A 44,903-nucleotide genomic window follows, 5' to 3' on the forward strand; every position below is an offset into this window, starting at 1 on the left:
TCTTTCAATTGTGCTACGATTTGTTCGCTCATCAAAATATCTTTTACTGATGGAAAAGTACTTACCATTTCTCTTTTTTGCAAATCATAAAGTGACCAATTTAGTTCCATAGTAGTTCCCCCCATAAAAAATACCCTTTTTTCTAGTGTACCAGAAAAAACGTTTTGGAACGATTAAAAGCTTAGGAAAGTGGTGAAAATATCTTTTTATCGAAAAGTTTCTGCAATGTTTCAGTATGCCAAGGTCTACCGAAAACACGTTTACTGACAAAATATTGCGCACGCTCGACTTGACCTTCCTCATTCTCAGCTTCCATCGATAATTTATGTACAAAGCGTTTTTTATCAAGTCTGATAGCTCGGATTTTGTCTTTCGGTAGGAAGAACATTTGTGTTTCGGATTTGCTGACGATGGAGAAGGAGAAAGTGATTAGGCCAACTTCCGTAAACACGAGTACGAGACTGTGCCTTGTTCGCATTGATGGTCCAGCATACATGAGCCTTTGATAGCTTGTCACCATGCCATTATCGGCTAAATATTGATTTACTTCTGTCTCAATTTGGTCTTTCATTGTCATTTGTGACTCACCTCGTTTTTATTTTACCATATAATTAAAAAGCTGGGCGCGATGAAATTGCCCAGCTTGGTTGTTATATTAATTTTTCTGCTTGCAAAGCTATATTTTCTGCGGTTAGTCCATAAAATTCTTGGAGATATGGCATCAAACCAACCTGCCCAAATTGCTCACGTACACCGACACGATACATTGGAACTGGACAGTTTTCGCCGAGAAATTCTGCTACAGCGCTACCAAGTCCACCATTGACATTGTGATTTTCTGCGGTAATGACACGACCTGTTTTTTGAACAGATTGAAAAAGCGTCGCGCCATCCAGTGGTTTGATAGAGAACATATCAATGACTTCTGCAGAAATTCCCGCTGTTTTTAGAATTTCTGCTGCTTTCAAGCTTTCTGCAACCATAATTCCTATAGCGCAAATCGTGATATCTGTACCTTCTTGCAAAATTTTAGCCTTTTCAAAAGTCGTATTTTCATCGTAGAGCTGTGTTGCATTTTTGCGGATAGTCCTTATATAATGCAAACCACCCTTTTTGTAAGCATTCTCGAGAAGCCAACTGAATTGAATCGCATCGCTTGCTTCGTAAACATTGGCGTTCGGTACTTCACGCATTAACCCAATATCTTCAAAAGTCATGTGCGTGCCGCCATTATGTTCCGCAGAAACCCCCGCATCCGAGCCCACAATCACCGCGGATAGTTGTGCGTAGCCTAAAGATACAAATACTTGATCAAAAGCACGGCGGGTCACGAACTGGCCAAACGAATGAACAAATGGTTTGCGACCAATCACGCTAAGCCCCGCTGCGATGCCCATCATGTTCGCTTCCATAATTCCAACGTTGACATATTGTCCTGGTAATTCCACTTTAAGCTTCTCAGTCGACATTGCGCTACTCAAATCAGCTTCCAGTGCAATCACATTCGGATCTTCCGCTGCCAATTTTCGAACCGTATTCGCGTAAACTTGGCGCATCTCAATTTGGTCTTTTTCAAGTATGAGCGTCATTGTGCCACCCCTTCCAAATCATTTTCTAACATTAAAATAGCATCCTCAATTGCTTGCTTATCCGCATCATTAGGACGCAAATGATGATTGTCTGCCTTCTCCTCAATATGCGTCACGCCCTGACCTTTCACCGTATCTAACACAATCGCATACGGTTTTCCAGAACTCCTTTTTGCCATCTGAATTGCCTCATCAATCGCCTGAGTCGAACCACCATCAACCTTCAACGCTTCGAATCCAAACGCAGTCATCTTCGCCTCCAAATCAAGCGGGTCAATAATATCCGCCGTCAAACCATCCAATTGCTTCTTGTTATCGTCAATGAACACAATCATCCGGTCTAAGCGATGATGCCCAATAAACTGAAATGCCTCCCAACACTGCCCCTCATTCAGCTCGCCGTCCCCGACAATCGCATACGTATAATTCTTGCGTCCAGCCAACACATTGCCAAATGCAATACCAGCAGCCACCGAAATTCCCTGACCAAGAGATCCCGTCGTCATCTCCACGCCCGGCGTTAAGTTTCGATCAGGATGTGACGGCAAACGCGTGCCATTTTGATTCAGCGTATACAATTCCTGTTCCGCAAAAAAGCCCTTCAAAAACAGCGTTGCGTAAAGCGCTGGTCCACCGTGCCCCTTCGACAAAACAAAATAATCCCGATTCAAATCACCCGTTTTATCCAAGTCAACCGTTAAATGTTTTCCATAAATCACCGCCAGCGCCTCTACAATCGATAAACTTCCGCCAAAATGTCCAAATCCGAGTGCCTGCAATTCCTTCAACGTATAAAGTCGTATTTGTTTCGCCGCCACATTCAAATTTTCAGACAACATCAAGCTTCCTCCTCTATCGCTTTACTTTTTTTCCGCTTCATACTAAGACCAAACATCACAGCTAAAATTACAATCAGACTCACAACAATTGCAATCGTTCCACCGTGATTCGCGAGCACGCCGAAGAAAATCCCACTTACGCCAAAATCAGTATCCGAGAAAGTCGAGTTCGCAAAACCAAGATTTCCAAGCACTGGCATCAAGAAAACAGGTAAGAAACTAATCAAAATTCCATTCACAAATGCTCCGATAATCGCGCCACGAACGCCTCCTGTTGCATTTCCAAATACACCAGCCGCTGCTCCTGTAAAGAAATGTGGCACAACACCTGGCAAAATAATCACGCCTCCGGTGAACGTCATAATCACCATACTCACAATCCCACCGATAAAACTCGAGAAGAACCCAATCAATACAGCATTAGGTGCATATGGATAAATAATTGGCACATCAAGCGCAGGTTTTGCATTCGGCACTAAACGCTCCGAAATCCCTTTAAATGCCGGCACAATCTCCGCCAACACCAACCGTACCCCAGACAAAATAATAAACACACCAGCCGCAAAAGTCCCAGCTTGAATCATCGCAAACACAAGATAATTTGTGCCATCGCTCAAGTTAGACTCCACATAACTAGGCCCAGCAAACAACGCCACGACTACATAAATCACCATCATCGTCAGCGCAATACTCACCGTGCTGTCTCTCAAAAATCCTAACCCCTTCGGAAAATTAATTTTCTCCGTTGATTTCGGATTTTTACCAGCAACAGCCTTACCAACGAGTCCACTCACCGCGTAACCGACTGCACTAAAATGCCCTAGCGCTACGTTATCATTCCCCGTCAGAATACGCATAAATGGCTGCACAATCGCCGGAGATAGCGACATGATAATCCCCAGCGCCACAGCTCCCGCAATAATCAATGGCACAGACGTAAAGCCTGCCACCGTCATAATAACCGCCAACATACACGCCATATAAAGCGTGTGATGCCCCGTCAAAAAGATATATTTAAACTTCGTAAAACGAGCAATCAAAATGTTAACCATCATCCCGAAAAACATAATCAGCGCTGTATTTGTACCGTAATCTGTCAAAGCAATTGCCACGATTGCCTCATTATTTGGCACAACCCCTGTCACATGAAAAGCTGCCTTAAACATCTCACCAAACGGCGCAAGTGCTGCCGATAAAATCCCAGCCCCTGCTGAAATCACGAGGAAACCAACAAACGTTTTCGTAGTCCCTTTTAACGTATCCGATAATTTTTTTCGTTGCGCAATCAAGCCAATTAATGCAATTAGCGCCACCAAAATCGCCGGCTGACTCAAAATATCCACTAATACTTTTAGAAAGTCATTCATATCTCTTACCCCTCCCAGTTTTTAAATCAAGCCTTTGTCCTGAACGACTGCCGTTACCTTCTCACGTAGCTCATCCATGTCAATAATGCTCTCCAATACAATTACTTCACCAAGCGATTCGCCGCCTTCTGCAATATCCTTTGCCAAGAAAAACACATCCGCGCTATCCGGAGTTGCCGAACTCAAATCCGAATGTGCGACCTCTATGCCCGTCACACCTAACTCCGTCAACACCTGATTAATATTCATCTCCACCATAAAACTTGTACCAAGACCTGATCCACAAACCGCTAAAATTCTCATGCTTGTTCCTCCCCTTCTACTAATAACCTTGTAATTTCATCTACTGATTCCGCCTGTTTCAACTTCTCCAAAGCTGCATCATTCGTCAAAAAATTTCATCAGTTGCGACAAAGCCTTCAAATGCGCCTCATTATCCACAGCTGCGAGACAAATAAAAATATCAATCGCAGGCCCTGATGCATCCATTAAATGCACTGGTTTGCGCGCCCGCAAGAAAGACATACCAATCTGATTCACACCTTTTTCAGGTCGCGCATGCGGAATTGCAATCCCTTTTCCGATATGAATGTATGTCCCCAGCTCCTCAACTGTTTCAATCATTGCATCTACATAACTCGTTTTTACACGATTCGCCGTCACAAGTGGTGTTGCCGCAAGTCGAATCGCTTCTTTCCAATCCAGTTCCTCATCCGTAAACTGAATCATATCCTTCGTTAATAATTCAGATAGCATTGGCGCGTATCCCCTCTCTCTTGACACTTTTCCATAAATTTTATTAAAAATGGCATCATATAATTTCTGTTCATCCTCAATCACCGCGTGCCGTTCGATGATTTCCAGTAACGCATCTACAGAAATATGGCGGTGGTCAATCGTTGGGAAATCTGCTGCAACCGCTTGAATTAAGTAGTTCTTTTCCAGTGATGTAAGCAGCGGTTGCACTAAGTACACCGGTTTGCGCGTTGGTACATATACCGTTGAAAAAATCATATCGTATCCCGACTCCGGAATATTCCCCACGTCCGCCATCGCAAAGCGCAATTCCGGAAACAGCTGGCGCAACTGCGATTTAAGCATCAGCGACGTACTAATCCCATTCGGACAAACCAATAACGCCTCGAACTCCCGCGGTGCCTCCACTTTCCTTTCAAAATACCCACCAAAATGAATCGTAAAATAACCAATCTCCGCCTCATTCACCGTTTTTCCAGTCATTTTTGCGAGCGGTGACAACGCCTGCTTCACAAACGCGAACAATTCCGAATGTGCTGATTTAATTTGTTCCGTCATCGGTGCAACTAGTGGCAATGAAAACACAATTCGAAAATAAGCCGGAACAAGATGATTATAAAGACTCTGCCGTAACTCGCGCTTATTATCAAGCGTCAGCAATGTCAGCTTCTCAAAAGTTGCAATAATCCGATCTGCTAAATCAAGCAGTATCGCATGCTCACCAATTTCCACCGTATGTTGCGCCCCAATCAATTGTACCGTCACATAAAGTTTCTCCATCAGATATGCCTTCCCAAATAACTGCACCACAAGCGATTCCGTCATCTGATAGACTATCTGTTGTTCAATCAACTCCCGCTCCACCTCTTGAAAAGCGAGCCCTTCATGTTTCCCACGACACCTCAGAAATGTCGCCAAGTAAATCCATTCCCGTTGCCGATCCTGCACCAACTCCACTTGATTTACCTTTTGCCAATCAAGCAAAATCCGTTCTGTGTCATCCAGTCGCGCCCGCAATCCCCAACTCTCCAGCACGAATTTCAGCGCCACCTCACCAAGTGGCAAAACGAGTAGCGCATTCACACAACGTCCAGCAAGTACCCGCTTGCCCCGCTCTGTCCCCACTAAATGGTAGCCAGAAATCCGCGAATAAACGAGCCGAACATCAGCCTCTGCACAGAACCCACGCACCTTTTTAACATCACTCAGCGCCGTATTCCGACTCACATGCAACACCCGCTGATAATGAAAATTCGAAATTTCCTCCTGACGAATAAACGTATACAAATAAAGCAAATACACCCGATCCTGCTCTCCGAGAAAAAGCTCCTCCTGGCGTATAAATAACTCCGATCCCTCTAAATAACTCTTTTTCAGCTTAGGATCAATAATAAAGACTTGATTTCGCACCTCAATTTCCGATTTTCCAACATGCTGCAAAGCCTGATTCATCTTTTCAAAATCATATTGAAACTGCCGCTCCGACAGCCCCATTTTCCGAACAAGCGCCCCGCTCGTCATTTTCTCATACCGAATAATCTGCTCAAAAAGCCGAAATGCACGTTGATCAAACATGGTTGCCTCCTCCTTACTTTTATTTTAAAGCGGTTACATGAAGATAGCTAGGTGATTTGAGTACAAAGTATGTGTGGCGTTTGGTGATTGGATTGGGTTTTTGGTGGGGTATTGTGATTATAGCAGAGGTTCTGGGGGAATGGGGAAAAGCCGAGTTCACGGATTGGTTGTCCGGGAACTCGGCTTTTATTAATAATCTATCCAATTTTGTAGAGAACCATCATCAGGCATTTTTTACAGCAATATCTGAACAACATTGATCAAACGCATTAATAATTATGTCCACTTCTTCTTTTACAGCAATTTGATTTAGCCAGCCTTCCGGTATTTCGTCCATTTTAAAATACATCCCAGCCAAAGAACCCGTTATGGATGCTACTGTATCCGTGTCAGCACCCAAATTCACCGATTTGATAATTGCATCTCTAAATGTACTGGAATTACCAAAACTCCATATGGCTGCTTCTAGTGTATGCACCACATATCCGCCAGATAGAATTTCCGAACGCTCAATATTGAAGAAATCATCACTAAATATCCTTTCAAAATGTACTATTTCTCGAATGTATGGATGATTTTCACGATAATTTTCTTGAAATGCTTGATAAATATCTTGTAACGACTTTTGTAAAGAATGATCATGATAAAGCCCTAGTAGTAGTTCTATACAAATAATCGACCCTACAATGGCACGAGGATGGGCGTGTGTAATTTCTGTATATGCTTTAATAACTCCTACTCTCTTTATGAAGTCAGGTTCAGTGTATAGCAAAAAAAACGAGCGGAGATATTCTCATAATAGCCCCATTACCATTATCCATTTCAGAAGTACCACCACACTCATGTGGCGAAACCCCTCTCCGATACTTCATAATCGACTCCACCGTTGTATTCCCAATATCAAACATTTTACCATAAGGCGTACAATAGCCAGACTCACCATATGCTACAAATTTATCCATCAATTCTTTTGTTGTACCATTTTCTAAAATATTTTTTATTAAACAGAGTGTCAGCGAGGTATCATCTGACCAAGTGCCCGGAGGTTGGTTATATGTCCCATATCCTGTCATATCATTCACAAAGAAAGTATCTCGTCTCATAAATTCCACCGGTACACCAATCGCATCTCCAATAATTCCTCCATACAGAGTTGGCCGCAAGCGCTTACTTATGTTCAATCTTAAAAACATCTCGTCCCATCTATTTTTCGGCTCGTTACTTTGCATTTTATACTCCTACCTTTCTTTAGAAAGTTTAATTTATCCAACTTAATTACCTACCTTCAAAATACCATCAATATAAAATTTTTGTCGCCATACTAAACGCGCGTATTCCCTTCACTACTGGAATAATATCCAACAACGCAAACTCTCCTCGTGTCGCGCGCTCTGTTCCGTCCATTTCGCGTCCAGTCATCTTTTTTATTATTTTACTAAAAAGAAAAACTGTGTAAACAATGAGGCTAGAATTCATTATTTACACAGCTCATTTTATACTCCCGTCATCAAATTAAGCTTCCGACTGCTAACTTGTTGTACCTGATCCATTAGAAAGTAATTTTTCCTTACTTTTATGTGTCCTCCATATCCGCATATCTTACAGGCTGCTCAACTAATCTCATGTCCATAAAAATACTTCGATTCCATTTTCCAATTATTCTTGGAAAGTTCATTCACATAGCTAGTGACAGAATTCAAACTATCTTGATTCATTTAGACTTTCTCAAATAATCTACCAAAATTGAAGTTGTATCCTTTCTTTCAAAAAGCTTTCTATCTTGTAATACTTCTTCAATTTTTTCTCCGTTCTGGGTTAGGGCTTCATTAATTAATATGATAGCATTCATTATATATTTACCAGATTCCTCCTCATCCAAAAGTGCCTTTTCAATAACTTGACTGTTAGTATTCGCATTTTTATTTATCCTTAAGTCAATCTGATTATCTTTACATAGAATATATTTTAACACCATAATAATATGCCATCTCGCCCTGATATACTTTTTCTTATTGTTTTGAACAAATCTCTCTACCTTATACCAAGCCAAACCACTAACATAGTATACATTTAAGAATGAAAGATCACTTTCTTCATCGAAAAGCATACCCCTTGTCTTTTTCTCCACTTTTCCATATTGTCCGGATACTTCATGTGGCAAATCTAAAAATAGAGCTGACGTTGCCTTAATCTGAGAAGGAATTGTAATAATCTTAGTTTTTTGTATGCTCTCATCTCTATACTGCTCTGTTCTACGTTCATAATATAAATCAAATTCTTTTGCTTTTCTTTTTATAGTATAATATTCTTCCAAAGCTTTTTGTATAGGCGATAAAGCAGCCAACTGCTCTGGCTTTAAAGCAGTCTGACTGTTTGTTGCTCTTATTATTGAGTTTTTAGTTTCTTCATCATTGGTGGCAATAAACCTAGCAGGAATATAGATATCCTCATCAAGATTAATTTTATCGAGAACCTCAAAAATAACGTTGCTGGTTTGACACCCATTTACAATTTGATAATTTATTAAAGTCAGTTCTTCCGAATTTAAGTTAACTTCATCGCTAATTATTGTAATTCCATTATTCAAGACCCCAAATAAATGCTTTGAATCTCCTACTAGTTGTTCCTTCATCGTATGGTTTACTTCAACTTTTTCTTTTGCTCCTAAGTAATATCTAATATTATCATCAAAAATACCTTTTCGTAAAATCCGCTTCCCAGAAACTTCATCTGTCAAGATATTAACAAAATCAGCTAATTTTATTAGACCAAAATAACCATTTTTAATCTTTTTAGTAGGATCTTTTGGATAAGCTACAGGAGATTTTGTCATATTAATTGAAATTTCTAAATCTGAATTAGCCTTATTTTGCAAGTCCATTATTTGTTTTACACCCAAAAATTGAGGACTAGATATTTTGCTAAATAAATTCAAATCATCTAAACCAAGAAGATTTTGTTCTACAGTAGCTTTCATATGTATATCATTTAGATTAATATCTTTTGGAGCCAGACTTGCAAAAACAAGATTCAGTTCTGGTCTTTTTTTAAATTTAGATACTTTTGTATATATATACTTTGCAACTTCCCAAAACACTTCCAATTCATTAATTTCGCATTTTTCAAAATTAAAAAATCTGCGAACTCCTGAGAAAAAATCATTAACTTCTTGGCGATTAAATTTTTGAGTAGTTTTTGACTGTGTAAAAAAGAAGTTAACTTCAAATTTTTTAAGATCTTCAATGATATCATCCACATCTTCAATACTTGTTACAAGCTTATCAGCAACGAAAATAGCTACCCCATCAATTCCAAATGCACTTCCAGTATCCATATCTTCATATAATGCATTGGGATCATTTCCGTATATATTTAAAACCAAGTCATTAATATATTGTTCAAATAAAGAATGTTGGTCTCTAGATTCTTTTGCGCTAATTTCATATTTATGAGAAAAACCCTCCAAGTAGGATAATATAATTGGATGGGTTATATGCGTAGCATTTGACATAAAATCATCTCCCTTTATCTACTAGTTTCACAAAATACTTGAGCCGAAAATAAAGAACTCCGACTCGCTTTCATTAATATATTCAATTAGAGAAGAGCTCAAAAAACAATTCGATGCTCTTCTCAATTACCATATTAATAATAAGTCATAACTTTAGTTCATCGTCTACTTTGACAACTATCTTTTACTGTTAACTTCTTTTAAATATTTATGTCTACTCTCTCATTGAATAGGCCCCATAAATTCAGTGATAACCATTATATGTTCTTTAAGCTTAACTTTTTTTTAAGTTATCTACTTTTTCAGGTCCACCTAACCCCAAAAGCGGTGTATATCCAAAACACTCTTCTTGCTTTAATGAACCATACTTTTCTATGGCCGAAAAATACTGAATGGAGTCTAATTCTTCATTTACAAACTCTTCATCTTCTAAGTCTGAGAAAAAATATTTAAAAGATATACCCTTTAATTTACTTTTTCTATACTTAATCAACATCAAGAACTTATTTTCTTCCCAAGTTATAATGTCACCTAAGCCCGTTGTAAATATTGGTATGGCTACATCTTTTCTGAAATATGATGCTTCAAGTATTCCCTTATAATCATTTGGGTTTACAACCCTTATATAATTATTTAAAAAGCTGCCAAATCCATATGTTTTCCATATATCTATTATTTCTTTAGGAAGAATATTTTCATATGCCATAACAAGCTCCTGACCAACAGGCTCAACCACTTTGAAGTCTGCAAAAATATTGCTCATTATCCCTCACTCCTTTGAATCTCAATGTGTTAATTTAACATTTAGGTAGGTGTTCTTCAACTGATTTGGTGTCATATGCTTGGCCATTTCACTAATCTGCTCATCCACCATGTCTATTCTGTATCTCCACTGGCTTCCTATCGATGAGTTAATGCGCCTATCTCCCATACCGCCAATTATATCAGCTTTTCCGCCTGCTATCTGATCTGGGTTATGCAGTGCAGCTTGTGTATCTAGCCATTCATTGGTTTGTTGCTTAGCTTCCTTTGCAGAATATCCAGCATCTCTTAACTCATCATATTTTTCTATATATGCCTGCTCCCTTGCTACTTGCTGAGCTGCATTACCTTCCAAAGCTCTTCCATCTTCTATATATCGTTCTCTATTTGCTAAGTACTCCTCAACCGTCAATTCATTCATGCCATGTTCTTGATCTTTCAGCTGCCTTACAAATTCTTCTGCATCATGATTTGTATTTCTATTAAAACTAACTTCTATTTCATTTAATCGCGGTACGTCATCAATATGCTCTGCTGACTCCCTAGCTACTCTTCCGGTAGTAGAAACAGCTTCATCCCCACCACCAAACATCCCTTTCGCCACATTCTCAAATCGATGTGTATTCTCTGCAACTCCAGGGGCAATGTGTACTGTGCCAATGTGCGTAGCAACAACTCGTGATTTCGCAATGCTTTTAAATGTTGTTGCGGTTTCATCCGTTAACTTTCCAGCCTGGATGGCACCATTTCTTAGCTGTGTCTTGGCCGCACTTTTAGCACTACTAGCCACATCACTAATCACCCTCGGCACATTCCTTATTCGCTCGGCACTCTCACGCAACGCTTGTCTTCCCATCGCGTCCACATGCGATAATCCCTGCTGTGCAGTCTGTCTCAACGTCAACTTACTACCAACTTGCGTGGCATCTAACGCTAGTCCTCCAGCTTTAGTCGCCGTACTAAACGCTCGGATTCCCTTCACGCCCGGAATTATATCCAGCAACGCAAACGCCCCTCGAGTCGCGCGCTCTGTCCCGTCCATTTCGCGTCCAGTCATCCAGTCTTTTCCGGTCGCGGCGCTACTCAATTCTAGTGTACCATACGCGATGCCAAGTGCCAAACCTGCGGGTGGACACACTATACTTACCCCGATAATCACAATTGTCGCTCCGATATCACGCCATAATTCGAGATTCTGCTGGCCATCCCGAATCGAATCATACTCAAACGCACGCGAACTCGACACCGCAGATTGGTATTGCTCATATGTAAACTCCTGATCTGGATTCTGTTTACTATACTCCGCAAATTGGGCTTTTAGATTGTCTGCAAAAAAAGTTATCCCCTGCCATGATGTCGCTTAACTTAATCTTATCTTTTGGCACGGTAGTCGTTGTTGCGCCGTAACCACCGTAATCGTATCCACCTGTTGTTATAATCGTCGTTGCGCCAATTGTATTTTTCGTTTCATAATCGTCAATCGACAAATTTTCCATCTTCTCGACAAACTTATCAATGTCTTTGTAAAATGGTTCATCAATGACTCGCTCTACCATATTTCCCGCATCGCCTGCATAATCATGAAGTACTTTTATTTTCTCGAACAAGGTTTGATACTTACTTTCCATGTCCGTGAAAGAAAAGGAAATCACGCCATCTTGATCACCTTTGCGAATATCATTTTGCGCATCTTCAAAATTGGTGTTGATTTTCTTCAATTGATCGATAACACCTTTTCCCCAGACACCTAGACCAACAAGTGTTCCCAAGGCATTTTTGGACTTATCCCATTCACTTTCTTTATATTTCACATCCATCTTCTACGCCTCCCTCTACTCTGGCAAGTCTAGTTTTTCAAAGAATTCTTGCCCCAGCGACTCGTCTTGTTCTCTCATCACATTGATTGTATGTGCAACCAAATTCGCTATTTGTGCATAGTTATCGTACAAATCCATCGCCTTTTTATTCGCTTTCTCGTAAACTTCCAGTGCCTTCTTCGCTTTGCCCTCTTCATAAAACGTGATGGAGGCAATGGACGCTGTTAATTTCCCCAATTTCTCAAGCTCATTATTAATTTTTTGAATCTTATTATAAATCGTTGAAATCTCGTCCACGCTAATCGATATATCCGCGGTACCGCCACCAGCACCTGCTCCGTCCATTGCGACGTTAGCCATGTTGCGCCACCTCCTTGTAAGGGAATTCCATTTCATCAAATACGAGTTTCATCAACCAATATTGGCTTGCTTGTTGGTATTGCTGACGCGCAACATCCAGGGATACAAGCTTGTCGCCATACAGGAAAAATAGCCAATTTTGATAAAAGTTTGGTTCTGTTATTTCAGCTGGAAATTTGTCCAAATGGAAAACTTCAAAATTGAAAACTGGTTCGCTGAGTTCCATCGCCTTGATTTCATTTTTTTCTTGGTTCGTCAGTTCGGCGGTTAGGAATGATTTTTCATCTTCGGTCGGCTCACGTGCGATTAATGGGAAGCCGTCATATAAGAGTTTTAATGCGTGTGCTTTGGATAAGACGAGTAATCTGTAGTATTTGTTTTTCTCGGCTTCGATGATGAGGACGACTTCTTCGGTGTTGTCTTCTTGAAATGAGAACATGATATTGTTACAACGTACGTATTTCTTGCTTCGATGGTACGCGGATAGTTTGTTAATAACGAAGGCACCGCTTTTAGTAATAACGCCTTCTGGGGTTAGGATTTCTTTTGCGATGAGTTGTTGTTGGGCATATGCCATTGGATCGTCATCGCGTAGGATAAACACTTCTTTACCCGGAAAGCCGAATAAAACTTGGCCATCCGTTGCGGCAAGCAAGAGATACATTTCTTCGAGGCTAAAATAGTCATTGGGATTTATCATAGTTCTTTAACTTCCCGAACTTTGGATTTGATGTGTTTTTCTGAATTTTATAAATAAAAAAATAAAACCAGTACCAATTTCTCCTGTCAAAGAGAAACGGTACTGGTTTGACTATTTAATGTTTAAAATCCTTATTTACTTTGCTCAACAATTAATTCTAAACGAGGATAAGGAATATCTTTACTTTGCTCCCGGACTGTTTCCTGAAACTTAAGTTCATCCTCATTTATATATCCTTTAAAATAAATATCTTGAATATCTTCCCCATTAAAAAAATAGGCAAGCTGATTTGTATGTCCATCAGGGTATAAACAAGCCCCATATTCAAAGTAACCTATAACTCCACTATTATTATATAATGGCAAGCGGCTCGTTACTAAAACTAGCTTGTCTCCATTTTTTAATTTAACTACTGAACCTAAAGGTAATAGCTCTTCCATCATCATTCTCCATTCTTAATAACTAATTTATTTTTTTTTATATAGTGTATATATCTTTCTGCGTTTAAATGGTCTTTGGAGGGCAAAAATAGTTGTAGGTAACATCCAAAATAATGTAGTAGCAAAAAATAAAAGCGCCTCACCGTTAGAAGTATACAATATAAAGGTACTAACAAGTGCTAATAAAATTGTCCAAACACCTGTCATCATATTTTTTTTAAACTGTTTTTCTCCCTCTTTAAAACAAGCAGCAGTCTCCTCTTCTGATATATTTTTGTTATAAGTACTCTTCTTAGAGAAGTGATCAATTACTGTGATAATAATGAAACTAACAGCTACTCCACTTAAAATACTTAAAAGCGTCAGATGAAAAATAGTCATTTTTATAATCACTGATTTTAATAACGCATATAAAATAACTCCCACTGTTCCTGAAATAAGAGTCAAAATAGTACTTTTAGATGAGTAACTCCCTTCTACAAGTCTTTTGTCCTCCACATTATAAAAATAATTCTTGTTCTCTTCCTTATGATAAAAAACCGGAATCCAAGGTGATTTCATTATTTCATTCCTTTCTTAACCAAACAGACTACCTAGCCCATTCATAAACCCAGAGGCAGCATTACCAATAGTATCTCCAACACTCTTAACAACATCTTTCGCGCCTTTGATAATTTCATCCTTTTTATCGTAGACTTTATCAAATAAATAGTTCCCAACTGCTGTAATTCCAACACCGACTACAAAACCTAATGCAGCGCCTACTAAAGTTCCAACTACGGGAATAGGGATAGCTGTACCGATAACCCCGCCTATAGCTGCACCTGCCTCCCCTCCTGCAAGTCCAATTCCTACATGGACCACAGATTTAATGACAGCATCTCCTACATTTTCTCCACTCACTATCTGAGTCACACCGTCAATCACACCTCCAATAACTGGAAGACCAAATTTACCAAATTTAGAAATAGTATTCCCTGCCTTAATTATAGAAGTGGTTACAGCTGATGTGTTCGGATTTACCATTACAAAATTACCTGATCCACCAGGTCCCATTTTACCTGTTAGAGCTGTTAGGAAGAAACCAAAACTCTGCACTGCTTTACCGCTTGATTCTACTGTGGTTGAAAATAAGTCTTGTGGTAAACTATCCTTAATGGATTGAGGGATTTCACCTACATCATTCATAAAATAATCAATAATATCTTGCGGTGGTTCAATTTCAGGATTATTTTGTGCAAATTTAAATAAAGCTATCTTTTCTTCTTCCGATAAATTAGGTAGTTTCTTTTGTATACTTTCTATAAATTGAGTGTTCTTATTTTCAACTTGTCGACTTATAATGCTTGTCCACGCTAAATCCTTTTGTGCTGGAATAGTAAACGAACCTGTTGTTGGATTAAAGCCTGTTTTTGTTTGTGATAATCCTTGTTTTACCGCCTGCTGTAAAACAGAAATTTCCTCAAAGATAGTGGGTGAGCTTGCATGAAAATCCATTAACTTCCGTAGCTTCTCTTCTAACTCTTTCTTAATATTATTGTACAGGCCAATCATTGTCGCATTTGCTGATAGTTGAAAAAACTTAACAATATCTGGTGTACTTGAAGATTGTAATTGCCTCCTAATATCCTCTGCTTGCGTAATTAAATCGTCTGTCTGTCTAATTTTTTCTTCTAATTCTGATTGTTTTAAATCCCCGCTATCTACTCGAGAAATATATTCTTCTGGAAATTTTTTAACTGCTTGTTCGACTGCCTCTGATAATAAAATACCCCCTTGAGCTAAAGGATACAAGACCGCAGTAAAAAAAGCTTTTGCAGAATCATACGCTTGCCCTGTTAGAAATGGACTATTCATAGCAAATTCATTGATTGCTTTTTGTAGTTGCTCATATCCTATTATTTGTTGTTTCGCTAGGTTGCTAACACTTGCGGCTTGCCCTTGTGACTCAGATACATACATATCAACACTCATCTGTTTCCGCCCCTTTTGTTAAAGTAAGCTTTCTTTTTTCAAACACAACATCATCTATCTGTCTCTGTATATTTCTCTTGCTCTGTCCCAATTCTCGTTCATTTTCTTCTAAGTGTTCCATTATTTTTCTAGATTCACGTAAAAATTCATCTCTAACAGATTCAAAATAGAAGCGATTATCATTTTTATGAAAAGCATAACCTACGTTATCCAAAAAATGCGTTGCCCTATGAAAATGCCCCTCATAGGACTCCTTCACTCGTTGTATTTGCTTCGTACCTTTTTCCAAACTCACCTCTTTTTCCAATAGTTCGCGTTCTTCTAAATGTAAATCATCCCATGTTACCATTAGAATACCTCCCCAATAGACTGTTCTAGGCCTTGCCCCGCTTTTTTATCAACCGCTTCAAAGCTTGATGCCACGCTTTGAATATTTGAAGAAGCTGTTGCAACAGCGCTAGCAATTTGTTGTGCTACTTCTTGCGCCATTTTAATAGAATCACCGGCGGACTTGTTACCGGCAACTGTCGTTTGGCTATCTGTTGTAATAGAGACCGATGAAATAAGACTATCTGTGGCATTTTTTTAAAGCTGTTGCTTTCAAACTAGCGCCGTCTAAATCACTTTGTAACTTTGACATATATAGAACCTCCTCACATAATAGCGTATTTGATTCTACCTCACTCAAGCATACCTCTTATTAATTTTTCCTTCTCTACTCCTCTCCAGTTTCCTTCAAAGAGATTGTTGGTTCATAATATACTTTATTTGCATCTTGTAGTGGGTAATAATATTAAAAAGGCTACGAAGGCTTAATTATTTTTTACACTTTTTCCTACACATTAAGCCCTCATAGTTTCTCCGGACTATTTCTTAACCATTATTCTAATCTCACCATTTTTTCTCCATATTTGTTACTGTATCAATCGTTGAATCCCTCCTTATTTCGCTTGTTTCACAACTTTGATTTTCTCTGCTATGCCGTTCTGGATATAATATGCTTCAAATGGTAGTAAGTTCGGTTCTTTGTAGTTTTTATTGCTGACATCGATAACATTTTGATCACCGATTTTACATAGCGCAATTCCGTTTTTCTGTTTCTTAATCGCACCACTAACTTTGTCATAGCCTCGTCCCATCGTACTTGTGTTGCCTGCGATAATGAAGTAAATGCCAAATCTTGGCCCGTTTTCAAGCAAATTAACAAAATCCGTTTCGAGATCACTGCTGATGCCGTTCACGATTAGGTCAAGGTCGGCAATTGCGACAAGAACTGGACGGGCATCTTTCAGGAACTCGGTAGTCGTTGTTAGGCCGCCGCTTTCTTTTTGAACTGCTGCAAAGCCGTCCTGACGACTTTCTAATAAACCGTGAAGTTCTTTAAAGATCGTCGTGATTGTTTCGGTATCATTGCCGTATGCATTAACGTTTGGTTTGTATGCTGCGAAACGAAGCATCGGGTTATCGGTTAAAATGATATCAATTTGCGGATTGACCACCATAACATCGAGCAGTGTTACCATCGTGGATTCAATCAATTCGGCGCGATCGCTCATCACGAGTGTATTTTGATTTTCTTTGTAGTGTAGTGGGATTGGTTCGACGTTTTCAAAATCAACGGCAAACGGCAATTGGCCAGCTGCGAGCATGTTTTGCGTTGATTTCCATGATACGAAATCTTGGAATGGTAGCACTTCTGGCACCATTGGAATTGGGAGTGGGCGTTCGCCTGTCCACGCGGCAGACATTTCTTTCGCTTCTTGCTGGATGGCACTAATGATTTGTAACGTGTCCTCCCCTTTATTTGGCAACGCCGTTTGGAACACAGCGATGTCATCATGTTTCACTAAACCACGACCTGGTAATTCCTCGCTCGTTAAGTCCGTGCGGCCAATGATGCTTCTTGCGTCGGATGCTTCGATTAAATAAAGCGGGATTTGTGTTTTAATATTAGAAAGTAATGGCGTGCGCATCGCATTTTGTTGACCAGCACTGATGACAAGGTTAATTCCGACACCAGCACCTTCACGCGCAATCTGTGTCATAATCTTCTCGAATCCTTCTTGGAACGGCGATTCTTTGACTGGATCGAAATTATCAATAATAATCACGACATTCGGCAAAATTTCTCCGCTCGCTTGTTCGTACATTTCGAGATTGGCAACACCAAACTGACTTAATTTACGTTTACGTATTTTTAACTCGCGATCAAAGCGACGAACGAATTTGCTGACTTTCTCCTCTTCATCAAGCATAATCGTATCAGCAACATGTGGTAACTCGCGCAACGGCAAGAGGCCATTTGTTCCGAAATCAAGCAAATACATGTGCAAGTGCTCTGGATTATGCGCGCGTGCCAAGTCCATCGTCACAGTTTGCAAGAATGTCGATTTCCCATAACCAGGGCTTGAATACACTGCAATATGCCCATCTTTTGATAAATTAACTTCAACTGGACGCTGGTCTTGCATTTCTGGAATATCCATGAAACCAATAATCGGTGCAAGTTCAGATTTCCCTTTTTGCCATGCTTCTTTGTAATCAATCGGATTTAGTTCTGGCAAGAAAATCATATCCTCAAGCGGCGGCAACCACGGACGCGGCAACATCGCAATGTTCGCTTCCTCCGTGTACGCATGAATATAGTCAATTACCGCATCAAGCTCTGATGGCACTTTCGAAATATCTTCTTTATCGCCCAAACCACTCAAATCTTCCGTCAAAATTTCGTACTGGCCGAGATCGTTAATCGCGTAAATCGTTGTATCCACTTGCTCCTGATCGTCTTTATCTGGTACGTAATCCGCTCCACTCCAAGCACTTTGGAACAATTCATAAATTTCGTTATTCCCGACTTGTAAATACGAACGTCCAGGTAACGTAATTTCTGCTGCATCTGGCGTTTTCAAAATTTCATTGGAATCTGACGCGTTTTGTACTTTCAGCGCCAGTTTGAATTTTGAGTTAGACCAGATTTGATCATCGACAACGCCGCTTGGTTTTTGTGTCGCCAAAATTAAATGGATACCAAGTGAACGCCCGATACGCGCTGTTGAAACGAGTTCTTTCATGAATTCCGGTTGCTCACTTTTTAGTTCGGCAAACTCATCGGAAATCAGGAATAAATGTGGCATCGCCTCTGATGCTTCACCTAGTTTATATAATTTTTGATATTGATTAATATGATTAACATCATGCTCGCCAAATAAACGTTGACGCTTTTGTAACTCGGCTTTAATCGAGGCTAGCGCACGCATACTTTGTGCGCCATCCAAGTTCGTAATCGTGCCGAGCAAATGTGGTAAATTTTTAAATAGATTCGCCATACCTCCACCCTTGTAATCGATTAGCAAGAAGGCGACTTCATACGGATGGAAGTTCACAGCAAGCGAGATAATGTACGATTGGATAATTTCCGATTTACCAGAACCCGTCGTACCCGCGACCAAACCATGTGGCCCATGTGCTTTTTCATGTAAGTTCAGATTGACAATATCATCTTTTCCACGCAAACCAAGCGGAACTGCCAAACTCTTATACGTCTCGTTTTTCTCCCAACGCGCGCTAATTCCAAGCTCTTCTACGCGATCGACACCGTACATCTCTAAAAATGTCACAGATTCCGGAATCGAATTTTTCAGGTTCTGCAAATGATTAAGTGGCGCCAATGCACGGCTAACACTCTCTTTATCAAAGTCAGCTGGGAAATGGTCCAACGTAAAGCTACGATTCACAAGCTCGCCCTGCTCCAAAATCACATTCCCATTCTTCGCATCCCGAATGTCGATAACCGTCTTCACGTGCTCTGGCAAACTCTGCATCACGTCCTGCACGAACACAAGCGAAACCCCATATTCACTAGGATCCTCATTGAAAAATTCCATGACTGTGTGATCCATCATCAATTTCTCATCCGTTACAAGCACCACATAGTGCGGCGAAAAATACATCTGTTCCGATTTATTGCCCTTTTCCTCCAAAGTCATCTTGCGCTCTTTCAAAATTTGGTACAATGAGTTCAAAACTTGGTCCCGCGAACGTTCGTGGTACACAAAACCACGCACATTAATATCACGTAAACTCGCATGTGGCAACCAACGCATCCAGTCCCACTGCTCCTTTTCCTCTTCCGGAAAAATAGTAATAAACTGTAAGTCATAATAACTATGGAAAAGCGATGTCTGCATTACCATCAATTGTAACTGCTCAATCACAAGCGCGCGATGCCCAATATAACCAACCGGACCATTCATTAAATCCGTCCCCATTGGCACATCTTTCACCGAATAATACTGCGATTTCAAATCCTTTGCGCTCTCAATCAGTTCATCTTTATCTTGCGTGAATTCCTCCTCTTGGAACTCTATATTAAATGACGTATTCTCCTCGCCAGTACCAACCCGATACTGCAAAAAGTCATGATGAAACATCGTCTTCTCATAGATTCGTGAATCCACCGACAGCGCCATATCACGAATTTCCGTCACTGTTGGAAAATGGTAATGTAGCGAATGCGCCTGTTCCTCCGCTGCAGCGTGAAGTTCCGATGTCTTATCTTTCAAATAACGACGATAACTCGCGTCACGTTCTTTCATATCCGCCTTATATTTTTTGCGATTTTTAAAATACGTTGTAATCGAGAAAATAAGTATTGCACCAGTCATACCCAATGTCATCAAGACAAAGATAGGATTTGGTCGCACAATCATCATCACAATCGACATCGCAATCATAATGAGTGGCGGAACCAAAATCTTCATTATTTCCTCACTCGGTTTTGAAGGCTTAGCAGACGGTTTTGCAATCGTCAAATTATTCTCCGGCGCACGATAAATAATCCGCGGCGACCGATGATAATCCGGATAATCGGCACTAAAAGCATTGTCAGGCGCAACAAGCTGTGCAAGCGTTGCATGAACCCGGCCATCTCCAGCGATAATCTCGATATCCTCCTTACCAATCCGAATCGTCACCCCATCAAAATAAAGCTGATCTCCAGCCGTTAACATGCATTCCGACTCCACACGATAATAGTTATGGTAAACAATCCCGCCGTACACGTTCAATTTAAACGTAGCACCAAGCTCCTCACGAATAAACAGCAAATCCGTCGTTGTTCCCTTGATGATTACATCATTAAAATCTTTCTCACCAAATGTAATCGAATATTTCGTTGTCGTATCAAAAACCTGAGACGCCACATCTTCTGTCAAATAAAACTGGATTTTCTCACCATCAGATGTCTCCAAATTCAGGCGCTCATTCAGCCCAAGCGGTAAATCCCCTAAAAACCATTGCTTCTCGTCCTCATTCCAGCTTACCTGTAATGAATCCACCAAATTCTCATACGTCACAGTGTGATCCAAATCCCCACCAATCGTCACTTCTTTTTTACGATCTAGTTGGCATTTATGTAGCTGGTCACCGTAACTAATCGTCAGTAGTTGTTTCCCCATCTTATTCTACCTCCGATACTGCTTTTGCCTTGTCTTGCTCTTTTTGGTTCGCTTCTTGTTTCGCCATGTCCTCTTTCGTCTTTGCTTCGTCCTCTTTTATCTTCTTAATTTTTTCGTTGAGTGCTTCTTGTTTATCATTTCTAGTAGCTGCCGCCATATCCGTATCTAAATCCAATTGCTCAATCTGTCTCGCTAAATTGTATATCTGCAAATCATTGTCTTTCATTGTAAGTGCAATGTCATTGGCCTTAGTCAACTCAGCTTGACCATCATAAATCCAGTACAACAAGTATTCCTCCGGTGATTTCAATGTTATTTTCTGTGCTACCGTCTTTTTCTGCACATCACTCAATTTCGCGCTCTGTACATACGATTTCGCCAATTCATATTTGCTCGCTTGTGGTAACTTCTCCGGGTCCACCTCACGCAACGTTTCCGTCACTTTTCCATAATCATCCGCAAGAAACGCCTCATTCGCACTGAGTAATGTCTCCTGAAACGGCACTTTTACAAACGCAAAATAAGCAACCGGAGCAGCTAAAACAAGCGTTGCAATAATGAAACCAATTGTCAGCCCCTTAAACAGCCGATAATTTTTCCGCTGCACCATTGTCATTTTCCGATTCACAGCTGCTGTTTCCTTCGTGTAGCTATCCGTTAAAATCGCCTCAATTGCCGCCAAATCTTTAGCTTCAATAATGCTCCGATCAAAATTCGTCCCTTTCGCATTATCCAGCGACCCTGAAATTAGCTCATCAAACGAATACTTTTTCGAAAATAACGCTACAATCAAGCACTTATATTGCTTCAAAAATTTCTCTTCTGTCATCGTATACGGTGGCAACACATCGCGAATCCCGCGATACACCAAATATGGCATCTGATTCACATCAAAAACCATGTTCTCTGGGTGCAAGAAAAACGTGAATCGTGTCTTCAATAGCTCTGAAAAACGCGCCACATTACCGATTGCTCGTAACTTCTCATTTCGTTCCAATTGATATAACGCATCCCATGTCGTTTTTCCGGCCGTATCGAATTGGAAAGACAACGCATCCCCTTTGTCCTCCACTGTCGCAGGTACAAAAAATGTCGAATTTTCCTTCAACAAAGCCAGTTGCCGCATGTCTTTCACTTTTGTTTGTGATTTCGAAAATTCAACGCCCCAAGCCGTCCCATCTATCTGCAAATTATATTCCATCGCATCTACCATTATCTTTTTCGTTATCATTTCTCTCAAAACTCCCTTTTATAAAATTTCAATGATGTCCCCGTCCGTAATCTGAAAATCCGTCAACTTATCATCGTCCGTCAATAATAATTCCTTATTCGCCACTTTAATCGCGCAATGCGACATATTTGGCTGCGACAGCTTCAATGTCTCCACCAAATTCAGCAACAACGCTTTGACCGGCTGGTGCTTCGGGATGCGCAAATCATGCACCCGTCCGCCCCATTTTGTAAAATTTATTGTCACGTTAATATGCGTATCTTGTGCCATCTCTATCTTCCTCTCTTTACTCCCAAACTTTGCGAACAACCATATAAAGCATCGCGCCAACAGCTAAAACAATTCCTGACAAAACCCACCAGATCGTTTTACTCGATTTTTCCGTCTCCTCTTGCCCGAGTGTATTCGCATCTTTTGATTTTGCTGTCGCATCTTGCTCCGTAAACAAAGCTGCTTTCATCAACTGCACCGAATTATCTTTCTGCGATTCACCCGTAAACAGCGCGGCCTTCGTATCGTCCATTTCTTTCTTTTCCTGTGCTTTTATTTCCGCAGCATTTTTCTCAGCTTCCGGCGTGAACAAGGTAATCCCCAATTTTTCAAGCTCGGTTTGTTCCGTATCCATTTCCGCATCTTTCTCTTCATCCGTTTTCGTCGCTCGCTCAAGCTGCATTTCCATTTTTCCATTATCTCCAAGATAGGATTCTTCATCACCTGCTGCTAGAACACTAACAGGAATGAATACTATCGTTCCCACCAAAACAGTGACAAGCACAGAAATCATTCTTTTTTTACACATCATCATCATTTCCTCCTGCTTGTTTACTTCGATGCCAAACGAATAAATTCACAACTATTCCAAGAACTGCAACACCAATTAAACTATACATAATCACAAGCCAATCATCCGTTCGACTCACAAATCCATTTAATAAGTTCTCAATATATTGCAATGGGGAGAGCGAACGAATCGTTGCTAACATAGAATCTTGGTCAATTTTAAGACCCACCGCTTCTGTTAAGAACAAGTATGCAGCTAAAATAGCGAGTAACAAGAACATCCCTATCATGCGTAATTGGCGTAACAAGTATGTTGCAACTAACACGAAAACCAACACAATCAAAATAATAATCCCCATCCAAGATACGAAAATAACGCCTTTCATTTCTAGGAAATAAGCCGAGATTGCACCGATAATCGCACCCTCAATCAGCCCGATTCCAACAGTCATTAACGTTATCGGGGTATTCTGATACGCAAGCGCCATCTCTTCCTCAAAATCATCTTCTTGCTTCCGTTTTCGCTCCTGCGCCGCAATCACATATCCAGTAAATAACGCCACAATAAAGCAAACTAACACAATCAAATAGGGCGTGAATGTATCGCCAGCTGCAATCGTTTCTCCTTTTACTTTCTCTACTGGGCTACTTAAAAAACTATATAATTTCTCATTTGGGCGGTCACCAACGCGACTATTCCCCATCATCGACGCAAAATTGGTAGCAAAATCCTGATCCGTTACTAATTTATTCGCCATATTAGCCGACAATTGCTGTGCTTGTGTTACAATTCCTAAACCGCTATTTTGAATATTTTTAGCTTGCTGATCAATCGCATCAAATGTTTTGTATACATTATCAGCTGCATTCAAGTTTGTCTTAGAGGAATCTGCTAGCGATTTACTTTGCGAAAGCAATCCACTAAATTCGCTCCCTAAGGATAACATTGCAGACTTTTCATCATTGCTATTCGTGATAACAATGCCGCCTTTATCCAACAGCTCCAAGCTCGCTTTGCGCCATGCCTCGACATTTTTGAGGGTTTCTGCAACGCTTGCATTCATTGTCGCTGCCTGTGTCGTTGTATCATTCAAACGCTCCGTTAATATATTCGCATTTTCTTTCGTAATCCCTGTACGCGTTTGAGATTCAGCTACTTGTTGTTGAAATGTTTCTAAATCTCGATGAATAAAACTTGTGACATTATCTGTAATCAGAGTCACCATCATCGCAATTCTGTCTTCAATATTGAACTGATAGTAATACGAATTCTTTTTTCCAGCAGCATATTCCGTCAATGACTTCCCATCTAAATCTAGAGGTGTAACCTTCGCATCGATACCATAATAGGCCTTGAAAAGTGCTGATAATTTGTAATACGGTTTAACATATGCTGCCACATCATCTGCTAGAATCGTTGTGTTCTTCTCGATTGCAGCAATAGTGTCATGCACAGACTTAATCGCTTCATCTCGTTCTTCCGCTGTAATAATGAACTCAGGCCCAAGCTCAATCTTTACCTCTTTAATTACACCTGGTTCCATTGTAGGTGGGATCGGTGGATCGGATTCTGGGTCACCTGGATTTGTCTCTATGTCCCCTTCCTCAATATTTCTCATTTCAAGACTAATTGGGGCAAACAAATCAAAGGAAGGATCTTCCCTACTTGTAAGAGCGTCTGCCTTGATGTAAAGTTTGACCGACAACTTCAAATCAAGCGATGTAGCACTTGGGTTTGATACATCTGGATTTGTTTCACTTGGATCCATTTCAATCGACCATTCTTGAGTGTCCTCATCGTAAGTAATTCGCTTATCTATATAGCTACCATCAGCTTTCGTAAGCCATACTGCGCTGTCAGCTTGACCATCAGGCATTGTAAATCCAGCTGGCAAATTAAAAACTAATTTTTGCGTATTTCCCTCTGTTTGTGACTTTTCAATTTGAAAATCTTGATTAAAATCATAGATGTAGTATTCATTGTTTGGTCCCCATGTAGTAAGGGCCTCAATCTTCTCTTGCTTTAATTGTTCCAGCGCATTTTCGACAGCCTCATACTTTGGAAATGCCTTTGATTTGCTTAACAAGCCTTCAGACCAATCGCCTGAATTAGAGCTAATGTATCTTCTGGCTATTTCAATGACATTGCGCAATTCTTTATAAACCGCTCTTTCTTCTGCCGTCGCATCATCCTTCAACAGATAAGAATCATAATTGGGCACCTCTTTTAGTAACGCTTGTATCTCATTATTAAATCGATTATTTAACGTCTTGTCTGTAAGTTCGTCTAATGTAATCGTCCGATTTCCCTCATTTGAGATATATTTCTGTAAATCACTTTCCACACTGCCACGTAAGCTCTCTCCCATCTTTGTCGTGACTTCCGTGTTTATCATGGTAACCTGCTCATTCACTGCATCCAAATATCGCTGTACACTGTCCACCTGTACCGATAATGTCCGCTCCTCTTCCATCTTCTGAAACTGTTTAAAAATCGCATCATTAGCATTTTTCAGATTAGAAAGTTGCTCCGATACATCCGCGGTTGACATTGCGGTATCATTATTTGACATTTGTTCAGCAAACGATTTCGAAACAAGCGCATTCGCCTCTTGATTCTTCGCAAGTTTCTCCAAAGATTGGAAATAAGTCTCATTCACCTTCGTACCTTCCGCAAGACCTGTTCCAAAACCTTTTAAAATATCCTGTAATCCTTTAAAACTATCTTTAGACATGCCAGTATAATCCTGCACTGTTTTAAATTGTTGCGTATAATTAGACAACGGTGAATTAACGTTCGTATTGTATACAGAACCATACGTTTCTTCTTTATCGACCAACTTCTTGATGCTATCTTGCGCACCGTGAAGATTTGTAAGAATGCTGGCAAAATAAACATCAATAATTTCTTTATTAAAATCTTCTAACACCTTTGCAGCAGCGCGTTCAGCCTCAGCTGTTACATCTTTATTACCAGTCTCACTAATGCGATATGTAATCTTTACTTTCTCTGGATTCTCTGACGTCATCGACATCGCCGCTTCCGAAAAATTGGTCGGAATAAAAATAATCATATCGTACACCCGATTTTTTAAACCATTCTCCGCAAACCCACTAGAAGTCGTTGCCCATTTATGATCTGTTTGTTTTAAAACTTTAGCCGTAAATTTATCACCAAAATCAATTCTTTCACCATCAGCAGTCCGATATCCTGCATCATCATTGACTAGTGCAATCGACATTTTTTTCGTCTCTACACTATCTTCTTTTTTGACAGCATTCTGCTCAAGCGCCAAATAAGACGTTCCAGCAGAAAGAAGCAAAGCCAGTACTAAGAAGGCTAGTACACTCCATTTTATTTTTTTCACACGTATCCACTCCCGTTGCTTTTTATATGTAAGAAGTCTCCCAACTTCGGATTTCCAAATGAATCGTTTAATAAATACTGGAGCTGCCGAAAAGCTCCAGTATTTGATTTTTTAGTTCAAGCCGAAATTGCGCGATAGGTTCGCATCGTTTTCTTCCACTGCATTTGCTGTTTTTGCTAATTGTTGTTCGATTTGGTGCATCAAGTTTGAGAAATCCGTTACTTTCGGTTTCAATTGCGAGAATTGATCATCAAACTTACGGAATGCTTCCCCTTCCCACTCACTGCGCAATTGTTCTTGCAACTGTTCTAACTCTCTTAATATTTGTTCGATGTCCTGTCCTTTGCGGCCGTATGTTTTTGAACGATCGCGTAGCTCCGCGGGACTCATTCTAATTTGTCCTGACATTGTTCCATCTCCTTTTCAAATCAAATGAAAAGGACCGTACATCATGCTGTACGGTCCAAATTAGCAACTGCACAAAGATGCGATATGTATACTTCATGCAATCCCAAATGATAACGCTTTAGTTTAAGCCAAAATTGCGCGATAGGTTCGCATCGTTTTCTTCCACTGCGTTTGCTGTTTTCGCTAATTGTTGTTCGATTTGGTGCATCAAGTTTGAGAAATCCATTACTTTCGGTTTCAATTGCGAGAATTGATCATCAAACTTACGGAATGCTTCCCCTTCCCACTCACTGCGTAATTGTTCTTGCAACTGTTCTAACTCTCTTAATATTTGTTCGATGTCCTGTCCTTTGCGGCCGTATGTTTTTGAACGATCGCGTAGCTCCGCGGGGCTCATTCTAATTTGTCCTGACATGCCATTCAACTCCTTTTTATTTTTTTAGGTCTTGAGATACATAATAGCCTACTGGGCTATATTGCCATTATAGCAAAAAAGAACCAACGTTTGTTGATTGCAAATGTGAAATTTTTGTGAACAATTTCATTTATTTACCTAGAAAAGTTATATACAGTTGAAATTTATATTATTTTTAAAGCAAATAATAAAGAAATAAAATTAATAACTATTTATTCCCTCAATAATCCTATATCATCCAAAGCAATATAAGTAAGATCGAGTTAGTATTACCCCACTCCTTTTATACTATACAATTTCCATATTAATTGTATTTATTTGTTATCACTGCTACTATTAAGCTTGGAGGTGCATTTATGGAGATTAGAAAATGGAACAAATGTGATGCAATACCTTATGAGCTCTTGCTTTTAGCAGATCCAGATAGGTCTGCAATAGATTGCTATTTCTTGCAATCAGACGTATTCTTACTCTTAGAAAGAGAAAGCATATACGGTGTCATTTGTATACAAAACGGAGAAGATTCCTCAGAGATTGTAAATATCTCAGTTTCACCATCTTATCAAGGACAAGGTTATGGAAAAAAACTGATACAACAAGCATTGACACATGCTTTATGGCTACACAAATCTACTTTAATTGTTAAAACTGCTAATTCGAGTATCCAAGCCCTGGCATTTTATCAAAAAAATGGTTTTCGGATGGTTGCCATCATTCCAGACTATTTTACGAAAAACTATGCATATCCCATTTTTGAGAATGGTATTCGTGCTCAAGATCAAATTGTGCTAGCATATTTTTTAAATAACTAGTTATTTTGGAATTATTTTCTTCATATTACCTTTATAATCTGTTTTTTTTTAACAAATTCATTAAACTGTAACATATCGTACTATATTTTATGTGTGAAAGTATAATTTATGACTTTTTTTATTTTGAAAAATCTTTATAATAAGAAGTAAGACCAATCGTTATAGAGAAGGGGAATTTAAATTATGTATGTTGCTGACTTAGTAAAGAATTTTAATGGAGAAAAATTAATTGAAAAAATTACAGAGATGAATATTCCACACAAAACGGCAAGTTTCAAAAAGAATGAGCTCATTGTGGAAGAAGGCAAAATAGATTCCCATTTCTACATAGTAGATTCTGGACTTATTTCTTTTAGCATGACAAACTCGGATAAGCTGCAAGTAATCACACGTTTTTTTAAATAGTAATACTTGGTTTGGGAGCGCAAATTTCTTATTGGACTCTCCTTTTCAATTTAACGTAACTGCTTTGAGAGATTCAAAGATTCGTATTTATAACCGCAATGATATTCTTCGCCTTTTCCAAACAGACTCTGATGGGTTCTGGTTCTTGTATTTTGATGGTTATAATCAAGTTCATGAACGTAATGCCTTAATTGAAATTGCCCACCATGACCCACGTCGCCGCCTTATATCTGCCTTACTTTATATTGCTAATACGGTGGGAATTAAGACAGATGATGGCATTAGCTTTCCACGTGGAATTACACAAAACCATCTAGCGCTTGTTTCTCAAGTACCTAGAACTCGTGCTAACGTAGAACTTCAAAAACTAAGAGAGCAAGGGATTATTCGATTAAAGCCAAAACCAACCGTCATTTTAGACATATTGAAGCTTCGTGAACAACTAGAAATACATCGCACGCCTCGCACAAATGACTAATTAGCTATAAAAATAGAGTGAAAGCTAAAACTGAGCAATTCAGTCATAGCTTTCACTCTATTTTTGATTAGCAAGCCATTCTTTTATTTGCTTCTCATCATCCAAATCACCACGATAACGATCCGTTTCCAAACCACGTGTGTAATAAATAAGCGTTGGAACTACTCGAACACCCATTTGCTCGATAATCATCGTATAGTTCTTATCCGCCTCTCGAGCCTTATCCGTATTATAATAGAAAGCTTGACGATTAGTTGCCCTAAGCGCGCTTTCGAGCTTCGCTTTAAAAGGTTCACAATCAGGGCAAGTCGGCCGCCCAACATAAACATACCCCGTCTTCTTATCCGCAAAAATCTCTTTCATTTGATGATTTGTGATATCCCGCATTGGCTGTTCATTCGCCTCCGCCTTCGTATCTGCCAAATTCTTCGTATGCGTATCCACAATCAACTGTATTCCCACGATAAAAAGCGCCAAAGCCACGATTGTAAGCAAAATAATCTTATATTTTTTCATAAAAGTCCCCCCTAAACACAAAAACGAGCAAAATGCCCGTTTTTTTTAATGCCTTTATCTCTGAATTTAGGAATCTAGAACTAACTACAAATCAGACTTACCGCCGAACCTCGGGGGAGTGAGAAGTGCTTAGATCCTAGGCCACCGAAGCAGAGCGTACATTTGTACGAGAGCATCGGAGCACAGGCTTAACGACGGAGATGAGTGCTTCTCACTCCCCCGGAAGACCCATTTCGGAGATGACAACACTCGCGATACTATCACAAAAACGTTCTGTGTCCTCAGCAGATGCTGCTTCTACCATGACGCGAACAAGCGGTTCTGTCCCAGAAGGACGTACCAGCACACGACCATTTCCATTCATTTCTGCTTCTACCGCTGAAATAGCTGCGTGAACTTTTGCATTTTCTGTTACACCATTTTTATCAGTTACGCGGATATTTACTAATTTCTGCGGGAAAGTTTGCATTTCTGCTGCCAGCTCGGAAAGTTTCTTCCCAGTTTCTTTCATGACATTCACTAGTTGAATACCGGTCAACAATCCATCTCCAGTCGTAATGTAATCTAAGAATACGATATGCCCAGATTGTTCTCCACCCAAGCTGTAGCTTCCTTCTCGCATCGCTTCTACAACATAGCGGTCACCAACCGCCGTCTGGATAGCTTTTATCTCAAGTTCTTCTAACCCTTTATAGAATCCTAAATTACTCATTACAGTGGAAACGATTGTGTTATTTGTCAAACGACCTTGTGCTTTTAAATATTTTGCGCAGATAAACATGATTTTGTCGCCGTCAACAATCTCGCCATTCTCATCTACAGCAATAACACGGTCACCGTCACCATCAAAGGCTAGACCAACATGCGCCTCTTTTTCTTTTACGAATTCAGCCAGCTTTTCAGGGTGTGTAGAACCAACACCTGCATTAATATTAAGGCCAGTTGGTGATGCCCCCATTGAGCTTGTATCTGCATCTAAATCAGCAAACAAATGCGTCGCAAGTGACGATGTAGCGCCATGTGCGCAATCCAAGGCTACATGTAAGCCTGTGAAATTCCCATCAACGGACTGCTTTAGATATTGTAAATATTTTTGTTTGCCTTCGAAGTAATCGCTAACTGTACCTAACCCTTCATCACTTGGGCGCGGCAACTCATCACTCGTTCCGTCTAGCAACGCTTCAATTTCTAACTCCTGACTATCAGATAGCTTGAAACCATCAGAGCCGAAAAATTTAATTCCATTGTCTTCCACTGGATTATGAGATGCAGAAATCATAACGCTTGCCGCGGCCCCTTGTGCTTTTGTTAAATAGGCAACACCAGGTGTAGAAATAACGCCTAGACGCATTACCTCAATCCCAACCGATACCAAGCCTGCAATAAGTGCTGACTCTAACATCTCTCCGGAAATCCTTGTATCTCTCGCCACTAAAACTTTCGGATGTTCTCCCACATGTTTTGTTAATATATATCCACCAAATCTCCCTAAGCGAAAAGCCAATTCTGGAGATAGCTCTTTATTTGCAATTCCTCTAACACCGTCTGTACCAAAATATTTTCCCATTTTATAACTCGCTCCTTCTTCATTAAAAGGTTGGTTGGTCACACTTATTCCTATGTTTGTTTCTATGTCATATATCTTAATGACCAACATTTGATTTGTGTATCTTCCATTATACCTTTTTTTTATTCTTTTTTACACCTAATCTTATGTAAAAGCCCGATTAATGGCCTGCTTTTTGGTTTTCATCGGGCTAATAAATTAGTTAGACGCTTGATTTGATGCGTCTGCAACTTTCTTCGTGACCTGAATTTCTGCTTTTGACTGCGATAGTGTAAATGTAAATTTAGATGGTAATCCGTGGACAACTAGCGGAATCACATGGGTGCCCTCCTGTAAGTTGGACATACTGGCTATGATGTTGAAATCGTTACGACCTAATGAGTCCATATCTTGTTGTGCGCCACTTATCGTGATGCTAACCTTTCCATTTATCGGATTAACAAATGTGGTATTGAAACTCTCGGAATTAACTAAGCCAACGATACTAATAGGTATGTCGGTAAACTCAGTCGATGTTTGTTTCGCTACATCATCTTTGTCATCTTGTTCACTCTTCTTATCCTCTTCTGGTTGTTTATCTGCCTCGGTGTCTTTATCTGGTGGCGTCACATCTGGACTTTTTTCAGTAGGCTGACCAGCGCCCCCACTTGCTCCATCAGAACTCTGGTCACTCTGCTTTTTTCCAGTTGTAATTTTCACCTTCACAGAGGTCGGAGTTATAGATGTTGCACCAGTTGGAACTGGAACCGAGACCTCAAGTGTTTTATCGGTAGTTATTTGTGTCACATCAATCGGTATCGTGATTTGTTCTATCTTATTCGTAACTGATTCAGGAGCAATGACCGTTACCTTTTCATCCTCAGATGTAATACTCGTAATCGTCACTGTCTTGTCTGCTGGATTGCCGCTTTGCTGAAAACGCAATGGGACAGTTTTGCCTATTTTCGAAACTGGGACCGCAACTTCTACTTCACCTGGATTGATTTCAACGTCTAGTTTGTTTAAATTCGCATCAAAAGCACTGATTGTAGCTCTCGTTGTAAAATCACTTTTCTGGTCTTTTTCATCGGAGACAGTAGCTTTCACATAAGCAATTTGATCTAAAATTTCTTGGGAAGCTGTAATTGCAACTCTCCTCGGATCCGTTTTAGACGTTCCTGCTTCATATCCGTCTGCAATAACTGATTTATTTAATTCGACTTCAACTGCGTATTTTTTCGTCACTTTTTCTGCCAACGCTACTTTGGCGGTTGGCGGGTTAACCGTAGCTTTCAAACGATCCGATAAACCTTTTACTTTAATTTTGACACTTTGAGTTCCTATTTTTGCATTGGTAAGATCGATGTATGCAATAACGTTAGGCTGTGTCTTTGCAAGTTGTACCAGACCTTTGGGACCACTAATCGTAACATCCACTGTATCTGGCACACCACTCACATTCATATTGTCTTTATCGTAGTACACTTCCACTGGTACATTATTGATAACATCTACATACACGCCATCCGTCACATTCGTTACGCTTGGACTAGTGGCGGTGACAGAGGTGAATAGAATCGCTGCAAAAATAAGTGAAATAATCCGAACTGACCATTTATTTGTTAAAATACGATCCATCATTTATTACCGCCTCCTTTCCATTTACTGAAAATAGACGGTTTCTTTTGCATTGGAACAACAAGCTCATATTCTAAAATTTCATGCAAACGTTCCGGTGTTACTTCACGGAAAAGTTCGCCACCTTTTGTAATTGAGATGCCACCCGTTTCCTCAGACACTACGACGGTTAAACTGTCCGTAACTTCACTAATACCAAGTGCTGCCCGGTGCCTTGTTCCAAGTTCCTTTGAAAGAAATGGACTATCTGAAAGAGGCAAGTAACCTGCTGCTGCTGCAATTTTGTTGTTTTTTATAATCACTGCACCATCGTGTAGCGGTGTATTTGGAATAAAAATATTAATTAGTAGTTGCGAAGAAATATCTGCATCAAGAGGAATTCCAGTCTCAATATAGTCGTCCAAACCCGTTCCTCGCTCGATAGAAATCAAAGCGCCAATTCGACGCTTTCCCATATAACTGACCGATTTCTCGATAGAGTCAATGAGATGTTGCTGCTCCTTCTCTCGCTTCGATCCTGCTTTTGAAATAAAACTACCTCTACCTAAAGTTTCAAGTGCTCGGCGTAATTCTGGCTGAAAGATAATAATAATAGCCAAGAATCCCCATGTTAATACCTGATCGGTAATCCATTCTACTGTTTGAAGTCCTAAAAAACTACTGACGATTTTTACAACCACGATAATAAAAATACCTTTTAATAGTTGTACCGCTTTAGTACCACGAATCAGCATAATTAATTTATAAATAACGAACCACACTACTAAAATATCAATTACATTTGCTAAATAATGCAAAATCGATCCGTCCGGAATGGTCATAAATTCGCCTCCATTTTCAAAAAAGCAAATTGTAATTCATTTGCTGCTTCTGTGTAATATAAGCTATCAAAAATGCTTATACTTGCCATTATATCATCTAATTGCCCTTGACGCACCATAAAAGTATGCTTATCAATATAGCAATATCCTAATAAAATGATGAGATTTTTATTAGGACTACATTTTTGCGTAAATCCAAATCTAAAAAAAAAGAGAGAGGCAACGAAAAAACATCGACCTTATTATTAATCGATGTTTTATACTGCCATGAAACAAGTCCATGAATAAAAATTGAGATAATATTTAAGACGATTCCATCATTCGAACAATCCGTTTGCCAATCATATCAAATCCGGCATTGTTTGGGTGTAAGCCATCTCTTGTGTATAAATCATACGTGTATTTCCCAAGTCCAGACTTTCTAAATAAATCTAAACGTGGCAAACCATATATGTCAGCAACAGCTATGATGCCGTCAGCGATTATTTCATGTTTATCCATATCGCGTGTTTCATTTTGTAACGGAGTAAATAGATATATCTCTGTTTTCGGGTAATTGATCCGAATGTACTCAATAATTGCCCTCAAAGCGCCTAGGCTTGTACTTGTGTCAAAAATAGTATCATTACGTCCACCAACAACTCCCAGCGGTATATTAAAAGCTACATCATTCGTACCCGCTGCAATTGTCACAATATCAAAATCTGTTAAATCATATTTATTTGTGACAATTTGCTCATAAATACTGTCTGTCCTTGTATTCGGTGCAAAAGTAAGATATCCTTCCCCCTCATTTCTTATAGATGCGCCCGCTTGACGCATATACGCTTGGTAACCGCGATATAACACGCCGTCAACCACCTTACCATCATACCATGTGATGCTATCGCCAAATGTTACAACTCGACTTCCATAAAGAAGCTTACTTGAATTAAAATGAGGCAACGAAATCTCATGTTCATAATACTGCTCTGGTTTTGATTCTCGTTGGCTTAGCATATAGCTATCAAGGTTTGCATCGGTTACAACAACACGGACATAACTAGCATCTGTAGGCACGCATTGTGTATACCAATCCGTAGCTACTTCTGTCATCTGCATAAAACCAATATATCTCTTTTGAAAATCGTAATAACAGCCTACTATTTTGGCATTCATTGTTACCCCAATGATTTGTCCTGGCGTCACTTTAATAAATCGGCTTGTATTAACACCTGCCTCCAATGTAGTATTTCCAGTCTCATTTACGAGACCTGTATTTTTATCGACATCTATTTTATCGAATAAATTCGTAATGGTTGCACGAGCCAATTGCTCGCCACCAACCATTGAAATACTTGCTAAAAAATCGTGCAGACCCTCAGTCCCATTCTCAGCTATCCATGTCTCAAGCATCTCCCAATTCTCATTGAGTGCATCACGGTAAGAGCCTCCATGGAGCATATTTATCGGTCTATTTAATTTAATCGTCATTGCCATACCTTCCTTAAATAAATTCTTCTGTATTCAGCATTCCATCATCACTTTTACTGATTCATTTTGCGCAGATGTAGGTTTTAATGTTAATCAAGAGCACTTTTACCAGTCAACACAATTGGAATTAGATGAAAACGCGAATTCATTTGTACATTCAAAGGATATAGACATTGAAAATAGGTTCACATCACAAACTCAGTTTGATTTGTTAACAATTTTACATATTCTCATTATTTGAACAATACTGTAGACACTTCTAGCAATTCTCTTACGGTATAAGAGCGTAAAATAAACCTGCCCAGAAGCACTTTTTTACGAATCTATCTGTTTCGTTTTATGTCTCACATCATATAATTTTTAATCGCAAAGTAATGATTTAAGCAAGTAATAATTATACCGTATTTTCATATATCTGTCAATTAAATAATTCCATTTATTACCACAAAAAAAGAACCCCTTACTCTTATATACATTCTGATTGTTATGGAAGAAATCAGTAAAGGTTTTAAAAGAGAAGCCCAAAAAGAGCTCCTCGATGTACTTATTTATGATAATCATGTTTTTCTAGCTTATCTACTAGTTGAACTGCCTCGCCAAATAAATCCAGTTCCAACGGTGCACCTTCAAGTAGCTCGATACTAACCGTTTTAGAATCTACCGCAATTTCAATCAAGCGATCACGGTAATTAATTTTAAACGCATATTTATCCCACGTTTTTGGCAAGAAAGGCGCAAAGGATAGACGTTCATTGAAGGTACGCATACCTGCAAATCCTTGCACAATTGCAATCCAACTCCCAGCCATCGAAGTGATATGAAGGCCATCTTCTGTATCGTTGTTATAATTGTCCAAATCAAGACGAGCCGTTCTGTTATACAACTCAACTGCCTTATCTTCTCGACCGATTTCAGCTGCCAATACAGTGTGAACAGCTGGCGATAAACTAGATTCATGCACCGTTAATGGTTCGTAAAACTCAAAATTACGCTGCTTTGTCTCGAAATCAAACTCATCACCAAACGTATAGATACCCTGTAGCACGTCTGCTTGTTTAATAAAGCACGACCGCAAAATTTTATCCCATGACCAATTTTGGTTAATTGGCTTATCTGTATCCGTCAATGTATCTGTTGAACGCAATTCTTTATCTAGGAATGTATCATGTTGCACAAATATTTGCCATTTCTCATCATATGGGAAGTACATATTATCAATAATGTCCTGCCAAAAATCAATTTCAGCATCTGTAATTTGTAAAGCTTCTTTTTTTGTTGTTGAAATTTTTGCTAGCGATTCAATCGTATATCGCAGTGTCCACGTAGCAATATAATTCGTATACCAGTTATTGCTAACATTATTATCATATTCATTTGGCCCAGTTACGCCGTGAATCATATATTTATCTAATCGCTCAGACATATGCACCCGGTCAGCCCAAAACCGGCTAATTTCGGTCAACACGTCTATACCTTCATTCTCTAAATAGGAACTGTCGCCCGTGTAGTTCGTATAATTATAAATAGCATGCGCAATAGCACCGTTACGATGGATTTCCTCAAATGTAATCTCCCATTCATTATGGCACTCAATTCCTGTGAATGTAACCATCGGATAAAGCGCACCTTTTAAACCAATTTTACGAGCATTAATCTTAGCACCATCCAGTTGGTCATGGCGATATTGCAACAAATTACGCGATACTTTCTTATCAGCAAGAGACAAATAAAGTGGCAAAGCAAATGCCTCCGTATCCCAATATGTTGCACCACCATATTTTTCACCCGTGAACCCTTTTGGCCCAATATTGAGTCGTGCGTCTTCTCCATAGTACGTTGCAAAAAGCTGAAAAATATTGAAACGTATCCCTTGCTGCGCCCCATCATCACCCGAAATTAAAACATCCGCTTTCTGCCAGCGTTCCAGCCAAGCATTCGCATGCTCTTCACGCAATATTTCATAACTCAAAGCTTCTAAATCCGCTAAAATTTGCTCCGCTTTTGGTGCTAGTTCCTGCTCCTCATAATCACGAGAAGTCACTACAGCCACTCGTTTCTCCATTTTCGCAGTCTCGCCCTTAAGCACTTTAAATCGATATTTATTTTCAACATATAGTTTTTTCGCAACCGCTTCCGATGACTCTTTCAGATTCGTTACACGAGACTCCATTGAGGCCGCAATTGTAAAACGTGGAATATCAAAATTATTTTCGATTGTCTTTGTCACAATAGTTGCCCTATTTTCCTCCGCCTTTTGTGCGACTTCTAGCCAAAATATTTCATCATAATTCGCATCCTCATTCGTCACATTCCCATCGATATACGGTGTGAGAACAACCTCTGCATCAGCATCTAGCGCTGTAACATGATATCGAATCAAGCACAACTCCTGTTTGACAATACTAAGAAAACGCTCCGCCTCAATCAAAAATGCCTTCTCATTCTTTGTCACCTTAAATGAACGGCGCAAAATCCCAGTCTCCATATCAAGCTCCAAATGGAAATCTGTCACCGTGTCTTGAAATAAATCTAGCGTTTCTCCATCTATTTCTACATCAATACCAATAAAATTTAGCGCATTAATCACTTTTCCAAAATAATCAGGGTATCCATTTTTCCACCAACCGACACGCGTTTTATCCGGATACCAAACACCCGCGATATACGTGCCCTGATGCGTATCCCCAGAATAACGCTCCTCAAAATTGCCACGCATACCCATGTAGCCATTTCCAAGTGATGTCAGACTTTCCTGTAAACGTTTGGCATCTTTCTCAACATTTCTAGATTTTAATTTCCATTTATCAATTTCAAATAAGCGTTGAATCATCCTGTCCGTCCCCCCAATTCCAAAATATTATCCGTCTGTCTAAAGCGTGTTTTAATGAAAGTAAATGCAATCATGAGCACCATTCCAAGCGACTGAATTGCCATCATCACTGTAACGTCGAAGTAAATTATCCCCATGACAGATGCAAATAATGTTGGTAATCCTAGAGCGAGTAATGTTAGTGAAACAGCCTCTTTATAGGAGCGAATCTCTGACATCTGATTTCGCTTCGTAAACCAAATAAACAAAGCTGCAAATAATATTAACATTAAACTACTTGCCAAAAGAACCGATCCGAGCATCGCAGACATTGTTAGAAAAACAAACGCCTTATTCTGCACAAACCATTGCCTACTGATCCAAGTTTGCATATCTTCAGCGTTCGTTATACCAGCAAGACTTGTATCACTCGTATACTTTACAGTGAAAGCGTAGCCAGAACTATCCCGAAGTTCCATGCTATTTTTGCCCAAAACTAGCAAATTCTTCACATCTGGCAACTCAAAATTTCCCAAGTTCACCATCGCTAAACCACTACCGGTCTCCATTTTAGTCTCGCTTGGTTCACCCGACAACGTCCCATTTTGCAATTGATAGCTAGCCCTAACATCACTAACAAAAGCATCATCTACCTGTTTCATCATATTTGGCATCAACGACTCCAAATCAAACGACTCCTGCTTCACAAAATGTAGCGAAACCGGAATTAGTAAACAAGCCGTCAAAAACACAAAAATAAAAACTAATTTTCCCCATCCAAACGAAGCCCGACTAGCAAACATTCGTTTGGGCGAACACATTCCCCAGAAATAGCTCATTGGAAATCCACGCTTCATCCTAATCACATCACAATCCATAAATCTTTAATAATCTCAACTTCATCGCCAAACTTCCTAAAAGCTACAACTACTTAATTCCCAGGCAAAGCAAAGTAGCGACATTTTAAAGGACTACAAACTCTTTGCACAGTGAGACTCTATTTCACTTCACATCAAAAACCCACAGCAGAGTGAGCGTTCGTAACTTCTCAGATGATTAACCTTTCGTTCCACCGGCAGTAAGCCCTGATACAAAATTCTTTTGCAAGAAGAAGAACAGTAAACAAATTGGTAAAGCGGCTAAAATAGCACCTGCTGCGAATAAGGCAACTTTTTGCTGTTGAGGATTAGCAATGAAGCTTTGCAAACCGACTGCAATCGTCAAATTTTCTGGCGTACGCAATAGGAATTTGGCAAGTAAGAAGTCACCAAATGGCCCCATGAACGCCCACAAGGCTTGAACTGCAATCATCGGTCGGACTAATGGCAAGATTATCTGACCAAAAATACGAAAATGCCCTGCACCATCAAGTTTCGCAGATTCATCCAAATCTCTAGGCACAGTGTCGAAATAGCCTTTCATCAGCCAAATATTCATCGGAATTCCACCACCGATATAAATCAATGTCAAGAACCAGAACTGATCCAACGCACCTAATAACATCGCCAACACGTAAAATGCTGTTAGCGCAGCCATCGTAGGCACCATTTGAATAATCAAGAAGAAGATTAAACTATTCTTCCGTCCTTTAAAACGGTAACGACTATACGTATATCCCGCAATCGTTACAATCGCTACTTGGAAAAACATTGTTGTAGTTGCAATAATTAATGTGTTCCGATACCAATCCAAATATAAGGTATCATTAAACAACCTCGTAAAATTATTAAGCGTCCAATTATCGCTCCACTCTAACGTAAATGCCGCAATATTTCCTGGTTTAAAAGCAGATGATGCTGTAATTAAAATAGGATATAAAATCACGATAGATAAAGCTAGCAAGAATAAATACGTGAAAAATTTTTGTTAAGAAATTAGTTGTTCGTTGATCCTTTAAAAATGACTTCATCCTACATCATCCCTTCATTACCAAAGGCATTAGTTTTCTTAAACGCAATCATCGACACTGAAATGACAACAATCGATATGAGTAGCGTTACGGCAGCAGCAACAGCATATTGCGGTGATGTCCCCGTTGTCAATTTATAAATCCATGAAATAAGAATATCTGTCGAACCTGCACCTGCGCCAACACTTCCTGGTCCACCTTCATTGAATAGATAAATAATGGAGAAATTATTAAAGTTAAATGTGTACTGCGTAATAAATACAGGTGCTGTTACGAATAAAATCATTGGCATTGTAATCTTACGGAACCGAGAAATAGCACTTGCACCATCAATTTTCGCGGCTTCATATAACTCACCTGGAATAGCTTGTAATACTCCAGTTACCATGACATAAATATATGGGAATCCCAACCAACCTTGAATCGATATTAGCGCTATTTTAGTCCAGAACGGATCCGTTTTCCAAGCAAGCGATGGAATATCAACAAATGGTAAGTGATTTAAAAGCGGGATAACTTGCATGTTGATGGCACCAATACTGTCATTAAACATGTTTGAGAAGCTCATGATGGTAATGAAAGCAGGCACTGCCCACGGAAGCAAGAAAATTACTCCGAAAAGGCGTTTTCCTTTGATAAAACTCTGATTTGCCACAACGGCAGTAAAAACACCAATCACTATTTGCAAAGTTGTAGCACAAATCGTCCAAACAAGCGTCCACGAAAATACACTTAAGAATGTATCACGATATGCGCTTAGGAAGAAAATACTAAAGAAGTTTTTAAATCCTACCCAGTCAATTAAATTAGCAGGTGGAATATGATAAAAATCGTAATTTGTAAAAGCCATAAATAATGTTACTAGTACAGGAAAGATAATAACAAACGTCATAACAAGATATGCTGGCAGCGTGAAAAGATACGGAAAGCCTTTCTCCACCATGTTTTTTAGAATATCGATTGCCTTCGTATTAACTTTCTCACCCAAATTCCATGTCACTGCAACACGTCTCGCATCGAATATATTAATAATATAAAAGCCGATAAAAATGACAGTAACAATCAATTGAAGTGTTCCCTCAATCATCAAGAATAGCGAATGATCCACACCTGGTACAGAACCTAGCGTAATGAGACCAATGAATGCGTTAATACCTACTGCAATAAATTCGATAATGAAAGCAATAAATACAGCGATAAACACTACACCTTTAAAAATTTGCCCATTATAAAATTGACCCAGTCCTGGAATAATCGATAACAGCGTTGCCTTACGAACATTTTTTATTGATTGTTCCTTATCCATCGTGTTATCCCCATTTCTACCTTTTATTTTATGTAAGCTTAGAATGTTTTTCAGAGTGTCAATCGAAGTAGCTGATGACACTCTGAAATCCATCCAAACTCGTTCTTATTTATTTTTGATATTTTTGATCGATGTTATCAGAAATAACTTTTACTGCATCATTGGCAGATTGTTTCGGTGTTTTATTGCCTGAAGCTGCATCAAACATCAAATTCTCCGCTCCAGTCCAAACCTCAGCCATTTCTGGAATGTTTGGCATTGGTTGTGCGTTGGCATATTGCGCAATAACCGCCGTAGTCAGCTCATCTTTCTTAGCAGCTGCAGCGTCACGTGATTCATGATTTGCTGGTACTTCATTAGTCATTTCATATAGTGTATTTTGGTTATCAGTATTAGTTACATAATCCACCCATTTTTGAGCAACCCCTTTATTCTTAGAGTAGTTTGAAATAACCCACCCTTTACCACCAGCGAATGGAGAATATGGTTTTCCATTATCAAGTGTTGGGATTTCTGCCACACCATAGTTTACTTTAGCTTCTTTATAGCTTGCCGCTGACCAAGGGCCACCGATAATCGCGCCTGCTTTACCTTTTACAAATTGATCTTGGATAAAGTCATCTGCACTCTTATTATCTTGCATTCCTTTTGGCCAGTAAGTTTGGAACCATTTCGTTGCATAAGTAATTCCTTCGATAGAACCTGCATTATTTAAACCGATATCTTTTGGATTCGTACCATTATCACCGAATACATAACCGCCATAACCAGCTAATAGTCCATATGAGAAGTAGAAATCAGTCCATTTTGCAAGGAAAGCTGTTGATTTTCCTTTTTCAGTTGCAAAGTTAAAACGTGGGTCTTTTGTTAAAGCTTCTAAGTCTTTAAAAGTAGCCGGAGCTTTGTCTAGTAAATCTTTATTGTAATATAGCACAAGCGTTTCAATAATTGCTGGCGCACCATAAATTTTTATTATCAATTGTCACTTGCTTCACGTCGTTATCATCAAGTTGATCTTTATTTCCTAATTTTACTTCGGCTAAATGTCCTTGTTGACCAAGACTACCGATTCTATCATACGCCGACATCATTACATCAGGCGCTGTACCTGCTGGGCCGTCTAATGGCAATGCTTCTAGTGTCTCGAACATATCTTTTTTAACTACTTTTATTGTCACATCGTTATCTTTTTCAAATTTAGATTTAATTTTGTCTATATATTTTGCATAACCCTCATCCACAGAAACTGTCAATGTTTTCTTACCATCACTTGATCCACTATCTTTCGACGAGCTTCCGCTACCACATGCTGCTAGACTTGCTACGATTACCAAAACCATTGCTAATAAGCTAAACTTTTTGAATGAACTCATTACCTTTTTTTCCTCCTCTTTTGAAAAATTCATGCGCATCCCCTTAAATTGTGTTTTGCGCGCTCCTTCTTCACACCCTAATTTTTATTCTTGGTAAAGCATTGTGAAACAGGTTAACCTCTGACGCTAATTATGGCTTATAACGAAAACGTTTTCAAGATATAATATCGTGTTACCGATAACAAGATTATTGCTATGGCTAGAATAAGGCTGTATGTGCGAATCAGTCTCATTTTTACGCATATACAGCCCGTTTGACTCTAGTTTATGAATTTACCACTTATTATTTTAACCTTCTAAAATGACAAACGATTTTGCCGGAATATCCAGATTTCCAGCGACTTCATTCGTCCAAGCGTTTCGTACCTCTTCCGTGATTGCTACATCTGCTTTTAGAACTGTTCGCGCGACATCGCTTTGATTAAAAATAAATGTCAGACATTTGCCATCTAATGTTCTAGAGAAAGCCACGATATGCTTCTCATCATCAACAATATGCCAATCTAAATTGCCATATGTCAATACTTTTTGATTCGTCTTACGGAACGCAATTAATTTTTTCATAAAGGTCAGCATGTCTTTATCTTGATTGGCTTCATCCCACTCCATACATTTTCGGCACAATGGATCATCTGCACCATCCATGCCGATTTCTGTTCCATAGTAAATACACGGAGATCCGGTGTGTGCAAACATGAAAGCAAGTGCCAATTTTGCCTTCTCTTTATCACCTTCACAACGAGTCAATAACCGCGCCGTATCATGAGAGTCCAACATATTAAACATGACATGATTCACCTGCTCCTGGTAGCGCATCAACTGTTCGCTAATCCCAGAAACCATCTTAGTTGGCTTAATCCGCTCCTCCACAAAATTTTCAATAATGGTTTGCGTGAACGGATAGTTCATTACTGAATCAAACTCATCTCCGAGTAGCCACAGCCATGAATCATGCCAAATTTCGCCAAGAATGTAAATATCTTCTTTTTCGCTACGGACAGCTTTATTAAACTGCTTCCAGAAAGCGTGATCTACTTCATTCGCCACATCCAAACGCCAGCCATCGATATCGAATTCCCGCACCCAATATGTTGCGATATCTAACAAATATTTCTGCACATCTGGATTTGCAGTATTTAATTTCGGCATATGCATAGTATAAGCAAACGTGTCAAAGGAAAGTGTATTCTTTCCTTCCACATTGCCATTTTCGCCCGGTGTCACTGGGAATGAACGGATATGGAACCAATCCACAAATTTCGATTTCTCACCATTTTTAAGTACATCTTGCCATTCTGGAGATTTATCCCCGATATGGTTGAAAACCGCATCCAGCATGATTTTAACGCCACGCTTATGCGCTTCTCGAACCAGTTTACGGAACGTCTCTTTATCACCGAAATGAGGGTCTATTTCAAAATAATTCAGCGTATCGTACTTGTGATTCGTAGATGCCTCAAATACTGGCGTCAAATAAATACCATTAATTCCAAGCTCCACTAAATAGTCTAAATGATTGATAATTCCTTGAATGTCTCCACCAAAAAAGTCATCACGATCAGGGTCTTTGCTCCCCCAAGGCAACACATTTGCTGGTGAAAGCGACGGATTTCCATTATCAAATCGCTCTGGGAAAATCTGATACCAAATCGTTTCTTTCACCCACTCAGGAGCTTTAAAAACCTCTGTATCATGTAAAAATGGAAATTTAAAATAATAATCCATAATAGCGCGATTGGCTGGTGTATTCTCATAGAATCCACGTCCACCATAAAACACATCTTCCCCCGCTGTATCTGTCAACACAAAACCATACTGTAATCTCCGTTGTTCAGGCTTAACTGCAACAAACCAGTAATCATGCTCTTCTGTAGAAGCCACTTTTCGAAGTGCTGTTTCCTCAGATGCCCAGCCAGAATCGGTTTGTAAATAGGGATCTGCTGCAATTAAAACCACTTCTTGGATATCATCCCGCTGACTTCTAATTTTGATATGTAACGTCTGAGAATCATAGCCGTAAGCATACGAACTAAACGGCTGATGATAAATTGCTGCTTTTTCCATAACAAAAAAACCTCCTTATTAATATCTATCTCCAAGTTAGCATGCTTTGAAAACACTTACAATGTTTTTTGGATTGTTATCGATAACAGAATGAAAAGCTGAAGAAGCCCGTTAGGCCCGAAAAAATTTGTTAGGGGGCGTAGTAAAAGTCTTCTTTTGACTTTTATGGAGGCCACGAAAATTTCGAGGGCCTGGCTTCTGAAGCTGGATCTCATGAAAAGCTGAAACGGCCCGTTCAGCTCCGAAAAAAACTGGAGCGACCGTAGTAAAAAGCCGCTCTTGCTTTTTATGGAGGGCGTGAAGTTTTCGAGGAGTTGGCCGTTGAAGCTGGATCCGGAGGCGCTTCACGTGATACAGTACATGGATTACATGCTCACTTCGTTCTCATGCATATTGAGGCTCTAA

At 39.5% G+C, this 44,903-nt stretch carries 39 protein-coding genes and 3 pseudogenes; 4 read left to right on the top strand and 38 right to left on the bottom strand.

Annotation, left to right across the window (positions count from 1 at the left end; genetic code table 11):
• Window positions 1-181: 181 nt before the first annotated feature.
• The 6 genes from PROCOU_RS13415 to PROCOU_RS13440 form a co-directional block, all read right to left on the bottom strand.
• Window positions 182-577, bottom strand: a complete 396-nt coding sequence (locus tag PROCOU_RS13415; protein WP_036073299.1) for a hypothetical protein — start codon at window positions 575-577, stop codon at window positions 182-184.
• A gap of 73 nt (window positions 578-650) precedes the next feature.
• Window positions 651-1,589, bottom strand: coding sequence for a transketolase family protein (locus tag PROCOU_RS13420; protein ID WP_036073301.1), 939 nt, complete (start codon window positions 1,587-1,589; stop codon window positions 651-653).
• The gene (locus PROCOU_RS13425) at window positions 1,586-2,428 is read right to left on the bottom strand and encodes a transketolase (RefSeq protein WP_036073302.1); all 843 of its coding nucleotides are present in this window, start codon (window positions 2,426-2,428) and stop codon (window positions 1,586-1,588) included. Before PROCOU_RS13425 ends, PROCOU_RS13420 begins: the two co-directional genes overlap by 4 nt.
• On the bottom strand, window positions 2,428-3,795 hold the full coding sequence (locus PROCOU_RS13430) for a PTS ascorbate transporter subunit IIC (RefSeq protein ID WP_036073304.1): 1,368 nt from the start codon (window positions 3,793-3,795) through the stop codon (window positions 2,428-2,430). The genes PROCOU_RS13425 and PROCOU_RS13430 overlap by 1 nt, the downstream gene beginning before the upstream one ends.
• 21 nt (window positions 3,796-3,816) lie before the next feature.
• Window positions 3,817-4,098 (bottom strand): PTS sugar transporter subunit IIB, encoded by a 282-nt coding sequence (locus PROCOU_RS13435; protein ID WP_036073306.1) that lies wholly within the window; start codon window positions 4,096-4,098, stop codon window positions 3,817-3,819.
• A 78-nt stretch (window positions 4,099-4,176) separates the two neighbouring features.
• On the bottom strand, window positions 4,177-6,126 hold the full coding sequence (locus PROCOU_RS13440) for a BglG family transcription antiterminator (protein WP_051994409.1): 1,950 nt from the start codon (window positions 6,124-6,126) through the stop codon (window positions 4,177-4,179).
• Window positions 6,127-6,182: 56 nt separating this feature from the next.
• Between PROCOU_RS13440 and PROCOU_RS17560 the strand changes: the two genes are divergently transcribed.
• On the top strand, window positions 6,183-6,386 hold the full coding sequence (locus PROCOU_RS17560) for a hypothetical protein (RefSeq protein WP_149023674.1): 204 nt from the start codon (window positions 6,183-6,185) through the stop codon (window positions 6,384-6,386).
• Here PROCOU_RS17560 and PROCOU_RS19110 read toward each other — a convergent pair.
• The 21 genes and pseudogenes from PROCOU_RS19110 to PROCOU_RS13535 all read right to left on the bottom strand — a co-directional run bounded on the left by PROCOU_RS19110 (window position 6,350) and on the right by PROCOU_RS13535 (window position 27,348).
• Complete coding sequence (locus PROCOU_RS19110) at window positions 6,350-6,898, bottom strand: ADP-ribosylglycohydrolase family protein (RefSeq protein WP_341871266.1); 549 nt, start codon at window positions 6,896-6,898, stop codon at window positions 6,350-6,352. The genes PROCOU_RS17560 and PROCOU_RS19110 overlap by 37 nt on opposite strands.
• On the bottom strand, window positions 6,885-7,355 hold the full coding sequence (locus tag PROCOU_RS19115; protein WP_341871267.1) for an ADP-ribosylglycohydrolase family protein: 471 nt from the start codon (window positions 7,353-7,355) through the stop codon (window positions 6,885-6,887). The genes PROCOU_RS19110 and PROCOU_RS19115 overlap by 14 nt, the downstream gene beginning before the upstream one ends.
• A gap of 67 nt (window positions 7,356-7,422) precedes the next feature.
• A complete protein-coding gene (locus PROCOU_RS13450; protein WP_036073307.1) occupies window positions 7,423-7,602 on the bottom strand; it encodes a hypothetical protein in 180 nt (59 codons plus the stop codon).
• A 235-nt stretch (window positions 7,603-7,837) separates the two neighbouring features.
• Window positions 7,838-9,637 carry an AIPR family protein gene (locus PROCOU_RS13455; protein WP_185460307.1) on the bottom strand — a complete coding sequence of 600 codons (1,800 nt, stop codon included), beginning with the start codon at window positions 9,635-9,637 and terminating at the stop codon, window positions 7,838-7,840.
• 222 nt (window positions 9,638-9,859) lie between these two features.
• Window positions 9,860-10,400: pseudogene (locus PROCOU_RS13460) on the bottom strand (T6SS immunity protein Tdi1 domain-containing protein).
• 21 nt (window positions 10,401-10,421) lie between these two features.
• A complete protein-coding gene (locus tag PROCOU_RS18645; protein WP_244266327.1) occupies window positions 10,422-11,645 on the bottom strand; it encodes a polymorphic toxin type 15 domain-containing protein in 1,224 nt (407 codons plus the stop codon).
• Window positions 11,646-11,694: 49 nt separating this feature from the next.
• Complete coding sequence (locus tag PROCOU_RS16770; protein ID WP_051994410.1) at window positions 11,695-12,216, bottom strand: hypothetical protein; 522 nt, start codon at window positions 12,214-12,216, stop codon at window positions 11,695-11,697.
• A 15-nt stretch (window positions 12,217-12,231) separates the two neighbouring features.
• Complete coding sequence (locus PROCOU_RS13475) at window positions 12,232-12,576, bottom strand: hypothetical protein (RefSeq protein WP_036073311.1); 345 nt, start codon at window positions 12,574-12,576, stop codon at window positions 12,232-12,234.
• Window positions 12,569-13,276, bottom strand: a complete 708-nt coding sequence (locus tag PROCOU_RS13480; protein ID WP_036073314.1) for a DUF5081 family protein — start codon at window positions 13,274-13,276, stop codon at window positions 12,569-12,571. The genes PROCOU_RS13475 and PROCOU_RS13480 overlap by 8 nt, the downstream gene beginning before the upstream one ends.
• A 131-nt stretch (window positions 13,277-13,407) precedes the next feature.
• Window positions 13,408-13,716, bottom strand: coding sequence for a DUF4176 domain-containing protein (locus PROCOU_RS13485; RefSeq protein WP_036073316.1), 309 nt, complete (start codon window positions 13,714-13,716; stop codon window positions 13,408-13,410).
• 27 nt (window positions 13,717-13,743) lie between these two features.
• A complete protein-coding gene (locus tag PROCOU_RS13490; protein ID WP_036073318.1) occupies window positions 13,744-14,277 on the bottom strand; it encodes a DUF443 domain-containing protein in 534 nt (177 codons plus the stop codon).
• Between the two features lie 15 nt (window positions 14,278-14,292).
• A complete protein-coding gene (locus PROCOU_RS13495; protein WP_051994411.1) occupies window positions 14,293-15,690 on the bottom strand; it encodes a T7SS effector LXG polymorphic toxin in 1,398 nt (465 codons plus the stop codon).
• The gene (locus PROCOU_RS13500) at window positions 15,680-16,039 is read right to left on the bottom strand and encodes a DUF3958 family protein (protein ID WP_036073320.1); all 360 of its coding nucleotides are present in this window, start codon (window positions 16,037-16,039) and stop codon (window positions 15,680-15,682) included. Before PROCOU_RS13500 ends, PROCOU_RS13495 begins: the two co-directional genes overlap by 11 nt.
• Window positions 16,039-16,254, bottom strand: coding sequence for a TIGR04197 family type VII secretion effector (locus PROCOU_RS17275; protein ID WP_208855816.1), 216 nt, complete (start codon window positions 16,252-16,254; stop codon window positions 16,039-16,041). Before PROCOU_RS17275 ends, PROCOU_RS13500 begins: the two co-directional genes overlap by 1 nt.
• Window positions 16,255-16,631: 377 nt before the next feature.
• On the bottom strand, window positions 16,632-21,146 hold the full coding sequence (essC, locus tag PROCOU_RS13505; protein WP_036073322.1) for a type VII secretion protein EssC: 4,515 nt from the start codon (window positions 21,144-21,146) through the stop codon (window positions 16,632-16,634).
• 1 nt (window position 21,147) lies between these two features.
• On the bottom strand, window positions 21,148-22,377 hold the full coding sequence (gene essB, locus PROCOU_RS13510; protein WP_051994412.1) for a type VII secretion protein EssB: 1,230 nt from the start codon (window positions 22,375-22,377) through the stop codon (window positions 21,148-21,150).
• Window positions 22,378-22,395: 18 nt separating this feature from the next.
• Window positions 22,396-22,647 carry an EsaB/YukD family protein gene (locus PROCOU_RS13515; RefSeq protein ID WP_036073323.1) on the bottom strand — a complete coding sequence of 84 codons (252 nt, stop codon included), beginning with the start codon at window positions 22,645-22,647 and terminating at the stop codon, window positions 22,396-22,398.
• Window positions 22,648-22,663: 16 nt separating this feature from the next.
• Window positions 22,664-23,179 (bottom strand): type VII secretion protein EssA, encoded by a 516-nt coding sequence (gene essA, locus PROCOU_RS13520; RefSeq protein WP_051994413.1) that lies wholly within the window; start codon window positions 23,177-23,179, stop codon window positions 22,664-22,666.
• Window positions 23,169-26,525, bottom strand: coding sequence for a type VII secretion protein EsaA (esaA, locus tag PROCOU_RS13525; RefSeq protein ID WP_036073325.1), 3,357 nt, complete (start codon window positions 26,523-26,525; stop codon window positions 23,169-23,171). The genes essA and esaA overlap by 11 nt, the downstream gene beginning before the upstream one ends.
• A gap of 111 nt (window positions 26,526-26,636) precedes the next feature.
• Window positions 26,637-26,933, bottom strand: coding sequence for a WXG100 family type VII secretion target (locus PROCOU_RS13530; RefSeq protein ID WP_036073328.1), 297 nt, complete (start codon window positions 26,931-26,933; stop codon window positions 26,637-26,639).
• Between the two features lie 118 nt (window positions 26,934-27,051).
• Window positions 27,052-27,348, bottom strand: coding sequence for a WXG100 family type VII secretion target (locus tag PROCOU_RS13535; RefSeq protein WP_036073332.1), 297 nt, complete (start codon window positions 27,346-27,348; stop codon window positions 27,052-27,054).
• A gap of 356 nt (window positions 27,349-27,704) precedes the next feature.
• Between PROCOU_RS13535 and PROCOU_RS13540 the strand changes: the two genes are divergently transcribed.
• The 3 genes from PROCOU_RS13540 to PROCOU_RS13550 all read left to right on the top strand — a co-directional run bounded on the left by PROCOU_RS13540 (window position 27,705) and on the right by PROCOU_RS13550 (window position 29,043).
• Window positions 27,705-28,160, top strand: a complete 456-nt coding sequence (locus tag PROCOU_RS13540; protein WP_036073335.1) for a GNAT family N-acetyltransferase — start codon at window positions 27,705-27,707, stop codon at window positions 28,158-28,160.
• A 183-nt stretch (window positions 28,161-28,343) separates the two neighbouring features.
• Window positions 28,344-28,565 (top strand): cyclic nucleotide-binding domain-containing protein, encoded by a 222-nt coding sequence (locus PROCOU_RS13545; RefSeq protein WP_036073337.1) that lies wholly within the window; start codon window positions 28,344-28,346, stop codon window positions 28,563-28,565.
• A gap of 31 nt (window positions 28,566-28,596) precedes the next feature.
• On the top strand, window positions 28,597-29,043 hold the full coding sequence (locus PROCOU_RS13550) for a Crp/Fnr family transcriptional regulator (RefSeq protein WP_036073339.1): 447 nt from the start codon (window positions 28,597-28,599) through the stop codon (window positions 29,041-29,043).
• Window positions 29,044-29,100: 57 nt separating this feature from the next.
• On the opposite strand, the gene PROCOU_RS13555 is transcribed toward PROCOU_RS13550, so the two are convergent.
• The 11 genes and pseudogenes from PROCOU_RS13555 to PROCOU_RS13605 all read right to left on the bottom strand — a co-directional run bounded on the left by PROCOU_RS13555 (window position 29,101) and on the right by PROCOU_RS13605 (window position 44,498).
• Complete coding sequence (locus tag PROCOU_RS13555) at window positions 29,101-29,559, bottom strand: thioredoxin family protein (RefSeq protein WP_036073341.1); 459 nt, start codon at window positions 29,557-29,559, stop codon at window positions 29,101-29,103.
• Window positions 29,560-29,770: 211 nt separating this feature from the next.
• Entirely contained in the window at window positions 29,771-31,126 is a 1,356-nt protein-coding gene (gene glmM / locus PROCOU_RS13560; RefSeq protein ID WP_036073344.1) for a phosphoglucosamine mutase, read from the bottom strand.
• 198 nt (window positions 31,127-31,324) lie between these two features.
• A complete protein-coding gene (locus PROCOU_RS13565) occupies window positions 31,325-32,746 on the bottom strand; it encodes a CdaR family protein (RefSeq protein WP_036073346.1) in 1,422 nt (473 codons plus the stop codon).
• The gene (gene cdaA, locus PROCOU_RS13570; RefSeq protein ID WP_036073349.1) at window positions 32,743-33,564 is read right to left on the bottom strand and encodes a diadenylate cyclase CdaA; all 822 of its coding nucleotides are present in this window, start codon (window positions 33,562-33,564) and stop codon (window positions 32,743-32,745) included. The genes PROCOU_RS13565 and cdaA overlap by 4 nt, the downstream gene beginning before the upstream one ends.
• Window positions 33,565-33,867: 303 nt before the next feature.
• The gene (locus PROCOU_RS13575) at window positions 33,868-35,037 is read right to left on the bottom strand and encodes an SGNH/GDSL hydrolase family protein (protein ID WP_036073352.1); all 1,170 of its coding nucleotides are present in this window, start codon (window positions 35,035-35,037) and stop codon (window positions 33,868-33,870) included.
• Between the two features lie 544 nt (window positions 35,038-35,581).
• Window positions 35,582-37,867, bottom strand: coding sequence for a glycoside hydrolase family 65 protein (locus PROCOU_RS13580; RefSeq protein WP_036073354.1), 2,286 nt, complete (start codon window positions 37,865-37,867; stop codon window positions 35,582-35,584).
• Entirely contained in the window at window positions 37,864-38,685 is an 822-nt protein-coding gene (locus PROCOU_RS13585) for a DUF1189 family protein (protein WP_159101233.1), read from the bottom strand. The genes PROCOU_RS13580 and PROCOU_RS13585 overlap by 4 nt, the downstream gene beginning before the upstream one ends.
• A 217-nt stretch (window positions 38,686-38,902) precedes the next feature.
• A pseudogene (locus PROCOU_RS13590) lies at window positions 38,903-39,755 on the bottom strand (sugar ABC transporter permease).
• A gap of 1 nt (window position 39,756) precedes the next feature.
• Window positions 39,757-41,061 (bottom strand): sugar ABC transporter permease, encoded by a 1,305-nt coding sequence (locus tag PROCOU_RS13595; protein ID WP_036073356.1) that lies wholly within the window; start codon window positions 41,059-41,061, stop codon window positions 39,757-39,759.
• Between the two features lie 109 nt (window positions 41,062-41,170).
• Window positions 41,171-42,434: pseudogene (locus PROCOU_RS13600) on the bottom strand (extracellular solute-binding protein).
• 288 nt (window positions 42,435-42,722) lie between these two features.
• Complete coding sequence (locus PROCOU_RS13605; protein ID WP_036073359.1) at window positions 42,723-44,498, bottom strand: glycoside hydrolase family 13 protein; 1,776 nt, start codon at window positions 44,496-44,498, stop codon at window positions 42,723-42,725.
• Window positions 44,499-44,903: the final 405 nt, after the last annotated feature.

Origin of the sequence: Listeria rocourtiae FSL F6-920, from assembly GCF_000525975.1 — a bacterium.
Classification (GTDB): Bacteria; Bacillota; Bacilli; order Lactobacillales; family Listeriaceae; genus Listeria_A; species Listeria_A rocourtiae.

Bases quoted from the DNA above. Each gene is read 5' to 3' on its own strand.
- PROCOU_RS13585 (WP_159101233.1), bottom strand. From the start codon at position 38,685: ATGAGCTATTTCTGGGGAATGTGTTCGCCCAAACGAATGTTTGCTAGT.
- PROCOU_RS13430 (WP_036073304.1), bottom strand. From the start codon at position 3,795: ATGAATGACTTTCTAAAAGTATTAGTGGATATTTTGAGTCAGCCGGCG.
- PROCOU_RS13480 (WP_036073314.1), bottom strand. From the start codon at position 13,276: ATGATAAATCCCAATGACTATTTTAGCCTCGAAGAAATGTATCTCTTG.
- essC (WP_036073322.1), bottom strand. From the start codon at position 21,146: ATGGGGAAACAACTACTGACGATTAGTTACGGTGACCAGCTACATAAA.
- PROCOU_RS13415 (WP_036073299.1), bottom strand. From the start codon at position 577: ATGACAATGAAAGACCAAATTGAGACAGAAGTAAATCAATATTTAGCC.
- PROCOU_RS13435 (WP_036073306.1), bottom strand. From the start codon at position 4,098: ATGAGAATTTTAGCGGTTTGTGGATCAGGTCTTGGTACAAGTTTTATG.
- PROCOU_RS13575 (WP_036073352.1), bottom strand. From the start codon at position 35,037: ATGACGATTAAATTAAATAGACCGATAAATATGCTCCATGGAGGCTCT.
- PROCOU_RS13555 (WP_036073341.1), bottom strand. From the start codon at position 29,559: ATGAAAAAATATAAGATTATTTTGCTTACAATCGTGGCTTTGGCGCTT.
- cdaA (WP_036073349.1), bottom strand. From the start codon at position 33,564: ATGACCATTCCGGACGGATCGATTTTGCATTATTTAGCAAATGTAATT.
- essB (WP_051994412.1), bottom strand. From the start codon at position 22,377: ATGATAACGAAAAAGATAATGGTAGATGCGATGGAATATAATTTGCAG.
- PROCOU_RS13450 (WP_036073307.1), bottom strand. From the start codon at position 7,602: ATGAATTCTAGCCTCATTGTTTACACAGTTTTTCTTTTTAGTAAAATA.
- PROCOU_RS13545 (WP_036073337.1), top strand. From the start codon at position 28,344: ATGTATGTTGCTGACTTAGTAAAGAATTTTAATGGAGAAAAATTAATT.
- essA (WP_051994413.1), bottom strand. From the start codon at position 23,179: ATGATGTGTAAAAAAAGAATGATTTCTGTGCTTGTCACTGTTTTGGTG.
- PROCOU_RS13440 (WP_051994409.1), bottom strand. From the start codon at position 6,126: ATGTTTGATCAACGTGCATTTCGGCTTTTTGAGCAGATTATTCGGTAT.
- PROCOU_RS13530 (WP_036073328.1), bottom strand. From the start codon at position 26,933: ATGTCAGGACAAATTAGAATGAGTCCCGCGGAGCTACGCGATCGTTCA.
- PROCOU_RS13455 (WP_185460307.1), bottom strand. From the start codon at position 9,637: ATGTCAAATGCTACGCATATAACCCATCCAATTATATTATCCTACTTG.
- PROCOU_RS13475 (WP_036073311.1), bottom strand. From the start codon at position 12,576: ATGGCTAACGTCGCAATGGACGGAGCAGGTGCTGGTGGCGGTACCGCG.
- PROCOU_RS13485 (WP_036073316.1), bottom strand. From the start codon at position 13,716: ATGGAAGAGCTATTACCTTTAGGTTCAGTAGTTAAATTAAAAAATGGA.
- PROCOU_RS13580 (WP_036073354.1), bottom strand. From the start codon at position 37,867: ATGATTCAACGCTTATTTGAAATTGATAAATGGAAATTAAAATCTAGA.
- PROCOU_RS16770 (WP_051994410.1), bottom strand. From the start codon at position 12,216: ATGGATGTGAAATATAAAGAAAGTGAATGGGATAAGTCCAAAAATGCC.
- PROCOU_RS13495 (WP_051994411.1), bottom strand. From the start codon at position 15,690: ATGAGTGTTGATATGTATGTATCTGAGTCACAAGGGCAAGCCGCAAGT.
- glmM (WP_036073344.1), bottom strand. From the start codon at position 31,126: ATGGGAAAATATTTTGGTACAGACGGTGTTAGAGGAATTGCAAATAAA.
- PROCOU_RS13595 (WP_036073356.1), bottom strand. From the start codon at position 41,061: ATGGATAAGGAACAATCAATAAAAAATGTTCGTAAGGCAACGCTGTTA.
- PROCOU_RS13420 (WP_036073301.1), bottom strand. From the start codon at position 1,589: ATGACGCTCATACTTGAAAAAGACCAAATTGAGATGCGCCAAGTTTAC.
- PROCOU_RS13605 (WP_036073359.1), bottom strand. From the start codon at position 44,498: ATGGAAAAAGCAGCAATTTATCATCAGCCGTTTAGTTCGTATGCTTAC.
- PROCOU_RS13425 (WP_036073302.1), bottom strand. From the start codon at position 2,428: ATGTTGTCTGAAAATTTGAATGTGGCGGCGAAACAAATACGACTTTAT.
- PROCOU_RS13535 (WP_036073332.1), bottom strand. From the start codon at position 27,348: ATGTCAGGACAAATTAGAATGAGCCCCGCGGAGCTACGCGATCGTTCA.
- PROCOU_RS13490 (WP_036073318.1), bottom strand. From the start codon at position 14,277: ATGAAATCACCTTGGATTCCGGTTTTTTATCATAAGGAAGAGAACAAG.
- PROCOU_RS13500 (WP_036073320.1), bottom strand. From the start codon at position 16,039: ATGGTAACATGGGATGATTTACATTTAGAAGAACGCGAACTATTGGAA.
- PROCOU_RS19115 (WP_341871267.1), bottom strand. From the start codon at position 7,355: ATGCAAAGTAACGAGCCGAAAAATAGATGGGACGAGATGTTTTTAAGA.
- PROCOU_RS13540 (WP_036073335.1), top strand. From the start codon at position 27,705: ATGGAGATTAGAAAATGGAACAAATGTGATGCAATACCTTATGAGCTC.
- PROCOU_RS13515 (WP_036073323.1), bottom strand. From the start codon at position 22,647: ATGGCACAAGATACGCATATTAACGTGACAATAAATTTTACAAAATGG.
- PROCOU_RS13565 (WP_036073346.1), bottom strand. From the start codon at position 32,746: ATGATGGATCGTATTTTAACAAATAAATGGTCAGTTCGGATTATTTCA.